This is a genomic window from Asticcacaulis sp. MM231, from assembly GCF_964186625.1.
In the GTDB taxonomy this organism is placed as follows: Bacteria; Pseudomonadota; Alphaproteobacteria; order Caulobacterales; family Caulobacteraceae; genus Asticcacaulis.
The window spans coordinates 2799921-2855172 of sequence record NZ_OZ075108.1 but is presented as its reverse complement, the minus strand read 5'-3'; the positions used below and the strand labels follow the sequence as shown (position 1 = coordinate 2855172).

General features: G+C 56.5%; 62 protein-coding genes and 4 pseudogenes (2 of these 66 only partly in view). 57 read left to right on the top strand and 9 right to left on the bottom strand.

Going from position 1 to position 55252, the window contains the following annotated elements; genetic code table 11:
• Nucleotides 1–319: the end of a site-specific integrase gene (locus ABQ278_RS13990; protein ID WP_349320123.1), read on the top strand. Its footprint begins 968 nt before the window's first position; 319 of the gene's 1287 nt are visible here — the last part of the coding sequence; its start codon lies beyond the left edge, outside the window; it ends in the stop codon at nt 317–319.
• 443 nt (nt 320–762) lie between these two features.
• Here the strand turns inward: ABQ278_RS13990 and ABQ278_RS13985 are convergent, their stop codons facing one another.
• On the bottom strand, nt 763–2109 hold the full coding sequence (locus tag ABQ278_RS13985; protein WP_349320122.1) for an IS1380 family transposase: 1347 nt from the start codon (nt 2107–2109) through the stop codon (nt 763–765).
• Between the two features lie 140 nt (nt 2110–2249).
• On the opposite strand from ABQ278_RS13985, the gene ABQ278_RS13980 reads away from it, so the two are divergent.
• The 3 genes and pseudogenes from ABQ278_RS13980 (at nt 2250) to ABQ278_RS13970 (ending at nt 8636) form a co-directional block, all read left to right on the top strand.
• Nucleotides 2250–3089: a tyrosine-type recombinase/integrase gene (locus ABQ278_RS13980; protein ID WP_349320121.1), complete on the top strand. Its 840-nt coding sequence runs from the start codon at nt 2250–2252 to the stop codon at nt 3087–3089.
• A gap of 12 nt (nt 3090–3101) precedes the next feature.
• Nucleotides 3102–4308, top strand: a pseudogene (locus tag ABQ278_RS13975) (IS91 family transposase).
• A 725-nt stretch (nt 4309–5033) separates the two neighbouring features.
• On the top strand, nt 5034–8636 hold the full coding sequence (locus ABQ278_RS13970; protein ID WP_349320120.1) for a hypothetical protein: 3603 nt from the start codon (nt 5034–5036) through the stop codon (nt 8634–8636).
• 825 nt (nt 8637–9461) lie between these two features.
• On the opposite strand, the pseudogene ABQ278_RS13965 reads toward ABQ278_RS13970, so the two are convergent.
• The 3 genes and pseudogenes from ABQ278_RS13965 to ABQ278_RS13955 form a co-directional block, all read right to left on the bottom strand.
• Nucleotides 9462–10668: pseudogene (locus tag ABQ278_RS13965) on the bottom strand (IS91 family transposase).
• 12 nt (nt 10669–10680) lie between these two features.
• Nucleotides 10681–11556: a tyrosine-type recombinase/integrase gene (locus ABQ278_RS13960; RefSeq protein ID WP_349320119.1), complete on the bottom strand. Its 876-nt coding sequence runs from the start codon at nt 11554–11556 to the stop codon at nt 10681–10683.
• Nucleotides 11557–11684: 128 nt separating this feature from the next.
• Entirely contained in the window at nt 11685–13010 is a 1326-nt protein-coding gene (locus tag ABQ278_RS13955; protein ID WP_349320118.1) for a diguanylate cyclase, read from the bottom strand.
• A gap of 286 nt (nt 13011–13296) precedes the next feature.
• On the opposite strand from ABQ278_RS13955, the gene ABQ278_RS13950 reads away from it, so the two are divergent.
• The 6 genes from ABQ278_RS13950 to ABQ278_RS13925 all read left to right on the top strand — a co-directional run bounded on the left by ABQ278_RS13950 (nt 13297) and on the right by ABQ278_RS13925 (nt 16408).
• On the top strand, nt 13297–13467 hold the full coding sequence (locus ABQ278_RS13950) for a hypothetical protein (RefSeq protein WP_349320117.1): 171 nt from the start codon (nt 13297–13299) through the stop codon (nt 13465–13467).
• Between the two features lie 9 nt (nt 13468–13476).
• Nucleotides 13477–13983 carry a sigma-70 family RNA polymerase sigma factor gene (locus ABQ278_RS13945; protein ID WP_349320116.1) on the top strand — a complete coding sequence of 169 codons (507 nt, stop codon included), beginning with the start codon at nt 13477–13479 and terminating at the stop codon, nt 13981–13983.
• Complete coding sequence (locus ABQ278_RS13940) at nt 13973–14581, top strand: hypothetical protein (protein ID WP_349320115.1); 609 nt, start codon at nt 13973–13975, stop codon at nt 14579–14581. Before ABQ278_RS13945 ends, ABQ278_RS13940 begins: the two co-directional genes overlap by 11 nt.
• 235 nt (nt 14582–14816) lie before the next feature.
• Nucleotides 14817–15035 (top strand): hypothetical protein, encoded by a 219-nt coding sequence (locus ABQ278_RS13935; RefSeq protein WP_349320114.1) that lies wholly within the window; start codon nt 14817–14819, stop codon nt 15033–15035.
• A 31-nt stretch (nt 15036–15066) separates the two neighbouring features.
• A complete protein-coding gene (istA, locus tag ABQ278_RS13930; protein ID WP_349320113.1) occupies nt 15067–15672 on the top strand; it encodes an IS21 family transposase in 606 nt (201 codons plus the stop codon).
• A gap of 76 nt (nt 15673–15748) precedes the next feature.
• Nucleotides 15749–16408, top strand: coding sequence for a hypothetical protein (locus tag ABQ278_RS13925; protein WP_349320112.1), 660 nt, complete (start codon nt 15749–15751; stop codon nt 16406–16408).
• Between the two features lie 290 nt (nt 16409–16698).
• On the opposite strand, the gene bdcA is transcribed toward ABQ278_RS13925, so the two are convergent.
• Nucleotides 16699–17412 (bottom strand): SDR family oxidoreductase, encoded by a 714-nt coding sequence (gene bdcA, locus ABQ278_RS13920; protein WP_349320111.1) that lies wholly within the window; start codon nt 17410–17412, stop codon nt 16699–16701.
• Between the two features lie 71 nt (nt 17413–17483).
• Here bdcA and ABQ278_RS13915 point away from each other — a divergent pair, with 71 nt between their 5' ends.
• The 3 genes and pseudogenes from ABQ278_RS13915 to ABQ278_RS13905 all read left to right on the top strand — a co-directional run.
• Nucleotides 17484–18074 (top strand): TetR/AcrR family transcriptional regulator, encoded by a 591-nt coding sequence (locus tag ABQ278_RS13915; RefSeq protein WP_349320110.1) that lies wholly within the window; start codon nt 17484–17486, stop codon nt 18072–18074.
• A gap of 273 nt (nt 18075–18347) precedes the next feature.
• Nucleotides 18348–18995 carry a hypothetical protein gene (locus ABQ278_RS13910; protein WP_349320109.1) on the top strand — a complete coding sequence of 216 codons (648 nt, stop codon included), beginning with the start codon at nt 18348–18350 and terminating at the stop codon, nt 18993–18995.
• 958 nt (nt 18996–19953) lie between these two features.
• Nucleotides 19954–20211, top strand: a pseudogene (locus tag ABQ278_RS13905) (transposase); the annotation flags it as partial.
• Between the two features lie 138 nt (nt 20212–20349).
• Here ABQ278_RS13905 and ABQ278_RS13900 read toward each other — a convergent pair.
• Together ABQ278_RS13900 and ABQ278_RS13895 are read right to left on the bottom strand one after the other, a co-directional pair.
• The gene (locus ABQ278_RS13900; protein WP_349320108.1) at nt 20350–21042 is read right to left on the bottom strand and encodes a DUF4336 domain-containing protein; all 693 of its coding nucleotides are present in this window, start codon (nt 21040–21042) and stop codon (nt 20350–20352) included.
• A 2-nt stretch (nt 21043–21044) separates the two neighbouring features.
• Nucleotides 21045–21629, bottom strand: a complete 585-nt coding sequence (locus ABQ278_RS13895) for a TetR/AcrR family transcriptional regulator (protein ID WP_349320107.1) — start codon at nt 21627–21629, stop codon at nt 21045–21047.
• Nucleotides 21630–22509: 880 nt separating this feature from the next.
• Between ABQ278_RS13895 and ABQ278_RS13890 the strand changes: the two genes are divergently transcribed.
• From ABQ278_RS13890 to ABQ278_RS13875, 4 genes are read left to right on the top strand one after another with little or no spacing between them, the layout of a single operon-like run.
• Entirely contained in the window at nt 22510–22815 is a 306-nt protein-coding gene (locus tag ABQ278_RS13890) for a helix-turn-helix transcriptional regulator (protein ID WP_349320106.1), read from the top strand.
• On the top strand, nt 22812–23837 hold the full coding sequence (locus ABQ278_RS13885) for a hypothetical protein (RefSeq protein WP_349320105.1): 1026 nt from the start codon (nt 22812–22814) through the stop codon (nt 23835–23837). Before ABQ278_RS13890 ends, ABQ278_RS13885 begins: the two co-directional genes overlap by 4 nt.
• Nucleotides 23821–24810: a sigma-70 region 4 domain-containing protein gene (locus tag ABQ278_RS13880; protein WP_349320104.1), complete on the top strand. Its 990-nt coding sequence runs from the start codon at nt 23821–23823 to the stop codon at nt 24808–24810. The genes ABQ278_RS13885 and ABQ278_RS13880 overlap by 17 nt, the downstream gene beginning before the upstream one ends.
• Nucleotides 24807–25208, top strand: a complete 402-nt coding sequence (locus ABQ278_RS13875; RefSeq protein WP_349320103.1) for a sigma factor-like helix-turn-helix DNA-binding protein — start codon at nt 24807–24809, stop codon at nt 25206–25208. Before ABQ278_RS13880 ends, ABQ278_RS13875 begins: the two co-directional genes overlap by 4 nt.
• 75 nt (nt 25209–25283) lie before the next feature.
• Here ABQ278_RS13875 and ABQ278_RS13870 read toward each other — a convergent pair whose 3' ends face one another.
• Together ABQ278_RS13870 and ABQ278_RS13865 are read right to left on the bottom strand one after the other, a co-directional pair.
• A complete protein-coding gene (locus ABQ278_RS13870) occupies nt 25284–25835 on the bottom strand; it encodes a hypothetical protein (protein ID WP_349320102.1) in 552 nt (183 codons plus the stop codon).
• Between the two features lie 59 nt (nt 25836–25894).
• Nucleotides 25895–26212, bottom strand: a complete 318-nt coding sequence (locus tag ABQ278_RS13865) for a type IV secretory system conjugative DNA transfer family protein (protein ID WP_349320101.1) — start codon at nt 26210–26212, stop codon at nt 25895–25897.
• Nucleotides 26213–26279: 67 nt separating this feature from the next.
• Between ABQ278_RS13865 and ABQ278_RS13860 the strand changes: the two genes are divergently transcribed.
• The 40 genes and pseudogenes from ABQ278_RS13860 to ABQ278_RS13665 all read left to right on the top strand — a co-directional run.
• Nucleotides 26280–26906, top strand: coding sequence for a hypothetical protein (locus ABQ278_RS13860; protein ID WP_349320100.1), 627 nt, complete (start codon nt 26280–26282; stop codon nt 26904–26906).
• Nucleotides 26907–27494: 588 nt separating this feature from the next.
• Nucleotides 27495–28781 carry a PAS domain-containing methyl-accepting chemotaxis protein gene (locus tag ABQ278_RS13855; RefSeq protein WP_349320099.1) on the top strand — a complete coding sequence of 429 codons (1287 nt, stop codon included), beginning with the start codon at nt 27495–27497 and terminating at the stop codon, nt 28779–28781.
• Nucleotides 28774–28974 (top strand): hypothetical protein, encoded by a 201-nt coding sequence (locus ABQ278_RS13850; RefSeq protein WP_349320098.1) that lies wholly within the window; start codon nt 28774–28776, stop codon nt 28972–28974. The genes ABQ278_RS13855 and ABQ278_RS13850 overlap by 8 nt, the downstream gene beginning before the upstream one ends.
• A gap of 310 nt (nt 28975–29284) precedes the next feature.
• A complete protein-coding gene (locus ABQ278_RS13845; RefSeq protein WP_349320097.1) occupies nt 29285–31087 on the top strand; it encodes a HAMP domain-containing methyl-accepting chemotaxis protein in 1803 nt (600 codons plus the stop codon).
• 358 nt (nt 31088–31445) lie between these two features.
• A complete protein-coding gene (gene rpsL / locus ABQ278_RS13840; RefSeq protein ID WP_018083821.1) occupies nt 31446–31817 on the top strand; it encodes a 30S ribosomal protein S12 in 372 nt (123 codons plus the stop codon).
• Between the two features lie 11 nt (nt 31818–31828).
• The gene (gene rpsG / locus ABQ278_RS13835; RefSeq protein WP_018083820.1) at nt 31829–32302 is read left to right on the top strand and encodes a 30S ribosomal protein S7; all 474 of its coding nucleotides are present in this window, start codon (nt 31829–31831) and stop codon (nt 32300–32302) included.
• 168 nt (nt 32303–32470) lie between these two features.
• On the top strand, nt 32471–34549 hold the full coding sequence (gene fusA / locus ABQ278_RS13830) for an elongation factor G (RefSeq protein WP_349320096.1): 2079 nt from the start codon (nt 32471–32473) through the stop codon (nt 34547–34549).
• 98 nt (nt 34550–34647) lie between these two features.
• Entirely contained in the window at nt 34648–35838 is a 1191-nt protein-coding gene (gene tuf, locus ABQ278_RS13825) for an elongation factor Tu (RefSeq protein WP_349319518.1), read from the top strand.
• Nucleotides 35839–36186: 348 nt separating this feature from the next.
• Nucleotides 36187–36828, top strand: coding sequence for a glutathione S-transferase family protein (locus ABQ278_RS13820; protein ID WP_349320095.1), 642 nt, complete (start codon nt 36187–36189; stop codon nt 36826–36828).
• An 89-nt stretch (nt 36829–36917) separates the two neighbouring features.
• Nucleotides 36918–38066, top strand: coding sequence for a GNAT family N-acetyltransferase (locus ABQ278_RS13815; RefSeq protein WP_349320094.1), 1149 nt, complete (start codon nt 36918–36920; stop codon nt 38064–38066).
• 401 nt (nt 38067–38467) lie between these two features.
• Nucleotides 38468–38776, top strand: coding sequence for a 30S ribosomal protein S10 (gene rpsJ / locus ABQ278_RS13810; protein WP_006273890.1), 309 nt, complete (start codon nt 38468–38470; stop codon nt 38774–38776).
• An 11-nt stretch (nt 38777–38787) separates the two neighbouring features.
• Entirely contained in the window at nt 38788–39531 is a 744-nt protein-coding gene (gene rplC, locus ABQ278_RS13805) for a 50S ribosomal protein L3 (protein ID WP_349320093.1), read from the top strand.
• A 2-nt stretch (nt 39532–39533) separates the two neighbouring features.
• Nucleotides 39534–40166 carry a 50S ribosomal protein L4 gene (gene rplD / locus ABQ278_RS13800; protein WP_018083975.1) on the top strand — a complete coding sequence of 211 codons (633 nt, stop codon included), beginning with the start codon at nt 39534–39536 and terminating at the stop codon, nt 40164–40166.
• Nucleotides 40167–40171: 5 nt separating this feature from the next.
• Entirely contained in the window at nt 40172–40468 is a 297-nt protein-coding gene (locus ABQ278_RS13795; protein WP_018083974.1) for a 50S ribosomal protein L23, read from the top strand.
• 16 nt (nt 40469–40484) lie between these two features.
• A complete protein-coding gene (rplB, locus tag ABQ278_RS13790) occupies nt 40485–41321 on the top strand; it encodes a 50S ribosomal protein L2 (protein ID WP_018083973.1) in 837 nt (278 codons plus the stop codon).
• Between the two features lie 2 nt (nt 41322–41323).
• A complete protein-coding gene (gene rpsS / locus ABQ278_RS13785; protein ID WP_018083972.1) occupies nt 41324–41602 on the top strand; it encodes a 30S ribosomal protein S19 in 279 nt (92 codons plus the stop codon).
• 2 nt (nt 41603–41604) lie between these two features.
• Nucleotides 41605–41997: a 50S ribosomal protein L22 gene (gene rplV / locus ABQ278_RS13780; protein WP_349320092.1), complete on the top strand. Its 393-nt coding sequence runs from the start codon at nt 41605–41607 to the stop codon at nt 41995–41997.
• Nucleotides 41997–42752 carry a 30S ribosomal protein S3 gene (gene rpsC, locus ABQ278_RS13775; protein WP_349320091.1) on the top strand — a complete coding sequence of 252 codons (756 nt, stop codon included), beginning with the start codon at nt 41997–41999 and terminating at the stop codon, nt 42750–42752. The genes rplV and rpsC overlap by 1 nt, the downstream gene beginning before the upstream one ends.
• 5 nt (nt 42753–42757) lie before the next feature.
• Nucleotides 42758–43192, top strand: a complete 435-nt coding sequence (gene rplP, locus ABQ278_RS13770) for a 50S ribosomal protein L16 (protein ID WP_018083969.1) — start codon at nt 42758–42760, stop codon at nt 43190–43192.
• Nucleotides 43193–43197: 5 nt separating this feature from the next.
• A complete protein-coding gene (gene rpmC / locus ABQ278_RS13765) occupies nt 43198–43407 on the top strand; it encodes a 50S ribosomal protein L29 (protein WP_018083968.1) in 210 nt (69 codons plus the stop codon).
• 12 nt (nt 43408–43419) lie between these two features.
• Nucleotides 43420–43659 (top strand): 30S ribosomal protein S17, encoded by a 240-nt coding sequence (rpsQ, locus tag ABQ278_RS13760; protein WP_018083967.1) that lies wholly within the window; start codon nt 43420–43422, stop codon nt 43657–43659.
• 17 nt (nt 43660–43676) lie between these two features.
• Nucleotides 43677–44045: a 50S ribosomal protein L14 gene (gene rplN / locus ABQ278_RS13755; protein ID WP_006273901.1), complete on the top strand. Its 369-nt coding sequence runs from the start codon at nt 43677–43679 to the stop codon at nt 44043–44045.
• Nucleotides 44045–44368, top strand: a complete 324-nt coding sequence (rplX, locus tag ABQ278_RS13750; protein WP_349320090.1) for a 50S ribosomal protein L24 — start codon at nt 44045–44047, stop codon at nt 44366–44368. Before rplN ends, rplX begins: the two co-directional genes overlap by 1 nt.
• Nucleotides 44361–44921 carry a 50S ribosomal protein L5 gene (gene rplE / locus ABQ278_RS13745; RefSeq protein WP_018083965.1) on the top strand — a complete coding sequence of 187 codons (561 nt, stop codon included), beginning with the start codon at nt 44361–44363 and terminating at the stop codon, nt 44919–44921. The genes rplX and rplE overlap by 8 nt, the downstream gene beginning before the upstream one ends.
• A gap of 17 nt (nt 44922–44938) precedes the next feature.
• Nucleotides 44939–45244 carry a 30S ribosomal protein S14 gene (gene rpsN / locus ABQ278_RS13740; RefSeq protein WP_018083964.1) on the top strand — a complete coding sequence of 102 codons (306 nt, stop codon included), beginning with the start codon at nt 44939–44941 and terminating at the stop codon, nt 45242–45244.
• 15 nt (nt 45245–45259) lie between these two features.
• Complete coding sequence (gene rpsH, locus ABQ278_RS13735) at nt 45260–45658, top strand: 30S ribosomal protein S8 (protein ID WP_018083963.1); 399 nt, start codon at nt 45260–45262, stop codon at nt 45656–45658.
• A 42-nt stretch (nt 45659–45700) separates the two neighbouring features.
• Nucleotides 45701–46234 (top strand): annotated as a pseudogene (gene rplF, locus ABQ278_RS13730) (50S ribosomal protein L6).
• Between the two features lie 3 nt (nt 46235–46237).
• On the top strand, nt 46238–46591 hold the full coding sequence (gene rplR, locus ABQ278_RS13725) for a 50S ribosomal protein L18 (RefSeq protein ID WP_349320089.1): 354 nt from the start codon (nt 46238–46240) through the stop codon (nt 46589–46591).
• Nucleotides 46592–46602: 11 nt separating this feature from the next.
• On the top strand, nt 46603–47172 hold the full coding sequence (gene rpsE, locus ABQ278_RS13720; RefSeq protein WP_018083960.1) for a 30S ribosomal protein S5: 570 nt from the start codon (nt 46603–46605) through the stop codon (nt 47170–47172).
• A gap of 3 nt (nt 47173–47175) precedes the next feature.
• On the top strand, nt 47176–47352 hold the full coding sequence (rpmD, locus tag ABQ278_RS13715; protein ID WP_018083959.1) for a 50S ribosomal protein L30: 177 nt from the start codon (nt 47176–47178) through the stop codon (nt 47350–47352).
• Between the two features lie 192 nt (nt 47353–47544).
• A complete protein-coding gene (rplO, locus tag ABQ278_RS13710; protein ID WP_018083958.1) occupies nt 47545–48075 on the top strand; it encodes a 50S ribosomal protein L15 in 531 nt (176 codons plus the stop codon).
• A gap of 180 nt (nt 48076–48255) precedes the next feature.
• Nucleotides 48256–49641 (top strand): preprotein translocase subunit SecY, encoded by a 1386-nt coding sequence (gene secY / locus ABQ278_RS13705; RefSeq protein WP_349320088.1) that lies wholly within the window; start codon nt 48256–48258, stop codon nt 49639–49641.
• The gene (locus ABQ278_RS13700; protein WP_349320087.1) at nt 49638–50198 is read left to right on the top strand and encodes an adenylate kinase; all 561 of its coding nucleotides are present in this window, start codon (nt 49638–49640) and stop codon (nt 50196–50198) included. The genes secY and ABQ278_RS13700 overlap by 4 nt, the downstream gene beginning before the upstream one ends.
• Before the next feature lie 321 nt (nt 50199–50519).
• A complete protein-coding gene (gene rpsM, locus ABQ278_RS13695) occupies nt 50520–50888 on the top strand; it encodes a 30S ribosomal protein S13 (protein ID WP_018083955.1) in 369 nt (122 codons plus the stop codon).
• Nucleotides 50889–50903: 15 nt separating this feature from the next.
• A complete protein-coding gene (rpsK, locus tag ABQ278_RS13690) occupies nt 50904–51293 on the top strand; it encodes a 30S ribosomal protein S11 (RefSeq protein WP_349320086.1) in 390 nt (129 codons plus the stop codon).
• A 72-nt stretch (nt 51294–51365) separates the two neighbouring features.
• Nucleotides 51366–52382 carry a DNA-directed RNA polymerase subunit alpha gene (locus tag ABQ278_RS13685; protein WP_349320085.1) on the top strand — a complete coding sequence of 339 codons (1017 nt, stop codon included), beginning with the start codon at nt 51366–51368 and terminating at the stop codon, nt 52380–52382.
• A 244-nt stretch (nt 52383–52626) separates the two neighbouring features.
• The gene (gene rplQ / locus ABQ278_RS13680) at nt 52627–53043 is read left to right on the top strand and encodes a 50S ribosomal protein L17 (RefSeq protein WP_349320084.1); all 417 of its coding nucleotides are present in this window, start codon (nt 52627–52629) and stop codon (nt 53041–53043) included.
• 219 nt (nt 53044–53262) lie between these two features.
• Nucleotides 53263–53415, top strand: coding sequence for a hypothetical protein (locus tag ABQ278_RS13675; protein WP_349320083.1), 153 nt, complete (start codon nt 53263–53265; stop codon nt 53413–53415).
• Between the two features lie 156 nt (nt 53416–53571).
• Entirely contained in the window at nt 53572–54855 is a 1284-nt protein-coding gene (locus tag ABQ278_RS13670; RefSeq protein WP_349320082.1) for a TCR/Tet family MFS transporter, read from the top strand.
• A gap of 92 nt (nt 54856–54947) precedes the next feature.
• Nucleotides 54948–55252: the 5' portion of a Do family serine endopeptidase gene (locus ABQ278_RS13665; protein ID WP_349320081.1), read on the top strand. It continues 1126 nt past the right edge of the window; the window shows 305 of its 1431 coding nt (coding positions 1–305); it begins with the start codon at nt 54948–54950; the stop codon falls past the right edge of the window.

Below are 55252 nucleotides of genomic sequence, written 5' to 3'. Positions count from 1 at the left end.
CCCTCAGCCGAAAGACCCGGTCTTCCCCGGGAACCATATCAAGCTGTTCAATAATCTCCTGGAGCGTAATGGCCTGAAAGAGGATCGAGACGGCCAGTTGCGCACGGCCTATTCCTTGCGTCACACCTATATCTGTCTGCGCCTGATGGAAGGCGCGGACATCTATCAGATCGCCAAGAACTGCCGTACCTCGGTCGAGATGATCGAGAAGTATTACGCCGCCCACATCAAAAACACGCTCGACACCTCCGCCATCAACCGTCGCCGGCCACGGCGCAAAGGTGAGGTGCAAGCGCCAGACCTGCACACCGATGAATGAAGCGCGTTCATCAGAGACGGAACCGGCTCCGCGCGAAACCCACCAGACCGGCACCGGTCTGGGTTTGCCCGGCGAACGCCGAGCAGGCAAACAACGCCGAACGGCCCCCTGTCTATAGCTGTCTCTTCCGGAGTTGGCCCAAGGACTAAACCGCTGGCGCGGTAGTTTTGCACGTCAATAGTAGAGAACAGTAGCGCGATGGGCATGTCCTGTCTTGAGATAGAGGGCTTCGAACCACCTCACTCAAGACAGGAGCTCCCCCATGAGCGACGAGACAGTTAGCCCATCCTATTCACGGTAGCTTCGTTCTCCCTTTCCTTTGAGATGAGTTTTTCACGGCCGCAATTGTGGGCTTCGTGTTTTTCGCCACGCGCTGAGGGGTTTGTTTTTCTCCGATGGGGTTAATGAGGATGTCGGTGGCTTTGGGGGCATAGCCCCATCCTTTATGAAGGCGCCGGTTTGAGGCCCGCCATGATTTGGCGGAAGAGTGCGGCCTCAGGGCAAGCGGCGGCGAAGGCGATCTTGACGCGGTGGGCGGTCTCTTTAATCCGGGCGCCGATCTTCAGTAAGCGCAGCCGGAGGGTCCTGAACTCGGCTTTTGCCAGCGCGTGGGTCTTGGGTATCTGATCTCTGACGGCCAGCATCAACCAATAGGCCGCCGTGTGCAGTATCAGCCGCATCTGATTGGCCAGAGGACAGCGACAGGAGGTGCGGTCACTTTTGAGCTGTGCTTTGTGCAGTTTGATGAGGTTTTCCGCGTTGGCTCTGGCGCAGTAAAGCTTTGCGTACAAGGTTTCCGGGTCGGGATCAGTCAGGGATGTCACGACGAAGCGATTATCGAGACCGAGTGGGGTCGCCTCTATCCGGGCGATGACGCGTCGCTCGCATCCCCATGAGGCAGCGCCATGGCTGACTTCGGTATAGCCGCGTACAGCCGCCGCGTCCTCTTCGGCGCGCACAACACGGATGTGGTCGGCAAACGCCTCGACCTTGGCATGCAAGGGCCTGGAGCCGGCCAGCCCGAAGATATAGTCGACGCCCTTTCGTTCGGCCCAGGCCATGACCTCGGGTCTGGCGTAGTGGCTGTCACCGCGCAGGGTGATGTGGGTGTTGGGCCAGTGCTTGTGGATACGACGCACGATCTTGCGAACCCAACCTCGCACCTCCTTGCCTGAAGGGGTTTTACCCGGTCGTAGGATGACTACGACTGGCCGCCCCGTGGCGACGTCGTAGACGTGGATGGGTTTAAAACAGTACTCCCCTTCATGGGCATTGAAGAACGACAGCTGCTGCCGACCATGGACGACGTCGACCGTGTCATCGATATCGAGGGTGATCGCAGCCGGGATCGCAGATCCAAAGCTATGGCAATACTGATCGATTAGGGCATAGGTCAGTCTGACGAGGCTGCGAAGATCCGGAGCATTCTCAAGGCGCGACAGCGTCGGTTGCGAGCACAGGTCCTTGCCTGCCTCGGGCAGTCGACCGCACGCCAGTTTGAACGCGGGATCCGTGCGCAAAGAGGCCAGATCGTTGCCGTCCTCATAGCCACAGGCGATGGCGAAGATGCGGGCCTTCAGGATGGAGGCAAGGGAATGGGTGACCGAAAATGGATTGCGACGGTCCGGTATCAGCCGCCAGAGCCGGTCGATGATCCCGATGTGGCGTTCTGCGGCCGACAGCAGCATGACGCCACCATCAGAACTGATACGCCCGCCATCGAACGCGGCGGTGATTTTCTTGCGCGAAACGCTTGGCAAATCAAACGGAAGATCGGTATTCTGGTCCATGGCAGGTGTGGCCTTGGCTGTTAGGGATTTAGGTCAGGTGTGGTAACCAGAATCTATTCCAAAACAACGCCTTAAGCTACACCTGCTGCAACATTTTGCCGAGACCGTGAATAAGCCAGGTTAGTCCGCTACGCCGGCGCATGATTGAAGAGATGACGATCCGTCAGTTTTCTCCAAAGGTCCAGAAAGATTATTTGCGGCATGTGAAGAACTTTGCCGTTTTTTTGGGTCGTTCCCCGGACAAGGCGGATTTTGAGGATATCCGCCGATACCAACTTCACCTGTCCACCTCTGGTCTTGGCGTTCCGAGCCGTAATATTGCCATGACCGCCCTACGTTTCTTCTTCCGGGCGACGCTGAACCGGCCTGAGGTCACGGATCGGGTTGTCTTCGCCCGGGAAGCACGGCGTTTGCCGGTCGTTCTTAGCCAGGAGGAGGTCGCCAGGTTTCTGGCTGCCGCGCCCAACCTGAAGGCCAGGACGATGTTGACCACGGCCTATGCGACCGGGCTGCGGGTCCATGAGGTGTCCGTTCTAAAAGTCGGCGACATTGATAGCGAACGGATGGCCGTTCGAGTTGAACAGGGCAAGGGTCGTAAAGACCGTTATGTCATGTTGTCGCCGCAACTCCTTGAGTTGCTGCGTACATATTGGTCTCAGTATCGCCCGCGCTATTGGCTGTTCCCAAGCCCCTGGAATGAAGGCATAGCGCCATTGACGCCCCGCCAGATCAATCGCCTCTGCCACGTAGCCGCGGAACAGGCCGGGATAGTTAAGCGTGTGTCCCCACATACCTTACGTCACAGTTTCGCCACCCACCTTCTCGAGAACAAGACCGACATTCGCGTCATCCAGGTTCTGCTCGGCCATAAGAAACTTGACACCACGGCGCTTTACACCCGGGTTGCCCTCAAAGCGATTGGCGAGATCACCAGCCCCCTTGATTTTCTGCCCGTTGCGGAAGTAAGGCCGCCAGCCTGACCGGTAGATTCCGTGTCACGCCCAACACTGGAGGTCGCGGATATCTTCCGCCGCTTTGGCTCGGCTTGGCGATCCGCCAACGCCGGACGGATCAGTCTTGGACAATTGAAGGTCATGTCCGCCATCGAGTTCTTGCCGAACGGCAGCCCTTGGGGGCCATGTCGAGGCGTGTATGGATTGCGCGCACCTGCTTATTTTCTACAACTCCTGCCGCAACCGGCACTGCCCAAAGTGTCAGGCAATGGCCGCCAAGCAATGGTTGGCAGATCGTGAAGCCGAACTTTTGCCGGTTCCCTATTATCACGTCGTCTTCACCCTCCCGGCAGCTATCGCCGACATCGCCTATCAGAACAAAGCCGTCGTTTACGACATCCTGTTCAAGGCCGCATCGCAAACGCTCATCACCATCGCTGGAGATCCCAAGCATCTGGGCGCAAAGATCGGTGTGACAGGCGTGCTTCACACCTGGGGATCGGCCTTGACCCACCATCCCCATGTCCACATCATCGTGCCTGGAGGGGGCATATCACGCGATGGCCTGAGCTGGATTGCCTGCCGCCCCGGCTTCTTCCTGCCCGTCCGGGTTCTCTCACGCCTGTTTCGCCGATTGTTTTTGGAAAAGCTCAAGGCCGCACACAACGAAGGGCGACTTCAGGTCTTCAATGAACTCGCCAGATTGGCAGATCCAGACACCTTCAATGACTATCTCGCACCACTTCGAAGAACCGAGTGGGTCGTCTATTCGAAGAGACCCTTTGGCGGACCAGAAGCTGTCTTGGCTTACTTGTCGCGGTATACCCATCGCGTTGCCATCGGCAACTCACGACTGATCGCCATCAACGATGCCGGGATAACCTTTAAATGGAAAGACTACCGGGCCAGCGGCAAAGACCAGGCCAAGGTCATGACGCTATCCCCTAACGAATTTATCCGTCGCTTCCTTATCCATGTGCTTCCCAGTGGATTCCATCGCATCCGCCATTACGGCTTGTTCGCCAATGGTGGCCGGACTGAGAATATCGCGCGGGCGCGCAAATTGCTCAATGTGCCGGAACCACAATGTCCAACTGAACCAGAGCCCGCGAATGATAACGAGCTCCCATCACGCCCCAATCCTTGCCGCTGTTGCGGGGGGCGTATGGTCATGATCGAAACCTTCGCGCGCGGGTGTTTGCCCCGGCATCAGCCCGTACCTAAAATCCGGATCGACACATCATGACTGACGCTATCGCGCAACAGAACAACGCATGTTGGGCAATGTGCCGCTGTCTTAAAAGACAGCGATCGGCACCGTCGTTGCCAAATTGGCGTTCCGGTCAATGCCTGGGCCAGTCAGCCGATAGCAGTTGGCAGAGAACCTATCAAAAGCCACACTCTGTGATCGTCTTCGCAACCAACGGGATGCATAAAAAGGCTCAAATGGGCATCACCCCAAGTGCCAAACTTACCAAATCCCCATAGGCTGGCATAATCAAAGCTCGACATTCCCGCGCCTTCCTCCCTGGAGGCTTATCCGACGCCTGCCTTCAGGATTGGATCAACGTCGGCGCTCGGCAGGCATCCGATAACCCTATACCTTAAGAGACATTCAGGTCCTTGGGCTGTAGGCCAAAAGCGGACGCACTCATCTCTCAAAAACCTGTTCTGAGACCTTAAATCGCGAGTTTTTTCCGGAGACAGGTGCGAGAGGAGATTTAATGCTGGAAGCCTATACATACGAATTTCAGAACCTTCTCCCAAATATCGCCGTTTTGAGAAGCGCAGCCTTTTAGCCATCACGGTTCCTGCCTGAAGTTTAATATGGCGCAAGCGGTCATCCCGGCCGAAGACCGGCGACGGACGCCATGAGCAGACGGGCGGATAAATATCTCGGCTTTAGGTGGATTACTCCGTCTACTATGCTAAAAATTGCAAACGCAAAAAATGGTTCAAGCGAGGGGCAAAGTGCTGAAGCTGCTGAAAAAAATAAAGAATGTCATAGAGACATTGGAGGAGTGGATAGAATCAAGGAGCGGGGATTCACCCGATCTCTCTGGATTCGTGGACTTGGCGCCGACCGATAAAGCAGATGCAACAGGTGTTTATACCAAGGCGCTACTATTTGCGACGCAGAATCCCAACATCACAAACATTGCATTGACTGGGCCATACGGCTCCGGAAAGAGCAGTATCATTCGGACGTTTCTTAAGCGCTACAATAGTGCGACCTTAAATATATCCCTGGCGGCGTTTGTTCCAGAAGTCGTCGATAGTTCTGCAGTCGTGACAAAGCAAGAAATTGAGAGGAGCATATTGCAGCAAATGCTCTATGGAGCGGACGCGAATAGACTGCCGCTATCGCGATTTAAGAGAATCCAGACACCAGGTAAGTTAGCAGTTTTTGTATCGTTTTTTACGTTAGTCGGCTCAGTAGCCACCTGGCAGGTGTTCTTCAAACACCCGGAAATATTTGATCCGATCTTTTTCTCCAAAATTGATGGTACGAAAATCCCGCTCTTGGGATTGCTCGCCGTGAGTACAATATTCATATGGGTTGCGTTGCATTACGTGTACATCCGCAGCATGGGCATATCGTTAAAGAGCATATCCCTCAAAGATATTGAGCTTACGCCGAGTGATGCAAAGGAAGAATCTATTTTAAATCGGCACTTAGACGAGATTATTTACTTCTTTCAATCAACAAAATATAAGTTAGTAGTCATCGAAGATTTAGACCGATTCAATAAACCCGATATTTTCGTTACGTTGCGTGAGATAAATAGTCTAATAAATGCGAACGCGGGTGTACATCGAACAGTCCGCTTTTTGTACGCCATTCGCGATAATATGTTCGAAAATACGGAGAGGACAAAATTCTTTGAATTTATCATCCCGGTCATTCCGATAATAAATACCTCCAATTCCATAGATAAAGTCTTAGAACATGGAAAGAGATTGGCCATATATGAAAAGTTAGATAGTCAATTCCTTCGAGAGGTTTCCCGTTATCTAAACGACCTTCGACTTATACAAAATATATTTAACGAGTATAAGATTTACGTTTCAAATCTAGAGGCAGACGGCGAGTCTGTATTCAATCCAAATAAGCTGCTCGCGGTTCTAATCTATAAAAATATACTACCCAGTGATTTTGAGGAATTGCACAAGAGGAAGGGGTTGCTTGCGGGAATATTAGACAAGCACGTAGAATATATCGCCCGCGTAGAGACCGGCTACAAGGCGCAAATTAACGAGATTGAGAAGCAAATATTAGCTGCGGACGCACAGTTTCCGGCAGATTTACAGGAGCTCCGAGCCATTTACGCTATGGCCCTGATAAAAAGGCTTCCCACGCACTTTAATGCTGTCGGTATACAAGGGCAGGGCGAGGTCCACTACGGTGAAATCACGAGTTATCCGGCATTCGATCAAATGGTGGATTCCCATAACGTGTTGGTTCGAAACGCTCAGCAGGGCTACGCTGCCCAGCACGTGGATATTTCGGGCTTTCAAAAGGCAGTCAATCCAAACAAGACATACCTAGAAAGAAAGCAGGAGCTGGAGCGCACATCCAGTGACTTCAAAGAGCGTTGCCTAAAATCTATCAAAGATATTCGAAGTCAAATTGCCGGTCTGCGCCTGGCGAAATTCAACGAGATTATCCGACACGAGTTAAACACATCTGCCGGCCTGTTCGATATTTTTGAAGAGAACAAAAATTTGGCTCAATATCTAGTATTAGAGGGTTACCTTGACAATTCTTACTACCAATACACATCGCTGTTTCATTCTGGTCGACTATCGCCGAATGACAATAAGTTTCTAATCCAGATACGCAGCTTTAATAATCCCGAACCGGACTTCCAGATTGACAACCCTAAAGAAGTTATCGCAGCAATGCGACCGGATGACTTCCTTCAAAACTTCGTGCTCAACAAAAGCTTGGTAGACTGTTTGTTGAGTAATCCGGTGACCTATCGGGACCAAATTTCTAAAATGCTCGAATTCATTTCGTCGAATTTTGGCGAATGCGGCGCGTTTTTCGAAATCTATTACGAAGGTGGCACCCACATTCCGGAGCTGCTCCTAGCACTGATTGGACAGTGGCCAGGGTTTCCTCAAGCTGCCATAGCGAACAGGGGAAATTTATCCCACGCAGCCTACATCCTAACGCAACTGACACTTGATCGTTTGGAAACGCTCAAAAAAACAGACCGAGCATTTTCAGACTTTGTTTCCGATAATCTCCCCGGAATTTTGGCTCTGGGAATTGATCTTGAGCCTTCACGCTTGGCAATCATTCGGCCGGACGTGTCCAATCTTACCAGCATCGAAGCGTATCCGAGTGTTTATCGCTTCGTCACCGACGAGGGTATGTACAAACTCTCTGTCGATAATATCGACTCAATCTTCCGATGTGTGCTGGGATCGGTCAATTTGTCAGATCTGCACTCAAAACATTATTCAACTGTCCTGGCCTCGGCTAATGCCCCACTGATCGCGCGAATTGAGCGAGACTTCGACGTCTATCTGACAGAGGTCCTGCTGCAAATCGATGAAAATGTGAGTGAGGATACTACTGCGGTCTTGTCTATAATCAATCGTGAGCAGCTTGCCCTCGAAGATATTGAAGCCTTTGTCGAACAACAGATTGGAAAGCTGCCCTCCCTCGCAGAGGTGTCAAGACGGGTACAGCCAATTCTGCTCAACGATCAAAAGGTCGAAGCGACCTGGGAGAACTGCCTTACATTCATTTTGAACGAGGACTTTAAGGCAGATATCTTGACCAGGTTTGTACAGGGAGGGCAATCGCTGACCCAACTGTCAAAACTGGACATCCCAATAGAGGACGCTGTCCTTCCATTGCGCCAATATCTAATTGGAAACGATGATCTGCCCAACGATATTTACCGAACCTATGTCAGGAAGCTGCCTAGGCCCTTCCCGAAGTTCCCGACGTCAATCGGTTCGGATAAGGTCAGGATACTAATCGACGAGCGCAAAATAACATTCAGCATGGAAAGTTATGAGCGTCTTGATAATTTTGCGGACCTTCAATTGCCGTTTTTGGTGAAAAATATTGCCTCATATCTTACGATGGCAGACAAGATCCCCCTGACTGATGACCAGCGCGAAGCGATCATCAAATCTGACGTCAACGACGGACAAAAGCGGAAGATAGTTGAGGCGATGGACATACCGTCGTTTGCGGGCCTTCCGGCTCGCTGCGCCATCGTGGGGCCAGTCCTAGATCGCACAGACGTCAATGTTCCGGGACTTACGGCAGAGACGGCGCAAGCCTTAGTGATTCATTCAAAGCCTATCGCTGTGCAAATTTCACTGTTCAACAAGCTGAATCACCATCTAAGTGACGATCAGGTCCGAACGACTCTACAAGCTTTGCCGTCTCCCTTCAGAGATATAAAGCCTGGCTGGTCGCGGCCGCAAATCGAAGGAACGCCCAAGAATTTAGAGCTTGTGGAATGGCTGAAACGGCGCCAGCTCATTTCCTCTTGGAAAGAGGCGACGTTTAGCGACGACATTGTGATCCACAACTTCAGAAGCTAGGTGAAAGAACAGCACCTCCGCTCTTGGGCTTTACGAACTTCCCTAAAGGTCCGCCTTGGGCGCGAGGGAGACCGGAACCAAGTCGGACCGATTAGAAGAACTGAAGGCGGTCGCTCAAACCACACTATGGGGCTATTTCTAAGATCGAGGGGAAAATGGGAAAGCATAAAGAATACTGGTTTAGATGGACGTGGTTTGGCAGCGCTACCCCCATACACCCTATGGGCGCGCTGACGTTGTTCGGCGGCATCGCCGTTGCATTTGCCATATTTTATTCGGGCCTTTGGCTCCTGCATAACGGCTACGCCAGTTTTGGAAAGCCTTTGTTCGGAGTTTTTGCAGTGTGGATCTTGTGGCTAATAATATTCATTTCAGCGAAAACCGAGCGTCGAAACTAAGGTTCGTCAGGCTTATTGAGTTGTCCACTTTGGGGAATGATACGTTGTCGCAACTGCGATGTCCGCATTGGTATAGGGTTATCGGATGCCTGCCGAGCGCCGACGTTGATCCAATCCTGAAGGCAGGCGTCGGATAAGCCTCCAGGGAGGAAGGCGCGGGAATGTCGAGCTTTGATTATGCCAGCCTATGGGGATTTGGTAAGTTTGGCACTTGGGGTGATGCCCATTTGAGCCTTTTTATGCATCCCGTTGGTTGCGAAGACGATCACAGAGTGTGGCTTTTGATAGGTTCTCTGCCAACTGCTATCGGCTGACTGGCCCAGGCATTGACCGGAACGCCAATTTGGCAACGACGGTGCCGATCGCTGTCTTTTAAGACAGCGGCACATTGCCCAACATGCGTTGTTCTGTTGCGCGATAGCGTCAGTCATGATGTGTCGATCCGGATTTTAGGTACGGGCTGATGCCGGGGCAAACACCCGCGCGCGAAGGTTTCGATCATGACCATACGCCCCCCGCAACAGCGGCAAGGATTGGGGCGTGATGGGAGCTCGTTATCATTCGCGGGCTCTGGTTCAGTTGGACATTGTGGTTCCGGCACATTGAGCAATTTGCGCGCCCGCGCGATATTCTCAGTCCGGCCACCATTGGCGAACAAGCCGTAATGGCGGATGCGATGGAATCCACTGGGAAGCACATGGATAAGGAAGCGACGGATAAATTCGTTAGGGGATAGCGTCATGACCTTGGCCTGGTCTTTGCCGCTGGCCCGGTAGTCTTTCCATTTAAAGGTTATCCCGGCATCGTTGATGGCGATCAGTCGTGAGTTGCCGATGGCAACGCGATGGGTATACCGCGACAAGTAAGCCAAGACAGCTTCTGGTCCGCCAAAGGGTCTCTTCGAATAGACGACCCACTCGGTTCTTCGAAGTGGTGCGAGATAGTCATTGAAGGTCTCTGGATCTGCCAATCTGGCGAGTTCATTGAAGACCTGAAGTCGCCCTTCGTTGTGTGCGGCCTTGAGCTTTTCCAAAAACAATCGGCGAAACAGGCGTGATAGAACCCTGACAGGCAGGAAGAAGCCGGGGCGGCAGGCAATCCATCTCAGGCCATCGTGTGATATGCCCCCTCCAGGCACGATGATGTGGACATGGGGATGGTGGGTCAAGGCCGATCCCCAGGTGTGAAGCACGCCTGTCACACCGATCTTTGCGCCCAGATGCTTGGGATCTCCAGCGATGGTGATGAGCGTTTCCGATGCGGCCTTGAACAGGATGTCGTAAACGACGGCTTTGTTCTGATAGGCGATGTCGGCGATAGCTGCCGGGAGGGTGAAGACGACGTGATAATAGGGAACCGGCAAAAGTTCGGCTTCACGATCTGCCAACCATTGCTTGGCGGCCATAGCCTGACACTTTGGGCAGTGCCGGTTGCGGCAGGAGTTGTAGGAAATAAGCAGGTGCGCGCAATCCATACACGCCTCGACATGGCCCCCAAGGGCTGCCGTTCGGCAAGAACTCGATGGCGGACATGACCTTCAATTGTCCAAGACTGATCCGTCCGGCGTTGGCGGATCGCCAAGCCGAGCCAAAGCGGCGGAAGATATCCGCGACCTCCAGTGTTGGGCGTGACACGGAATCCACCGGTCAGGCTGGCGGCCTTACTTCCGCAACGGGCAGAAAATCAAGGGGGCTGGTGATCTCGCCAATCGCTTTGAGGGCAACTCGGGTATAAAGCGCTGTGGTGTCGAGCTTCTTATGGCCGAGCAGAACCTGGATGACGCGAATGTCGGTCTTGTTCTCGAGAAGGTGGGTGGCGAAACTGTGACGTAAGGTATGTGGGGACACACGCTTAACTATCCCGGCCTGTTCCGCGGCTACGTGGCAGAGGCGATTGATCTGGCGGGGCGTCAATGGCGCCATGCCTTCATTCCAGGGGCTTGGGAACAGCCAATAGCGCGGGCGATACTGAGACCAATATGTACGCAGCAACTCAAGGAGTTGCGGCGACAACATGACATAACGGTCTTTACGACCCTTGCCCTGTTCAACTCGAACGGCCATCCGTTCACTATCAATGTCGCCGACTTTTAGAACGGACACCTCATGGACCCGCAGCCCGGTCGCATAGGCCGTGGTCAACATCGTCCTGGCCTTCAGGTTGGGCGCGGCAGCCAGAAACCTGGCGACCTCCTCCTGGCTAAGAACGACCGGCAAACGCCGTGCTTCCCGGGCGAAGACAACCCGATCCGTGACCTCAGGCCGGTTCAGCGTCGCCCGGAAGAAGAAACGTAGGGCGGTCATGGCAATATTACGGCTCGGAACGCCAAGACCAGAGGTGGACAGGTGAAGTTGGTATCGGCGGATATCCTCAAAATCCGCCTTGTCCGGGGAACGACCCAAAAAAACGGCAAAGTTCTTCACATGCCGCAAATAATCTTTCTGGACCTTTGGAGAAAACTGACGGATCGTCATCTCTTCAATCATGCGCCGGCGTAGCGGACTAACTGTCTCGTCGCTCATGGGGGAGCTCCTGTCTTGAGTGAGGTGGTTCGAAGCCCTCTATCTCAAGACAGGACATGCCCATCGCGCTACTGTTCTCTACTATTGACGTGCAAAACTACCGCGCCAGCGGTTTAGTCCTTGGGCGCTCAACCGACTTGGGTGGGAATGTCGTCGCCATTGTAATTGCTAACGGTAACGCGGTTGCGGCCAGTTTCCTTGGCTTTATACAGAGCAGCATCGGCCGCCTCCAGCAGGGCGATCGGCTCGGTTGTTTGCTTAGTTGTCGCTACACCGATGCTAACGGTCAAATTCAAATTGCCGCTGCCCGTCTCGAGGCAGGTTGAGGCGATGACCTCCCGTAGACGCTCTGCAACATCTACAGCGCCAAACGAATCCGCTCCCGGCAGGATTGCCACGAACTCTTCGCCACCGATCCGGAAGACCTTGTCGAAAGGACGCACGTTGCGCCTCATGGCATCCGCTATTACTGAAATGGCCTGATCCCCGACCGCGTGGCCATAGGTATCGTTGACGCGCTTGAAGTGATCTATATCCACCGCCATGAGCGCAGTTTGTTCGCCGAAACGCTTCTGGCGTGCGCTAACCTCGACCATGGCTTCGTCAAAGGCGCGGCGGTTGCCGAGTTTTGTCAGGCTATCCTCATGTGCCAGCGTCGACAACGCTTGTTCCGAGTCGTGGATGCGGCCGATCATCCGATTAAATTCTTCGGCGACGCGTTGGAGTTCGGGCGGTATTGCAATTTCGATCCGGTGATTGCGATCACCCTCGGCGAAGCGGGAGGCGCCTGCAACGAGTCGATCGACGCTGCTAGCCATAACACGGCCAATTAAATAGACGCCGGCAAATACCATTTGGAGCGCCAATACCGCTGCAATGCCCGCGATCCAGATCGCATGATCATAGGCGCGAACGGCAGTGTCGTGGTCATCGTTAAGGTCTGCCGCTAAGCGTTCGTGAATAGTCGTCAACTTATCGTTGGCCGCCGTAATTTCGTCCTGAAATTGGCGTTGGAGCTTCAGTTCTTCAGGCGTTGCGATAAGCGTTGCCTCCGCAATAAGGCTGTTCGCGTATTGATCGGCGCTCGCCCAGTTTGCTTGCGCCCGCGTCAATAGGGGAAGCAACGATGGCTCGTCCTTAAGCGCCTCGCTCACACTGGAAAATTCGAGTTCAATCGTTTTTCTTTGGGCGCGATAGGTGTCGAGCGATCGATAGTCTCTAAGTTCGACATAGTCATCGATTGAAGGATCGGTTTCCAGGATCAGTACCCGCAAATTCTGAACTGGCAGAATTTCATGACGCTGACGATGTGCGACGTCGTTGAAAGGGTGGATGACGCCCAGATCAAGCAGAACAAAGCCGCCGATTGCGGAAACGGTCAACGGGGCGAGTGCCGTAAACATACCCAGGGCGACCCAAAACCGCAGAGATTTTCCCTGAATGAATTTAAGCAACCGTTCCTCCAACACGCGACATACAGTCCGTTATGATGGCACAATTTCCTATACAAACGGTTGACCTCAAAAAAGTCGATTGGCCTGCAATATTAAGCGCTACAAGTGTAATCGCGGCAAATGTCCGTTTATGGGGAACCCTTGCGGTAGCCAACTCAATGTCCGGAGTGGGCGCACAGGAGTAAAGGTTGCAATAAGGAAGGCCTGAAGATTATTTACAACGACCTGTAAGTTTCGCGGATAAGCTTGCGTCTAATCTCCTGACACCCTCAAGAAGGAGACCGATATGTTGGCATTTTTTATTGAACCAAAGCACCGCCTTGTGGCGTTTTTCATCGCGATAGCGCTGGCGATATCGGGCCTTGTATATGGATTCAGCACCGGCGCGTTCCAACAAAACAACCGCGAAGCGCTGAGGGCCGAGCGTGAAGCCGCCAAGGTGACGGACGTACGCTAAAGGAAGCTTATGCCAGAGGCGGACCACGATTTTGCCGGATGGATCACGCCGCACCTGAACCGGTTGGCGCGGATCAGCCGTGCCTTCGCCGCCCCGGCTGATCAGCACGACCTCATGCAGGAACTGCTGATTTCGGTGTGGAAGGCGCGTCCGGCCTTTCGTGGTGAAGCGTCGCCGGCGACCTTTATTTACCGCGTGGCCCATAACCGTGCCCTGACTTGGAAACGGCGCGATACCCTCATGGGCCTGCGTTTTTTCAATGCGCGGCATGAATTGGCGGATGTGGCCGCCGATACTTGCCGTGAGTTTGATCAACAAAGGCTGGATAGGCTTTATACCGCTATCCGTCAGCTTGCGCCGGTTGACCGGTCGTTGATGCTGCTGTCGCTGGACGGTGTGGCCTATGCCGACATGTCTGCGCTACATGGCCTGAGCGAAAATACAATTGGCGTCCGCCTGAGCCGTGCCCGTGCGCGGCTGGTGGCCATTGTCGGGGAGATGTCTGATGGATTTTGATACCCTTGAGCGCCTGTGGCGGAGTGAGGCCAATCATCAGGCCAGCGTGGCTGAGACCTATGTCGTCAAATCAACCCTGAAGACACTGAAAAACCGGCGGCGCAAGGTCGCAACCGGTATGGGGCTGGTTGGACTCGCCCTGACGACATGGACATTTATGATTCTCTATGCCTTAGCCGTGGGCAAGATCGCTAGTCTTGCTCGTGAATGGGGGATAGTCGCGCTGCTCATCGTCTCATGGGTAGCTTTCTTTGCAGCGATTGTGCAACAATGGCGGCATATGAATGCGCACCCGCACACGACCGACACCATGCCGGAAGTTCTCCGGGCACTGATTGATGAGAACCGCACTGCGCAAGCCAGAACCCGCATGATGGCGATGGCGCTGATCGCCTTTATAGCGGTTTTGGGCCTATGTCTGTGGCAACTTTATTCGGTCGGTAAGATGGAGCTACAGCATGTGGTGCAAGGCTCGATCCTTTTCGGTGCCGCCCTGGGGCTATCGAGCCTTATGCACACCATACGATATGTGCGCTTATTACGACCAGAAGGTAAGCGGTTGCAACGCCTGCTCGACCAATACGAAGTCGAGAATTGACATGCATACTGTTCAACCGGATGCAACCATGTTGGGATTCTCAGACCCGAAACCGTTTGCTGTCTGCTTTCGGGAAGGTTTTAATCAAGCAGATACTCCCTCAGTTCCACTTCCCCCGGTGGCCGGTCAAAACGGGCCACTTGTGGCCACCTCAAAACGGGCCAGTTGAGGCCCCATAAATTAAGGTCCGCAGCAGATGTTATTCCACCCCCTCATTTGATTGAGGGAGAGAGAGTTGAACATCTTGCAGGCACATCTTCGCCAGAGCGTTATTACCCTTCTCGAGAAAGGGATCAGCCACCGAGAGATCGCGCGTCGTCTTGAGATCAATCGCAAGACGGTTGGCCTGATCGCCAAGGAACTTTCAAAACGGGCCAAGGTGGCCACCGATGCTGAGGCAGTGGCGGATTTCAAAATCCCGCACCCCGGCCGCCGGGTTTTCCACGGCCGCTGAGCAAAACGGGCCAGGGTGGCCACCGGCCTCCGTGGCTTCGGTATCGGCCTGTGAGCCGCATCGGGCGTGGATCGAAGACCAGGTCCGTCTGGGCCGCAATGCCATGAGTATTTATCGCGAGCTTGTCGACCGCCATGGCTTTGATCACCAGTACAACTCCGTCAAACGGTTCGTGGGTGGACTGAAGCAGACGGACCCGGAACGGTTTGACGTTCTTGAGTTCCCGCCTGGCGAAGAGGCGCAGGTCGATTACGGACAGGGCGCACCGACGCTGGCGCCCAATGGCAAATACAAGAAGCCGTACCTGTTCGTGATGACGCTGAAGTACTCCGGCAAGAGCTTCCGCAAGGTGACCTGGAAAACCAGCCAGGGTATCTGGGCGCAGCTTCATGAAGAGGCTTTCCGAAGCTTTGGCGGCTGTCCCGGTTACGTCGTTCTCGACAATCTGAAGGAAGGCGTCATCAAGCCAGACTTGTATGAGCCAAGGCTCAATCCGGTCTATGCGGCGTTTCTGGCGCACTACAACGTCGTCGCCGATCCGTGCCGTGTGCGAGATCCAAATCGCAAGGGCACCGTCGAAAATGCGATCCAACATACGCAAGGGGAGCTGAAGGGACGGCGCTTCGAGTTCGATTGATGATCAGAACGCGCACCTGCTGCATTGGGAAGGGCGATGGGCGTCGACGCGGATACATGGCCGCAAGAAGCGCCAGGTGATGGAGATGTTTCTTGAGGAAAAGCCACACCTGAAACCCTTGCCTGTCGACGCCTTCCGCTTGTTTACCCAAGGCTTCCGCACGGTCGACGACGCAGGCCTGGTCCAGGTTGATGGCGCCTATTACTCGGCCTTGCCAGCCAATCCCCATAGTCGCGTCATGGTCCGCGTGTTTGACGCGGATATTGAGGTCTTCAGCCTGATGGGGGCGCTTCTACGGCGCCACGGTAAGGCGGCCCGCAAAGGGGCTTTCGTCATGGCGCATGGCGACCGTTTGTTTAATCCTTCGCGGGAAACAACAAGGATCCTGAACAAGATCGACGAGATCGGCCCGGAAACGGCGACGCTGGCGCAGGCCATCTTCGTTCGCGACGGTCGCGCGTCGCACCGGACCATTTATGGCCTGTCGAACCTCGCCCGAACCTACGCATGCGCCGACATCGAGGCCGTTTGTAAGGAGGCGTTGGCGGACGGAACGGCAAGCTACAGCGCCATCCGCCAGGCGCTGGAACGCAGAGCCGCCCGTGCTTCACCCGAGCCAATGGGCTTGCGTCAATCCGGCCCGCAAATCCGCCCGCTTAGCGACTACCAGGCGTTCTGGGACACCCACACACTCAACAAAGACGAGGATACTTCCAATGACCATGTCATCCATTGAACTTGAGCGATCCTTGCGTTCCTGCAGACCCGATAATGACAAGGGCGTGTGCAACAAAAAAAAGTTTGATGCACATCACTCAAAACGTTGACAATTGCGTAGTCTGGGCATCGATTGAGGCGGGGCGATTGTTACGCCGATGCTTAAGCGGCATGTGGCATAGGGCGTAAGGCCTCCGGATTTCCCGGAGGCCTGTTTATTTCGCTACGCGGCCGTCTTTGTCTGTAGCAACAAGCGCAGCACCGTACCTGCCTCGTCCGTGCCAATGATACCAGGGGCGGTTATGGCGATCAGGCTCCGAACGCGCCGTCGATTGTGTGCATGGCGCCGGTTACGAATCCGGCTTCCGCACCTGCCAGCCAAGCGACCATCCCCGCCACCTCTTCAGGGCGGCCGTGGCGCTTGATGGCCATGAAGCTGTGCATCAGGTCTTTCATAGGTCCGTCCTCTGGGTTCGCATCCGTGTCGATGGGGCCGGGTTGGACGACATTGATCGTAATGCCTCGTGGCCCGAAATCCCGTGCCAGGCCTCGCGCCAAACCTTGTAAGGCAGACTTGCTCAGGGCATAGGACGCCATGCCCGGAACCGGCATCCGATCGCCATTTACAGAGCCGATAATAATGATCCGGCCGCCGTCCGGCATCTGGCGCGCGGCTTCTACCGAGGCATGATAAGGTGCGTGTATGTTGACCTGGAAGAGACGATCGATAGCGTCCGGTTCCTGTTCCAAGGCGTCGCCGAAGATCGCGAAGCCAGCATTGACGACCAGGACATCCAAGGGGCCGCTGTCACGAACAGTGGCAATGACGGCGTCCCGGTTGGCACTGTCCGTCAAAATGGCTTCGCTGCCCGTCTCGACCGCCAGGTTTTCTGCAGCGTCGCGTGATCCGGCATAGGTGAAACCCACCTTGGCACCGTCATCCGCGAAGCGCCGTACGATCGCGGCACCGATGCCGCGGCTGCCACCAAGCACCAGAACGGATTTATCTTTGAAACTCGTCATAACGATATCCTTGCGAAATAATATAGGAGTCGTTACATAATGCTGTATGTGATGGAGTCAAGTTTTTTGTAATGAATGCTACAAATATATCCAAGACGCGTGGCCGTCCGCGCCGGTTCGATCCAGAGGATGCGGTCGCCACCGCTCAGCACCTCTTCCATGCGCGGGGCTATGACGCGGTGAGCGTCGCAGATGTCACTGAAGCGCTGGGCATCAACCCGCCCAGCTTTTATGCGGCCTTTGGCAGCAAAGCGGGTCTTTATAGCCGGGTGCTGGAACGATGGGCAAAAACCGGTGCTATACCGCTCGATGCCATTCTGCGCCCGGATCGTCCGGTGGCCGACGCTCTGGCTGAGGTTCTGGAGGACGCTGCCCGCCGCTATGTCGCCGAGTCCGAAACGGGCTGTCTGGTTCTGGAAGGCACGCGCTGCAACGACACAGACGCGCGCGGCGCAGCGCTGGCCTGTAACCTGGCCGCCGAGTGCGTTATCCGCGACTACATCGCCGCCCGCCATCCAGGAGCCGCCGAAGAGCTGACCGACTATGTCAGTACAACCATGTCCGGTCTATCCGCCAAGGCGCGTAATGGACAGGACCTAAACCGTCTGCTCGCGACAGCACGGCTCGCGGGTCGGGTGATCGCACAGGTCCTTCCCGATTGATACCAATAAGCCGCTCGAAGAGCTTGATCCCCTTTAAGCGACCGGCGGCCTTTTTCCGCTTTGCACCGCACCAGTAGAAGCGTCGCAAGGCAGGTATACGTCCCCCGCCGACACTATATTGCTAGGCGCTCAGGGATAGCCAGGAACCGTCCGTGCTGGAAGCCATGCCGTGGCGCTTTTAAACAAGTGCGGCAATCAGCGCGTTTTTTGAGGTAGCTTTGTTGGTATAATCAGGGCGGATAAGAAACGGAAAATCCGAAAGAACCAAAGCGCATGCAAGTCTTTCCGTCTTTGCCACATAAGGTTGGAGCGTTTTGTGGTTTCGCAATAGCTGCGCTCAGCTTAGTCTATTCGAGCATTTTGATCGGGGGCTTACTCAGCTTGCCCACGCCAAGGCATCCTGTTAGCGACCCTTGGTTTGCAGCACTTGAGGTCCTAATCCTTATTTTAGCGCCGATGATTGTAGGTTTAATGGCGGCCATCAACGCGGTCGTCAGTGGAGGAAGGAAGATTATGGCGAGTTTGGCATTCGCCTTCTCCGTCATGCTCGCCCTTGTGACTATGCCCGTCCATTTCATAATTCTGACGGCAGGGCGCAGCACGGCCTTCGCTGAGACGCACTGGAACGCCGCGCGAGCTTTTCAGTGGCCCTCGGTGCCATATACGCTCGACGTGCTGGCATGGGATGTTTTTTTCGCACTCTCGGTCTTGATGGCGGCCGTGGCGCTAGGGGGGCGAGGGGCCGTCCGTTGGGTGAAATGGCTGTTTATTTTAAGCGGAGCGCTGGCTTTAGCGGGTCTAAGCGGTATCGCCCTTAACGACATGAGCTTTCGAAATATCGGCATTCTTGGATACGCCGTGATCTTTCCAATTGCGGCCGGGCTGCTTGGTAGGGAATTTAAGTCAGCGAATATTCATTGACCGAGATTCACATGACAATTGATAAAGCCTCGAACGGGCAGAGGGCATAAGTATCGCGCTGGCGAAGACGACGGACGTTGTGACAAGATAACAAGGCTGGTTTTAGCTCAGAATGGGCATCAGAGATAGAGTGAACGGAAAAAGCAGACATTTTGGCTGGGTTTAACGCTTGCCATTTTTTGATGACCAGAATTTCGATGCTTTAGGCATCAATTCTTCAAATAGATATTTTTTTATTCGCCCTCATTTAGGTGCGTTTGTGGCCGGAGCATTAATAACTAAGATTGATCGGGTAGGGACACACGATGCCATGTCCTCTGACGGCCAAGCCGCTACGCTTCCTATATTTATGCAGGCCCGGTCCGCCCAGAGCGCAGAAATTCAAATAGACGTAATCAGGCCTGACCCAACACGAAATCGTATAAAAATTAGCCGATACAGTTAACAATGATTGCCGCAAAAGAATAATACGAGAGCGATTGCTGTTTCAGTTCAAATGATAAGCTTCGGCCTAGTAAGGTATATTTAATCTATCAGGTCGCAATGCTGCTTTCAAAGGCGCGCAGAAGGCGTGTCTTGTGGAAAGTGTAGATTACCAGTGTGCGTTCTTCTTAGGCCCTCGCAGGTCGATAAATGGCGGCGCCCTAAGTGGCCCCATGGGCGTTCCTTACCGCAACCTGAATATGTCAACTGCCGCAAAGACGCGTCGGTATCAATCCTTGCCGGGGGACTTAGGTCACCGAGCAACAGGGTTCTTACGTCCCCTCTACAATTTGAGTTCAGTTCCGAGTTTTATGGCCGTTTGCACGGCCGAGTGCAGAGAGTATATATGGCCCGAAAGTTCCTTCGTCACGCGTCCTGCATCGGTTTGTTGGCCGCGTTTTTCGGCCTGTTCGAGAGCCAAGCGCACGCACAGAGTGCGACACCGCCACGTGGCCGACTTTTACTCCGCCGTTGACAGGTGCCCCGCAATATACATGAGAAATCACGTGATGTTGCCCTCGCAGCTGTGGGCACGTCCATCTACGAACGATCGTGTCGCGAGCGTAAAAAGATCGAAATGTTGTTTGCCCACCTCAAAAATATCGTCGGACTTCGAAGATTGAGGCTGAGAGGACCGTGTGGTGCAAAAGACGAATTTACGATCGCAGCGATGGTCCAAAACCTACGGAAACTAGCCAAGTTGAGGCCCATACGGCAAATGTGCGGCGCATAAGGCGCTGGAGGGCCTTCAAAAACGTGAGACCGATCCGCAACCCCAAAAATCATGCCCATAATAGCGCGCCAGCTGTCGAGTTTTTCAACGGCATCGGCGCAAACCGCGCATTAGCACCGCTCAATATTCATACCGAAATCAGCTCTTCAACCAGCGAAAAGCGCGGATCAGGAAATCGCGCCCATCTTTTGTGATAGGTTCGCCATGCGCCATGAGCACCTTCGTCGTCGGCCAGCTTAAAATGTGTTTGAGCGCGGTCCGCGCGGCCCTGCGGTTATTAAAGGCTGAGCGGAATTTACGTGGCACGCCAGGTTCAGAACCGAGCAACCCGTCCCATTCCGCGATGAGTGCTCTCCAGCCCGTGAACCAACTGGCCGGATATTGTTGAAGGAGATCCGTGAATAGCGCCGTCGAACTGGAGCGATGAAAAAAAACGACCTCGCGTGTAATCCTGTTGCCTTCCATGATCACCTGGTCGATCTCCTCTAACCAGGCTGGCGACGGCGTATTCCCCAGTTCATTGTCAACAGGTACGGTCTTGATTATCCTTGTAACACCGGGCGCGCCATGAACCTGGGCGTCCGGGTATGCCTGCGCCCAATCGGAGATAAATAGGTGATGAAGTGTGTTTGGCGCGACCAGGTGGCGGACGCGACCGAGCGCATTCACGGCGATACGTAAGTCTTCGGATAGCGCAACCGGCGACCATATGAACAAATCTCCGCTGCAAAGCCTTATGACTGCCATGCGCGTCGGAAAATGGAAACCCAACAAACCTTGGACATTTGTGCCGTCTGCAATCCATATTTCGTCGCCGAATGGAACCAACATGTTCATCTCCGATCGTCGGGTGAGGTGCCTATGCCTTCGAGAACAAGACGAAGGATATGGTGAATATCGTTGTCGCTAAACGCTGAGCCGGAAAGAGCCGTCAGCATAGCCTGACCATAGATCCCGAGGAGTACCAGAGACATGAAATTGGCATCGTCGTCGCGACGAATGACGCCCTGATCCTGGCCTAGCCGTAAAATGTCCCGGACAAGCTTTTGAAATGAGGGCCGATCGATCGGTGGCTCAAGCGTAGGCCGATTAAGCGGCGATAACGCCAGGCGGGCAAGGGACGGATTCGCCAGGCACCAACCGGCACTGTCAAGCAAGACCTTCTCCAGCAGCCCCCTCACATCCGTGTTTTCTGCGATGAGGGTGCGATAGGCCGAATTGTTGGCTTCGACCTGCGCAATGAGTTGAAACGCGATGTCCTCTTTGGAAGCGAAAAGGTTGTAAACTGTCTTCCGTGTTAGGCCGGCGCGCTGCGCTATGTCCTCGACAGTAGCAGACGCGACATCCATCTCCCGAAAGATAGCATCCGCCGCGTTCAGAATAAGATGTCTGGAGCGTTCTGTTCGATTGGGCCTCATTTTTACACGCTAGTGTAAAATTACACACGTGTAAACAATAAATGTGTTGTCTCAGCTAAACGCCTTGAAAAGTTCGGTAAGTCAGGTGCCGGTCACAGCGGATTGATAGCGGAGACAATGTCTGCTCGTCTTAATGTCGAATGTCTGCGATGGCGCATTTGCGACTTCACCTCACTTTCAGCAACGGGGGCTAGCGCTGAATTTCACCTTGTTGTCGAACGCTAAAGCTCTGCGGCTTTGATCATGTTTACGCGTCTTGCGTGCCGGCCTTCCTCGAAGTTGGGCCGATATCGACCACCTTCCAGCCCTGTGCCTTGACGTGGTTCGCAATCAACTGCCTCAACTCAATGGCAGAATGGTCGCTTGAAAGTACTATGCGGTTTAAAGCTATCATCGATAAGGTTTCCCATTTTCAGAGGGGTTTTGAGCGCTACGCCTAAGGTGGAATGAACGCAAGAAGATCGTTGTACTTTACCCAGGCTGTGAAGCGAAATTACTAAGCTTCCTTTCCCGAGAAGGGCGCGAAGGCGCCGTTTTTTGACAACGAACGAGAATGTTTTGAGGGCATCGCTTGGTCAGGCGCTAGGAGAAATCTGACCGGATTTGATTTTTCTCCGGTTCTATGTCACCCTGAAGTTGCAGTTGCCACATGTGACTGCCAGGTCGTAGAAAGCCTGACAACGAGTGGTTTGATGCTGGCCATTCCCAGCACGAATATCCTTGACCTCTTTGCGGTCGGGAAGCCTATGGCGTATGCAATAGGCTCCGTCCGAAGGCCATAGGGACCGTCTCGTTGCGGTTTTCTAACTTCCCGATCACCAAAGGCTCGAAGTCGCCCAAGCCATAGTGCTGGGCCTCTTCTACTGGAAAGGGGTTAGACATGCGTATCCGTAATGTAGTGCGCCCGACTGCCGGCGCTTGTGTAATAATAAACGGCCGTAATGCCGTCGATATCCGCCTTGGCGAGCTGATGAAGCAACGCCGTAAGCATTTGGGTCTCACCAAGAGCGGGCTTGCTGCTCAACTGGCGCTGACCAAGGACGACATCCGTAAATACGAGCGCGGCGAAATCCCGTTCCGTGCCGATATGCTAGCGGTGCTTCCAATCGCGCTCAGGGTCCGCGTCCCATTCTTCATCGACCCGATTTCCGGCATGGTCCGGAAGGGTGGGGTGGTGCGGCCATGAACGCCATGTCACATCCCCTGCCGGCCGGATACATGACCGGCCAGTTTGACGTTGCCGGCCACGAACTAGCGTCATCACCTTCGCCGGAGCGACTGCTGGATCTGTTGCTGCTGGCGGACCAGCACGAGGCCGAGAAAGAAGGCCACGCCGCTCCACGGCCCGGACACTGGGATCAGCTTCGCGATGAGGCTGGCGCCGAACTCATGCAATTGCTGAGCGGCAATGACGAAGCGGATCATCTGGGCTGGCGAGACCCGGACACGGACTGGCAACCAAAGATGTTTCGCCACGCCCTCAATTCCATAGCCAAAATGGACAACGGCGGTCTCCTGACCCTGTTTATCCAGGCATCGGAAGCCGCCTATTTACGAGAGGCCGAGCCGATGCAGGCGCGGTGGGATCGGGTTGCAGCGCAGTGCCGCGCGGAAATACTTCGTCGGGTTGCAGCATCTAAGCCGTCAGTGTCCTTGGAAGCGGAGCCGGAACCCAGCGACGAGGATGACGAAGCCGAGGATGCTGATGATTACGTCTCTCTGCGCGATGTTTTGCGGGTCGCCGAGAACGCGTTTGGGTCTGAATTGTCGGATGCCAAACTGCTCGACCTCTACGTCCTCGTCGACAATTGTGGCGCCGGCCCTGATGACGAGATCTTTGACGACATCCTCGATCCCATAACCGAGATGCTGCAACAACGAATAGAGCAGGGCAGCCCGGATCTGGCGCTCATTCCGCCTGTTGAAGGGTTCGACTATCCGGACCACCACGCCCACGCGCTTGTGGCTGTCCTTACGGGTGAGCTTTCCAACAAGAACCTCCTGACGATCTACCGCATGGCCTGGGACTGCGAGCCGGACTCGCCTTGGATGACTATTGCAGATATGTGCCGGGCGCAGATTTTACGCCGCATGAAGCCACCACTTCTGCGAAGAGACGACGGATACCGCGAAGATTGGAAGCGCGCGGAACTGGTGCGGCGTTTAACAGCGCATGATCAAGGAGGCCGCGATGAAACGGAAGCCTGACAAGCGACTGGTGGACGAATTGCCGGATGTCGAAGTCCCGGCCGGCGGATTTGGCCAGCGCGAACTTGCTGTCATCGAAAAGTTGTTCCGCCCGGATATGCCCGATGGGGAACTGATAAATCTATACTTCCTGATGCACGACTGGACAATGGATAGCAAGTGGGTGTTCGGGGCGCGGTTCAAGCAGATCGAGGATGTGCTTATCGCTCGAATGTGCGGGCGCGAGCCTGAGGCCGGGGAGGTTCGAGACCTTCCCGGCTTCGACCCGGAGGACTACCGTGAAGCCACCGAGTTCGTTTGTAGCGGCGAGTTCACAGACTGGCAGATACTTGAACTCTATGCCATCGCCCAAACCAACCTGACGGATGATGAGATCGGCCATAGGTGGCAAGCCATTCTCGATCTGTGCCGGGCGCAAATTCTTCGCCGCATCAAAACTACCCGCGCGGCCGCGACCCGTCGAGCTGACGATGAAACAGCGCCCCGCGCCGGTCGAACGCCTGCCGAAATCGAAGCTCGACATGCCGCCAACGAGAAATACGGCGAACGTATCAGGACATGGCGGGGAAAAGTTGGCATGTACGAGCGGGGTTTGGGCGCCGCGCTTTGCCTGACAGAAAAGGACATCATAGAGGCGGAGGAGGGAAACCCAGCAATTGATCCTCGGATGATGCTCCTGCCTTTGATACTCGCGGACGATTATTGCCAGGCGTATGAGGATGCGCATCGTTCTAGTGCGGCGACCTATGTGACGCAGTTCTACGAAGCGAGCAGGCGAATGACGCCGAAGGTGCGGGCGATATGGCTGCTCCACCATGTCGATGGTCTGACGGTTGCCGAGATCGCCGAGTGGCAGGGTATCAGTATATCCATGGTCAGCCAGCGCCTGCGGGAGGCTGAGAGGGACGTGGCGCGGTATGGCCCCCAGCCGCCCAAGCCAACAGCACGCAAGCTGCGTGGGCCAAGGCAATGAAGCCGGCAGGCCCGGATTACGCTGCGTCAATTAGACGATACCGCCATCGGTTCCTGGAAGACGCGCTTTGCGGCTGGTGCGTCTTCAGGTTCACGCTCTTTAGGGAAGGCAGGCCTCGCTTTCATCCGCCCATTCCAAAGGCCTATGAGGTGAGGCGTCTTCAACGTGCGATCCACCAGGCCCAGATGGAAGAGACAATACGCGCCGAAAAGCTACGCTGGATTTCCATCATCGCCAGGATGCCGATTACGCTGCGCGCCGTCCTATTTTTCCGAAGATGGGACAATTTAAATTACGCAGAAATCGAGGCGCGAACGGGCATTCCGGCCTTCCTTGTGCAACGCCTCATCGTGCGCGCGTATGTGCTCTTAGTTTATTATGAAATGGCCTCCGAATAAGATCGAGGCGATGTTCATCTACGGGTAGCTTGAAATGTGACGTCGGTACTATGACCATCCGGTCACAGGGCGTCGCTATTTGACGCCGCGTTTGGTCCAGGCGTTATCCTCCGGCTTGGCGAACACAACATCTTTGCCGTCCATAACGGTTAGGAACGGTTTTTCAGACACGCCCATGGTAACGGAGCCGGTTCCATCCCATTGGCGGAAGAAGGCTCCGCCCCCTGGCTCAGCCAACAGTAGCATGACCTGTTTGCCTTGTTTTTCCGGGCCTGAATCCAGCGAGAGCATGGCGTTAGCATAACCGTTCATGGTGCCGTAGCCGCCGCGTTCCGTGCCCGACCCGTCATAAATCAGCATCCCCCCCATCTCGCGGGGTTTGAAATTCCTCGGCTTGCCGTTGAGCGTTACCTGCGGCAGGTTGCCGGCCAGTACGACGCGGTCAACTCCCTTGTCGTCGTAAACCCTGATCTCCTTGACGCGGAGTGTTTTTGCCGTCTCCAGCCCATGCAGTCTGTAAGCCTGATAACCCGCCACGCCAATAAGCCCGACCACGACCAAAGATAGCAGGGCCGTCGTGACGCCATGGCGCTTTTCAAGCTTCGATATTCTCTCATCTACTGTCATGACGTTCCTCCAGCTATGTAACGAATTACGGGTATTGAATACCGGGTAGGTCAAAAAACTTAGACCGGATCAAACCGGCCTGTGAACTCAGAATCGGCGTAGTACTTGAGTTTGTATGCGATGTGCGGCGCTTGCCCGGCCAGGAACAACAATTCCGATTCCGGGGGCAGGCGCCGTACCTCATCCGGGGTCAATAGCGGCCGGCCGGTATGTTGCTCGCCATAGGTGATGCCTGACTCCTGGGAGTTCTGGTTGCGGCTCATGGTCTGGAAGACGACCGTGCTCTGGCCCAACAGATCAGAAATCAGCCGCGCACTTTCATGATCATTGACGCCGAAGACCTGGAGGACGCCGAAGCCGCCGTCGCGGAGTACCATCCACGATGAGATAGGAACCCTGTCTCTCGTTCTGCAAACGGCCTACCGGCACCGCAAGATCCACGGCGTGCCGGATCTGTCGCCGCCCTACAGGCAACAAAAGAAAATCATCCATCGACCCTGGTTCACTCTGGCTGAATATAAGCAGCTCTATAAAGCCGTAGCAAAAGCAGCGCGCGAAGCGCCGGAGCGCTACAAATATGCCTATGAGCAGCTTTACGACCAGATACTGATCCTCGGAAACACCGGCCTCAGGCCCGACGAAGCGGCGAGATTGCAGCACCGCGATGTGACAATCGCGCACGACCGGGACACCGGCCAGAAGATTTTAGAAATCGAGGTTCGAGGCAAGACCGGCTATGGCCCGTGCAAATCAATGCCCGCCGCTGTAAAACATTACGAACGCCTGCTGGCGCGACCAAAGCAGGGGCCGAGTGGCCGCGCGAAGGATCGTAAGCGCTATGAGAAGCTTGTCGCAATAATGGCAGAAGCCGGCAAGCTGTCGCCATTGAGGCAGAAGCAATTAGAGGCGCTTGCGCCGCTCTTCAGTGAAGACGGCGCCCTCAACAGCCGTGAATATGCCAAACCCGCCGATCTTTTGTTTCCCTCAAACCATACAGTCCGCTTTCGGCATCCTGCGGCACCGGATCACGCCCCTGCGGAACCGGCATCGCAGGCGGGATCTGTGTTGTGACCGCATCCCGAACCGGTACGGGAACAGATTCCTGGGCGCTGACAGCGGAAGTGAATAAAGCCGCCGTGGCGACACTCAGCGAAAAAGCGGTGCTTTTAATCAAGCTGTTCATCAGAAGTTTCCCCTCGAATTTTCGGCAGTTCAAACCTGCCCGATTAAAGCATTGGCATAGTCTATACGTTTGGCCTTGCTATTGCGTTTCTTGGATTTTCCGATTGTAAGTCGAGCCGCTGAGCCGCAGCGCGAATACGATCATTGAAGGACTGGCGTTCAAGCGCCCCTACGGCACTCTCAATAACCTGCGACAGCGGAAGGGCCACCTGTTTGGCAAGCCGCCTCCCCAAGCGTGTAAGCCCCTGCTGGGTGGGCCATCGGGGGCGTCGAGCAACGCAATTCCGCTTTTGATATTCGACGGACGTCTGTTGGAAGATGTCGAAACGCGAGCATATTTTATGCTTTATGAGGCAATTTGTCTCACGTGACCGTTGCTTTTAACTATCCATTAGGGGTTTTGATAACACCATTATTCATAATGTTGTGTCCTGCGAGAACAGCCTCGCCGATGTAACTCGTATGCAGGTGGTTAAAATGTTTGATTTTATCAATGACCTTAAGGCTATCGTAGCCGCTATCGACGCCTCGCAAGCGGTCATCGAGTTCACGCCAGACGGGCGTGTGATCAAAGCCAATGCCAACTTTCTCCAGGTTATGGGGTATAGCTTCGATGAGATTGTCGGCAAGCACCATGAAATCTTCTGCGACCAGGCTTTTGTCAGCAGCGACGTCTATCGGCAGTTCTGGCGGAACCTGTCGTCCGGGACGTTTCAATCGGGCGCCTTTAAGCGCGTGGGCCGTGGCGGACGTGTCGTTTGGCTGCAGGCGACCTACAATCCGATCATCGATCGCAAGGGCCGGGTATGTAAGGTTATCAAATTTGCTGCCGACATTACGGAGACGAAGCTGCGGGAACTGGATTCAATCGGCAAGATGGCGGCCATTGACCGCGCTCAAGCCGTCATCGAATTCAGCCCGGATGGAACAGTCCTTGCCGCGAATGAAAACTTTCTGGACGTCCTTGGATATCGTCTGGATGAGATCAAGGGCCATCACCACCAGATGTTCTGCGACCCGACCTATGTGGCCTCTCCAGACTATAAGCGTTTCTGGTCGAGGTTAGCGGCAGGCGAGTTCATTGCCGACGAATTCCGCCGGATCGGCAAAGGCGGTAAGATCGCTTATATCCAGGCGTCCTATAACCCGATTTTCGACGACACGGGCGCCGTCATCAAGGTGGTGAAATTCGCGACCGACGTCACCCCCGGTGTTGAGCGTAGGTTGGCCAATGACACGATCGGTCGGGCCATCGACGGTCAGCTTGGCGATGTGCTCTCCCAGATGGATGGCGCTAATCAAATGGCCTCTGGCGCGTCGAGCGCGTCGACCGAAACCAGCGCCATGGTCAATGCCGTCGCGGCGGCGGCCGAGGAGCTTAGTGCGAGTGTTCGTGAAATCGCCGAAAGCATGACGGCGGCGAAGTCAGGTGTTGAGAGCGTGTTCCGCCATGCTGAGACGGCCAACGGCTCTGCCGCCAGCCTGGCGACATCGGCCGAGTCCATGAACAGTGTAGTGACGTTCATTCAGGACATCGCCTCCCAGATAAATCTCCTGGCGCTGAACGCAACCATAGAGTTGGCCCGCGCCGGAGAAGCCGGTAAAGGCTTTGCGGTTGTGGCCTCCGAGGTCAAGTCACTAGCCAATCAGGCGTCGACCTCTACCAAGACCATTGGCGACGAAATTGCCAGGATCCAATCGATCAGTGGTGAGGTGGCGGCCGCCCTCAACCTCATTTCAGAACTCTCTGACCCACGTGCTTGACAGTGTCGGCAATGTTGCCAGCGCGATCGAGGAGCAGCATGCGGTGACGGGTGAGATTTCCTCGAATATGCAATCCGCCGTGTCGGCGATTCAAGACATCGAGAATAGCCTAATCCGGATAACAGGGGCGTTTGGCGCCGTGGTCACCGCGTCAGGGGATGTGAAGATCAATGTCGAACGCCTTGTGGCATAAAAGGCACTTCGGCCATGATCGATAATGCGGTTATGCCAAGGCTGACTTAAGCATATTGCCTCGTTCTTCCGGGGAATATGCAAGATTTTTGAAGGATGAAATTCGCCTTTCTTGATTGAAACTTAAGGCATAACTCGGAGAGACTAACCCGATGCAGCTTCGTGGCAAATTTATCATTCTTGGGACGATAAGCGCCCTCCTGGTCGCGGGTATGGCGTCCGCGAATTGGCAGGCTGGTCAATTGTCCAGAACCCATATGCAACAGGCCTCGGCTATTTCCAGGATAACCCAGCGGCATATGGAAGGCGATATGATGCACGACGCCATGCGCGCAGATGTGTTGGCGGCTTTGGTCGCGCAGCACCGTGGCGCGGAGGCTGAGTTATCTCGTGCGCAGCAGGACTTTCAGGCCCACGCCGCTAAGTTTGGCGACAACCTGAAGCAGAATCAGGCCGAAGCCTTGCCAAGCGATCTCAAGGTGCGCTTTGACACGGCTCTAAAGAGTTTGAACGACTATCGCTCTGCCGGCGAGGCTATAATTACGTCGGTCGCGAAAGCGCCACCAGGGCCCGGGACATCTGTCGACACGGCGCTTTTTGAGCAGCAGTTTTCGGCTATGGAAGACAGCAACGAGGCCTTATCCGAGCAGATTGCGGTCTGGATGACAGCTACGGAGGCGCGGGCCGCTGAGGACGAAGGCCGTATAGGCGCCCTGGTCATTCTTTTGTCGGTCCTGGCCGTGGCCAGCGTGGTCGCCACAAGCGTCTTCCTGTGGCGGGATGTCCTGCGTCCATTAGCCGGCTTGTCGCAGGGTATTGCCCGCATTGCGGGGGGCGACACCGATGTTGACGTGCCTTTTGCAGCCCGCCGGGACGAAATCGGTATACTGGCCCGCGCGACCGAAACGCTTAGGGGGACGGCAAAACAAGCCTTTCTCGTCAATAATATGGTTCAGGCCATGCCGACCCCGGTGATGGCTGTTGATGTGCATAATGATTTCACGATCAGCTATGTTAATGCGGCAACCCAGGGTCTGCTGGATCGCTTGAAGGGGCATTTTCCCTCTTATGATGGCACCTTGGTCGGTCGTTCAATTGATATGTTCCACAAGACCCCAGAACACCAGCGACGTTTGTTGGCGAATGCAGACAACCTTCCACACCGGGCGCGTATTCGACTGGGTGAGGAGAGCATCGACCTGCAGATCTCAGCCGTGCAGGATCATAGAGGCGAGTATGCTGGCGCTATGCTGTTGTGGGATATCGTGACCGACCAGGCGCAACTCAGTCAGGAGTTTGAGGTTAGGGTTCAGGATGTGGTTGCCGGTCTGGCGGCCTCAGCCGTAGACATGTCTCAGATCGCTGAAACGGTCTCTGGGGAACTTAAAAAAAGTGCAGATCTGGCGGTTTCAGCCTCTTCGGCAGCAAGTCAGACCACCTCCAGCGTCCAGACCGTTGCGGCGGCGGCTGAGGAAATGGTCGCTTCCATCCGCGAAATTTCCGAACAGGTGCAGACAGCCAACCGGCTGGTGTCGGAGTTGTTTCAAAAAGTTATGGATGCCGATCTGGTCGCGCAAAAACTATCCGGCGCGTCAGACAGGGTAACCGAGGTGACGACGGTGATCGGCGACATTTCAAGCCAGATAAACCTCCTTGCCCTCAATGCGACGATTGAGTTGGCTCGGGCAGGGGAGGCGGGGCGTGGCTTTGCCGTGGTCGCAGGGGAAGTCAAAAGCCTTGCGAACCAGACCCATCGATCTATCGGTGAGATCAATGTGGTGATCGATGACATGCGGGTCGCTACCAGGGACATTATCAGCGTGCTTGCGGATATCCGGACGGCCGTTGATGCCATCACCAGCGCGACCACCTCAGTGGCGGCGGCGGTTGAAGAGCAGACCGTAACCACTCAGGATATCGCCCGCAATATGGCCTTTGCCGCCGATGGCACCCGTATGATCAGCGAAAATCTTGAAAAGGTTTCGTCATTCACATCCCATAGCGAAGAAGCATCGGCGCACCTGCTTGGTTCGTCTCAGTCCGTCTCGCATCAGGCCGACGCTTTAAGTGGCCGCGTAGCGGATTTTCTTAACCGGTTGAACCGGGCTTCGTAAGTCTAACGTCTTGGAGGGCGCTCGGTGCGCGTGAGATGAATCCTCTCGCGTTAAGGTATCGCATCAGTGATCGGCTTTAGTCAGGACGCAGGAAAGCAGACTCTCGCCTTGACCTGCGGCATTTCCTCCTTTATAGCCCGCAAACCATTTTCGAGGTGCGCCGTCATAAGTGCATCCTGATCCATCATTATGCAGGGGCTGTGTCCCCGCCGTAACCTCCATAGCGCAGGTTGCGGCTTTTGTGTTTGTTTGGTGAAGGGCCTCCTGAATAGCAAGCCGTCTCTTCACGAGACTCCTGAAACCCTATGATCGCCCGGCCAAACGGCACAGATCATATTGAAGAAAGCCATCGAGCACGATGCCCACAGTTAACCAGCTTATCCGTAAGCCACGCCAGCCCAAGCCCAAGCGCAACAAGGTGCCCGCCCTTAAGGGTTGCCCGCAGCGTCGCGGCGTTTGCACGCGCGTCTACACCACCACGCCTAAGAAGCCGAACTCCGCTCTGCGTAAGGTCGCCAAGGTTCGCCTGACGTCCGGCATCGAAGCCGTTTGCTACATCCCCGGCGAAGGTCACAACCTGCAAGAACACTCCGTGGTGCTGATCCGTGGCGGCCGCGTCAAGGATTTGCCCGGCGTCCGTTATCACATCCTGCGCGGCGTCCTCGATACGCAAGGCGTCAAGAACCGTAAGCAACGTCGTTCGCACTACGGCGCGAAGCGTCCTAAGTAAGGTAGAGAAATATGTCACGTCGTCACCGCGCTGAGAAGCGCGACGTTCTCCCGGACCCCAAGTTCGGCGATCTGATCGTCACCAAGTTCATGAACTACGTCATGTACGAAGGCAAAAAAGCTGTTGCTGAAAACATCATCTACGGCGCCTTCGACATCCTGGAAGCCAAGAAGAAGGACGCGACCGCTGTCGAGACCTTCCACACGGCCCTCGATAACGTTGCCCCTTCGATCGAAGTGCGTTCGCGCCGCGTCGGCGGTGCCACCTATCAGGTTCCGGTCGAAGTTCGCCCCGATCGCCGTCGTGCGCTCGCCATCCGCTGGCTGGTGAACGCCGCCCGCAAGCGTGGCGAAAATACCATGACCGAAAAGCTGGCCGCCGAACTGCTCGACGCCGCCAACAACCGCGGTACGGCCGTCAAGAAGCGTGAAGACACGCACAAGATGGCTGAAGCCAACCGCGCGTTCTCGCACTACCGCTGGTAGGACGGAGCGGGGCGGGGAGTTCGCTTCTCGCTTAAGCGAAAATATTGCTTTCATGCGCGGGTGGTTTGCGTTAAACCGCCCGCGCATACTTGCAAGTGAGATCTATATACCGGCCGTGCCCCAAGCGCGCAGCGGCAGGGCAATTTAACAAGTTTTTGAGGCTCCCCTATGCCCCGCAGTCATAAGATTGAAGACTATCGTAACTTCGGCATCATGGCCCACATTGATGCCGGCAAGACGACGACCACAGAACGGATTCTGTATTACACCGGCAAGAGCCACAAGATCGGCGAAGTGCACGATGGCGCCGCCACGATGGACTGGATGGAGCAGGAGCAGGAGCGTGGTATCACCATCACGTCCGCCGCGACGACCACGTTCTGGCAGGACAAGCGCCTGAACATCATCGACACCCCGGGCCACGTCGATTTCACCATCGAAGTCGAGCGCAACCTGCGCGTCCTCGATGGCGCTGTCGCCGTTCTCGACGGTAACGCCGGTGTTGAGCCCCAGACCGAAACCGTCTGGCGCCAGGCCGACAAGTACTCCGTGCCGCGCATCGTGTTCGTCAACAAGATGGACAAGATCGGCGCCGATTTCGACGCCTCCGTGCAATCGATCCGTGACCGTCTCGGCGCTAAGGCTGTGCCGATCCAGTTCCCGATCGGTTCGGAAAACACCCTGTCGGGTCTGGTTGACCTGGTGCGCATGAAGGCCGTTGTATGGGACAACGATGCTCTGGGCGCTAACTACCGCGACATGGAGATCCCTGCCGATCTGCTGGAAAAGGCTAAGGAAGCCCGCCAGTATCTGATCGACAACGCCGTTGAATGCGACGACGAGGCGATGGAAGCTTATCTCGAAGGCAACGAGCCTTCGGAAGCCGTGCTGAAGAAGTGCATCCGCAAGGCCGTGCTGAACGCCACCTTCTATCCGATCCTCTGCGGTTCGGCTTTCAAGAACAAGGGCGTTCAAACCCTGCTCGACGCCGTCGTCGATTACCTGCCGTCGCCAATCGACGTGCCGCCGACCGTTGGCATTGACTACAAGACCGAAGAGCCGATCACACGCAAGGCTTCGGACGAAGAGCCGCTCGCCATGCTCGCCTTCAAGATCATGGACGACCCCTTCGTTGGTAGCTTGACCTTCTGTCGTCTCTATTCGGGCAAGATGGAAACCGGCATGGGCCTGCTGAACACCACGCGTGACAAGAAAGAGCGCGTTGGCCGTATGTTGCTTATGCACTCGAACGACCGTCAGGACATCAAGGAAGCCTATGCCGGCGACATCGTCGCTCTGGCCGGCCTCAAGGATACCCGCACCGGTGACACCCTGTGCGATCCGATGAAGTCGCCAGTCATTCTTGAGCGCATGGAATTCCCTGCTCCGGTTATCGAAATCGCAGTTGAGCCCAAGTCGAAGGCCGACCAGGAAAAGCTGGGCGTCGCCCTGGCCAAGCTGGCTTCGGAAGATCCTTCCTTCACCGTTTCGACCGACCACGAGTTGGGCCAGACGATCCTGAAGGGCATGGGCGAACTTCACCTCGACATCAAGATCGACATCCTGAAGCGCACCTACAAGGTGGAAGCCAACATCGGCGCGCCGCAGGTGGCCTATCGTGAATCGATCACCCGCACCGCGGAAATCGACTACACACACAAGAAGCAAACCGGTGGTACGGGCCAGTTCGCCCGCGTCATGATCACCTTTGAACCCGGCGAACCCGGTTCGGGCTTCGTGTTCGAATCCGCCATCGTCGGCGGTGCGGTGCCGAAGGAATACATCCCGGGCGTCCAGAAGGGCCTCGAATCCGTCAAGGATAACGGACTTCTGGCCGGCTTCCCGCTGATCGACTTCAAAGCCACCCTGACGGACGGCAAGTTCCACGACGTCGACTCCTCGGTTCTCGCCTTCGAAATCGCTTCGCGAGCTGCCTTCAAGGAACTGCGTGAAAAGGGCGGCCCCAAGCTGCTCGAGCCGATCATGAAGGTCGAAGTGGTTACGCCGGAAGAATATCTTGGTTCGGTCATCGGCGATCTCAACGGTCGTCGTGGCATGATCCAGGGGCAGGACATGCGCGGTAACGCCATCGTCGTTGACGCCTTCGTACCGCTGGCCAACATGTTCGGTTACGTGAACACCCTGCGGGGCATGTCGCAAGGCCGCGCCCAGTTCTCGATGACCTACGATCACTACGAGCCCGTGCCTCAGCACGTCGCCGACGAAGTGATCAAGAAGTTCGCCTAAAACAAATATTGGCCCGTAACATTTTGTGTGCTACGGGCCACGCCAATCTTGTAAACAACCCCCTACCGAATGAAGGTCCGCTACGGCGGAGATGAAAAATGGCCAAGGAAAAATTCAACCGCTCGAAGCCTCACTGTAACATCGGCACCATTGGTCACGTTGACCATGGCAAGACGACTTTGACGGCCGCGATCACGATCACGCTTGCCAAGTCCGGCGGCGCGACGGCAAAGAACTATGCCGACATTGACGCTGCGCCAGAAGAAAAGGCCCGCGGCATCACGATCAACACGGCGCACGTCGAATACGAAACCGCCAACCGCCACTACGCCCACGTCGATTGCCCGGGCCACGCCGACTATGTGAAGAACATGATCACCGGTGCGGCTCAGATGGACGGCGCGATTCTGGTCGTTTCGGCCGCTGACGGCCCGATGCCGCAAACGCGCGAGCACATTCTGCTGGCCCGTCAGGTCGGCGTGCCGGCTCTGGTCGTTTACATGAACAAGGTTGACCTTGTTGACGACGAAGAACTGCTGGAACTGGTTGAAATGGAAGTTCGTGAGCTTCTGTCGTCCTATCAGTTCCCCGGCGACGATATCCCCATCACCAAGGGTTCGGCCAAGGCCGCGACCGATGGCGTGAACCCGGAAATCGGCGAACAGTCGATCCTGGCTCTGATGCAAACGGTTGACGAATACATCCCGCAGCCGGAGCGTCCGGTTGACCTGCCGTTCCTGATGCCGGTCGAAGACGTGTTCTCGATCTCGGGTCGTGGTACGGTTGTGACGGGCCGCGTCGAGCGCGGTATCGTTAAGGTCGGTGAAGAAGTCGAAATCGTCGGCATTCGTCCGGTTCAGAAGACGACCTGCACGGGCGTTGAAATGTTCCGCAAGCTGCTCGACCAGGGTCAAGCTGGTGACAACGTCGGCGTTCTGCTGCGCGGCACCAAGCGTGAAGACGTTGAGCGCGGCCAGGTTCTCTGCAAGCCCGGCTCGATCACGCCGCACACGAAGTTCGTGGCTGAAGCCTACATCCTCACCAAGGAAGAAGGCGGTCGTCACACCCCGTTCTTCACCAACTACCGTCCGCAATTCTACTTCCGTACCACCGACGTGACGGGCATCATCCGCCTGCGCGAAGGCGTGGAAATGATCATGCCTGGCGATAACGCCGAGCTGGACGTTGAACTGATCACCCCGATCGCCATGGAAGAGAAGCTGCGCTTCGCTATCCGTGAAGGTGGCCGCACCGTCGGCGCCGGCGTAGTCGCCAAGATCGTGGAATAGTTGAAGGCGAGGGGCCATTGGCCCCTCGACCCCGATACGCGACGGTGGTTAGATAACGACCGATAAAACTAAAAGACCTCCGGCTTTAGGGCCGGGGGTCTTTTAGTTTTGCAGGCTGCTAATTAATCTCTGTCGAGTTATGGGATCAAAGGGCCTGTGGCCCTTTGCCTTCAATCTTGTTTTGACAGCTCTGCGTCTCCCGCTCATCATAGGCGCGGGTGGCTGTCGGAGAGAGAATATGCGGATAGTTGTAATCCTGTTGGGCGCGATGATGTGCACGGCGTGCGCCGGCATGTATAGCGGCGTTGGTGTGAGTCATGCCGTACAAGCGCAGCAGGCGCCCTCACGATGATCCTGATCGGCCAATATGACAGTCCCTACGTGCGGCGCGTCGGCATTGCCCTGACGCTCTACGGTTTCACGTTCGAACATCGCCCGTGGTCGACCTTCGGCGACGGCGACAAGATCGCGCCATTTAACCCGTTGCGTCGGGTGCCGACCTTGATCCTCGACACCGGCGATATCATTCTTGAGAGCGCCTATGCGCTTGACTGGCTCGATGAGCAGGTGCAGGCGGCCGACACTATAGAGCCGCTGATCGCTGCTTCGGGGCCTGACCGGCAAAAGGCGCTCTATTATATAGCGTTGAGCAGCGGCTTTTCCGACAAGGCCATCGCCCTGTTTTACGAACAGGTGCTGCACAAGGAAACATCGCCTGTCTGGTTGGAGCGTTGCCAGACGCAGATCGGCGCCGTGCTTGATGTGCTGGAAAATATTCGCGCCGAGGCCAAATCGCGCTGGCTGCTGGGTAGCACGATGACGCACGCCGATATCATCCTGGCGTGCAGCCTGCGCCACGCGCGCGAAGCCCATCCGGCGATCGATTTCGCGGCCTGGCCGGCCCTGGCGTTTCATAGCGCTCAGTGTGAACAACTCGATGTTTTCAAGGCGATTTCGCAGCCCTTTATCGGCCCTCCCAGCCAGGATTAAGCCTTGGCTAACCTTGCCGCTTAGCCGGGTGTAAACCCTGTCGTGCTACAACCGGCGCTCATAAAGGTTGCAACAAGGCGAAAAATCGGATGAGCGGACATGCGGAAACCCAGGTCGACATTCTCCGTCCGCAGGACCTGACGCCTGAGGACGCGCGCCTTTGGTTGGGTTTCGTGGCGTCGCGTCCGGAACTGTCCGGTCCCTATTTCGATATCCGCTACGTGCAGGCTATGGGCGCGAAGGTGCCAGGCGGTGCGGTGGCGCGAATCGCGCAGAATGGCCGTGTGGTCGGCTATTTCCCGTTTCAGATCCGTGCCGGCGCACTGCAGCCGTTGGGTGCGCCGATGACCGATTATCACGGACTGATCGGTGAGGCCGGCTGCCCGTTCGATTATATGGCCTTGCTGAAGGCGACCAGAGCCAAACGGCTCGATTTCCAGGGCTGGGTTGGCCCGATGTGCGGAAAGGCGGAAGCGCTGGTGCTTCAGCGCCGCGTGGCCGATACGTCGGAAGGCTTCGATGCCTGGTACGCCAAACAGGATCATGAGCATCACAAGTTTTTCAAGAATGTCGCGCGCTGCGAACGCAACATCGCCAAGGACTTCGGCGGCTTCGATTTTACCTGGGAGCGGGTGACACAGGAGGTCCTCGACTGGGTGATCGCGCTCAAGCGTGAGCAATATAAGAAGAGTGGCCTGCACGATATCTTCGAGTGCGGCTGGACGCGTGACCTGCTCGATAACCTGGCGGTGTTCGATGACGAGGCCTATGGCCTGCGCGCCGGTGTTTTTCGCCATAACGGCAAGCTGGTGGCTGCAGAAATCAGCCTGGCGAATGAGGACAGCGTCCATCTCTGGTTCCCGGCCTACGACCCTGCCTATTACCGCTATACGGTGGGGATTGTGCTGACCATGGCGATCATCCGCGAATTGTCACCCAAGGGCATCAGGAGTTTCGATTTCGGCACAGGTGGCGAGGATTACAAATCACCGTTGACGACCTTTGGCGGGAATTGTTATGAAGGCAGTCTGCAATATACGCCGCGTATCGCCAGCCGTATGGTCGATGCGACCGTGGCCATGCTGCCGGCCAGACCGAAGGTGGAGCAGGTGCGCCTGAGTTTGCGGCGCCGTGTCAATGTCATCCGCTCGACCGAGGTGAGCTTGGTGGGATGGGGCAAGGCGGTTTACGCCATGGGCCAGCGTGCCCTCATGCGCATCAGGCCCGCCAAGGTCTGATAGACCCAAATCACTTTCTAGGTTAAACGACGTCCAATTCCCCGACGGGGAAGGGGATAACTGCGCGTGGAAAGCCAAAGAATCCTCTGTCGCTTATTTTCTCACGCTTTCATGCAATTGAGGCTTGACGAAAGCGAGTTGTTTGGGCATAAGCGCCACTCTGTTAGATCGGCTGTGGCGTCCTCGGGCGTCAAACGCGGTCTGCAAGCATAAAGCAAGACAGGTCTTGCATCCTCTTTTAAGAGGCTTTGACCTGTTTGTTCAACGGCCCGCGCGGGTAATACCGCGAGGGCTTTGTTTTTGCGGATATCGCGTTCGTGCTCAGGTTTCTGAGGGCGAGTTGGTCTTTGAAATGGTTCACTGGACGCGTTAAACGCACCTTCTTTGGGAATACGAGCGATATGGATCGTCAAAATATCCGCATCCGGCTCAAGGCCTTCGATCACCGCGTCCTGGATCATTCCACACGTGAGATCGTCAATACGGCCAAGCGCACGGGTGCTACCGTCCGGGGGCCGATCCCCTTGCCCACGCTGATCGAGCGTTTCACCGTCAACCGTTCGCCGCACGTCGACAAGAAGTCGCGCGAACAGTTCGAAATCCGCACGCACAAGCGTGTCCTCGATATCGTCGATCCGACCCCGCAGACTGTGGACGCGCTGATGAAGCTCGACCTGTCGGCTGGCGTCGACGTCGAAATCAAGATTTAAGGGCGCGGACAATGAGCCAGACTCAAAGAACAGGCCTTCTCGCCAAAAAGCTCGGTATGACCCGCTTCTTCGATGAAGCCGGCGTTCATGTGCCGGTTACCGTGCTGTCGCTCGAAGGCTGTCAGGTTGTCGCGCAGCGCACTCAGGAGCGGGACGGCTACGTCGCCCTGCAGCTCGGTGCCGGTACCCGCAAGGCCAAGAACGTTTCCAATCCCGAGCGCGTCCGTTTCGCCAAGGCTCAGGTTGAGCCTAAGGCCATCCTGACCGAGTTCCGCGTCACGGAAGACGCCCTGGTCGAGGTCGGCGCCGAGCTTTCGGCCGATCACTTCGTCGAAGGTCAGCGCGTCGATATCCAGGGGACGACCATCGGTAAAGGTTTTGCTGGTGCCATGAAGCGCTGGAACTTCGGCGGCATGCGCGCCACCCACGGTGTTTCGGTCTCTCACCGTGCTCACGGTTCGACCGGTCAACGCCAGGATCCGGGCAAGGTCTTCAAGGGTAAGAAGATGGCCGGTCATCTGGGTGTCGAGACTGTCACCACGCTGAACCTCACTGTCGCACGTATCGACGCTGAACGTGGCCTCGTCTTCATCCGTGGCGCTGTCCCGGGTGCGGAAGGTTCCTACGTGAAGATCCGCGACGCTGTTAAAAAGGCGGCTCCGGCCGGTCTGCCGTTCCCGGCTGGCATCAAGAAGGCGGCTTCGGCTGCTGTTGAAGCTGCTCCGGAAGCTCCGGCAGCTGAAGGGGCTGAATAATCATGAAACTCGACGTTATCAAGCTTGACGCCTCCAAGGCTGGCTCGGTGGATGTTTCGGATCTCGTTTTCGGGATCGATGAAATCCGCTCGGACATCCTGTCGCGCGTCGTCAACTGGCAGTTGGCCAAGCGCCGCGCCGGTACGCACAAGGTGCAAACTCGTAACGAGAATTCTCGCACGGGTAAGAAGATGTACAAGCAAAAGGGCTCCGGCGGCGCTCGTCACGGTTCGCGCCGTGCCCCGCAATTCGTCGGCGGTTCGCGCGCCTTCGGTCCGGTTGTTCGCTCGCATGCGTTCGACCTGACCAAGAAGGTCCGTGCGCTCGGTCTTCGCCATGCGCTTTCGTCCAAGATCAAGTCCGGCTCGCTGATCGTTCTCGATCAGGCCGTGATCGACACCCCGAAGACGCAAACACTTCTGGCTTCCTTCGAGAAGCTGGGCCTGAAGAACGCTCTGTTCATCACCGGTCCGGAAGTGGATGCCAACTTCGCTCTCGCTTCGCGCAACATCCCCAATATCGACGTCCTGCCGACGGCCGGTCTGAATGTTTATGACATTCTTCGCCGCCATACGCTGGTTCTGACGAAGTCGGCGGTTGAAGCTATCGAAGCGCGCTTCGCAGTGGAGGCCTAAGTATCATGGCTGCTACCATCCGTAATTTCGACGTTCTTCTGTCGCCGCACATCACTGAAAAGGCCACTCTGCTTTCTGAGCAGAACAAGGTCGTCTTCAAGATCGCGCTCGACGCCTCGAAGGACGAAGTCGCTTCCGCCGTTGAAGCCATTTACAACGTCAAGGTCACCAAGGTGAACACACTCGTCACCAAGGGCAAGACCAAGCGTTTCAAGGGCGTCAAGGGTCGTCGCGTTGACGTCAAAAAAGCAATCGTGACTTTGGCCGAAGGCCAGACGATCGACATCACAACCGGTCTGTAAGGGAAGGGCAAAGCAAATGGCTTTAAAGCAATTTAATCCGACTTCGCCCGGCCGTCGCAGCCTGGTGCTTATCGACCGTTCGGAACTCTTCAAGGGCAAGCCGCAAAAGGCTCTGACCGAAGGTCTGACCAAGTCGGGCGGCCGTGGTGCGCAAGGTCGCATCGCTGTTCGTTTCCGTGGCGGCGGCGCTAAGCGCCTCTATCGCATCGTGGACTTCAAGCGTCGCAAGTTCGACGTGCCGGCCACGGTCGACCATCTGGAATACGATCCGAACCGCACCGCGTTCATCGCGCTGATCACCTACGCCGACGGCGAGAAGGCCTACATCCTGGCCCCGCAACGCCTCAAGGCCGGTGACACGGTTATCGCTTCCGAAAAGGTCGACGTGAAGCCCGGCAACGCCGCGCCGCTGCGTTCGCTGCCGATCGGCACGATCATCCACAATGTTGAACTGAAGCCCCTCAAGGGCGGCCAACTGGCTCGCTCGGCCGGCGCCTACGCTCAACTCGTCGGTCGCGACAATGGTTATGCTCAGATCCGTTTGGGTTCGGGCGAACTTCGCATGGTTCTCGACACCTGCATGGCTACGGTCGGCGCGGTGTCTAACCAGGACCACATGAACCAAAGCCTCGGTAAGGCTGGTCGCGTCCGTCACATGGGCTTCCGTCCGCACGTTCGCGGCGTTGCCATGAACCCGGTCGATCACCCGCACGGTGGTGGTGAAGGCAAGACCTCCGGTGGTCGTAACCCTGTGACACCTTGGGGCAAGCCCACCAAGGGTCGCAAGACTCGTACTAACAAAGCGACGGACAAGTACATCATCCGTTCGCGTCACGTGAAGAAGGCTCGCTAATCATGGCACGCTCCGTATGGAAAGGCCCCTTCGTCGACGGCCACCTTCTCAAGAAGGCGGAAGCGACGTTGGCCAGTGGCCGCAAAGAGGTCATAAAGACCTGGTCGCGCCGTTCGGTGATCATGCCCCAGTTCGTGGGCATCACCTTCGGCGTTTATAACGGTCAGAAGCACGTTCCCGTGCTCGTGTCGGAAGACATGGTTGGCATGAAGTTCGGTGAGTTTTCGCCCACGCGCAACTTCCCCGGCCACGCTGCTGACAAGAAGGCGAAGAGGAAGTAATCATGTCTCAGACAAAGAATCCTCGTCGTGTTGCCGCCAATGAAGCCCGCGTAAAGCTGGTGTCGATCCGTATCAGCCCGCAAAAGCTGAACCTGGTCGCCGCCTCGATCCGCGGCCTCAAGGTGCAGCGCGCACTCAACGAGCTTGAGTTTTCCCGCAAGCGCATCGCCAAGGACGTCCGCAAGGCGCTCTATTCGGCGATCTCGAATGCCGAAAACAACCACAACCTCGATATCGACAACCTGATCGTTGCCGAATCCTTCGTGGGTAAGGGCATTGTCATGAAGCGCTTCGCTTCGCGTGCTCGTGGCCGTTCGTCGCGTATCATCAAGCCGTTCTCGGAACTGACCATCGTCGTCCGTGAAATCGGCGCAGAATCTCAAGAGGCTGCATAATGGGTCAGAAAGCTAATCCGATCGGTTTGCGCCTCGGCATTAACCGCACCTGGGACTCGCGCTGGTTCGCCGCGCGTCAGGAATACGCCAAGCTGCTTCATCAGGACCTGAAGATCCGCAAGGTTCTGAAGGAAAAGCTGAACGCTGCCGGCGTGTCGCGCATCATCATCGAGCGCCCGCACAAGAAGTGCCGCATCACCATCTACGCCGCCCGTCCGGGTGTCGTGATCGGTAAAAAGGGCCAGGACATCGACAAGCTGCGCAAGGACGTTTCCGTCCTGACGCAAGGCGAAGTGTTCCTGAACCTGGTCGAAGTGCGCAAGCCCGAAGTCGACTCGCAACTGGTCGCAGAATTGATCGCTCAGCAACTGGAACGCCGCGTGGCTTTCCGTCGCGCCATGAAGCGTTCGATCCAGTCGGCCATGCGTCTCGGTGCCAAGGGTATCCGTATGAACCTGTCGGGTCGTCTCGGCGGTGCGGAAATCGCCCGTATGGAATGGTATCGTGAAGGCCGCGTACCTTTGCACACCCTCCGTGCCGACATCGACATGGGTTTCGCCGAAGCTCTGACCACCTACGGTATCATTGGTATCAAGGTCTGGATCTTCAAGGGTGAAGTGCTCGAGCACGATCCGATGGCTCAGGACAAGCGTTGGGCAGCCGAAGCGGCCGGCCCGTCGTCGAACGAGCGCCCGGAACGTGGTGACCGTAACAATCGTGGCCCGCGCCGCGATCGCAACAATAAGGAGGCGTAACTCCCATGATGCTTCCCAAGCGTACAAAATACCGGAAGGCCTTCAAAGGCCGTATCCACGGTAACGCCAAGGGTGGTTACACGCTGAACTTCGGTTCGTATGGTCTGAAGACTGTCGAACCGGAGCGTCTGACCGCTCGCCAGATCGAAGCCGCTCGTCGTGCCATCACGCGCCAAATGAAGCGCCAGGGCCGCGTGTGGATCCGTATCTTCCCGGATCTGCCCGTCACGGGTAAGCCCGCCGAAGTCCGTATGGGCAAGGGTAAGGGCGCTGTCGACCATTGGGCCGCCCGCGTGGCTCCTGGCCGCATCCTGTTTGAAATCGACGGCGTGCCCGACGACATCGCGCGTGAAGCGCTTCGTCTCGGCGCCGCCAAGCTGCCTGTTTCCACCCGCGTCGTTACCCGTATCGACGCCGGTGTGGCCATGGCCGCGGAGTAGGACCTATGACCAAGATTGCCGATCTTCGGAGCAAGACCTCCGATCAACTGCACGAACAGCTCCTGGGCCTCAAGAAAGAGCAGTTCAACCTGCGCTTCCAAAAGGCCACTGGGCAGTTCGAGAAAACTCACCGCGTCAACGAGATCCGCAAGGATATCGCCCGCATCCAGACCCTGCTGACGGCGCAACGCGCTGCCAGCAAGTCTGTTGCCTAAAGGAAATAGACCATGCCCAAGCGCATTCTTGAAGGTCTGGTTGTCTCCGATAAGGGCGACAAGACCGTGGTTGTGAAAGTGGAACGTACCGTTCTGCACCCCCGTTTGAAAAAGACGGTGCGTGTGTCGAAGCGTTATCACGCTCATGACGAAGCTAATGATTTCAAGGCCGGCGAAAAGATTCGTATTATCGAATGTGCGCCCAAGTCGAAGCTTAAAACGTGGGAAGTTCTCCCACGCGAAGCCAACTAACTAGGAAAGTTTGAACCATGATTCAGATGCAAACTAACCTGGAAGTGGCCGATAATTCCGGCGCACGTCGGGTCATGTGCATCAAGGTGTTGGGCGGCTCGAAGCGCCGCTACGCCTCGGTGGGTGACCTGATCGTCGTTTCGGTCAAGGAAGCCATTCCTCGTGGCCGCGTGAAGAAGGGCGACGTTCTGCGCGCCATCGTCGTGCGTACCTCGAAGGACATCCAGCGTAAGGACGGATCCGTGATCCGTTTCGACACCAACGCCGCGGTGATCGTCAACAAGTCGAGCGAGCCGATCGGGACTCGTATCTTCGGACCGGTTCCGCGCGAACTTCGCGCCAAGAACCACATGAAGATCATTTCCCTGGCTCCGGAGGTCATCTAATGGCTGCTAAAATCAAAAAGGGCGACCAGGTCGTCCTGCTGACCGGCAAGGACAAGGGCCGCAGGGGCTCTGTAACCAAGGTTGTCACCAAGGACGGTCAAGCTGAGCGCGTGATCGTTCAGGGCCTGAACATGGTCCAGCGCCACACCCGTCCGTCGCAGGGTAACCCGCAAGGCGGCATCATCAACAAGGAAGCGGCTGTGCACGTTTCCAACGTGTCTCATGTTGACTCGAACGGCAAGCCGACCCGCGTCGGTTTCAAGGTCGAAGGCGACAAGAAGGTCCGTTACGCCAAGACGACGGGAGATGTCATCAATGGCTAATGCTGAAAAGTACGTTCCTCGCGCCAAGCAGGTTTACCTGGATACCATCCGGGACGCCCTGAAGGCCGAGTTCGGCTACACCAACGAAATGCAGGTCCCCAAGCTCGACAAGATCGTCGTGAACATGGGTATCGGTGAAGCGACTGCCGACTCCAAGAAGGTCAAGAGCGCCATCAAGGATCTGGCTGCGATCACCGGTCAAAAGCCGGCGGAAACCAAGGCCCGTAACTCCATCGCCGGCTTCAAGCTGCGCGAAGGTATGGTGATCGGCGCCAAGGTGACCCTGCGCAAGGATCGTATGTACGAATTCCTCGACCGCCTGATCACCATCGCCCTGCCGCGCGTGAAAGACTTCCGTGGTCTGAACGGCAATAGCTTCGATGGTCGTGGCAACTACGCCATGGGTCTTCGCGAACACATCGTGTTCCCGGAAATCAACTACGACCAGATCGATCAGATGTGGGGCATGGACATCGTTGTCTGCACCACGGCTCCGAGTGACAAGGAAGCTAAGGCGCTTCTGAAGCATTTCCAGTTCCCGTTCACGTCTTAAGCGGGTAGAGAGAGAAAATGGCAAAGAAAAGCGCTGTAAACCGCAACGAGATGGTCAAGAAGCTGGTGGCTCAATATGCCGCCAAGCGCGAAGCCCTCAAAGCGATCGCTAACGATGAGAACCTGCCTCTGGAAGAGCGTTTCGACGCTCGCCTGAAGCTGGCCAAACTGCCCCGTAACTCGAATGCAACCCGCATTCGCAACCGTTGTGAAGTCACCGGCCGTCCGCGTGCCTACTATCGCAAGCTCCACATGAGCCGGATCGCGCTCCGTCAGCTGGCCAATCAAGGCCAGATTCCGGGCATGACCAAGGCCAGCTGGTAAGAAGGAGGATATAGAATGTTCGTCAATGATCCTCTGAGCGATATGATCGCCCGTATCAAGAACGCTGCCATGCGCAAGCGTTCGAAGGTGCTCACCCCGGCTTCCAAGCTGCGTGCCCACGTACTCGACGTCCTGAAGGACGAAGGCTACATCCGTGGTTACGAAGTCGTGGAAACACCTGGTGAATTCCCGCAGTTCGAAATCGAACTGAAGTACTTCGACGGCGCGCCGGTCATCGCGGAAATCTCCCGCGTGTCCAAGCCCGGTCGTCGTGTCTATTCGTCGATCAAGGACCTGAAGCCGGTAAAGAACGGCCTGGGTATCTCGATCTTGTCGACGCCCAAGGGCGTCATGTCTGACAACAACGCCCGCGAAAACAACGTGGGTGGTGAAGTTCTCTGCCGCGTCTATTAATAGACACGGCCGAGGACACTTAAGGCATTAGAAAGTTTTAAAATGTCCCGGATTGGTAAAAAAGCCATCGCAGTCCCGGCCGGCGTGACTATCACGCTGATCGGGCAAGACATTTCGGTGAAGGGCCCCAAGGGCGTCCAGAGCTGGACTGTTGTTGAAGAAATCGAAGTCAAGCAAGACGGCGCAAGCCTAAGCGTTTCGCCGCGTGGCGAAACCGCTCGCCACCGTTCGATGTGGGGCCTGTCGCGCACGCTGATCGCCAATATGGTGAAGGGCGTGACCGAAGGTTTCGAGCAGAGCCTGGAAATGGTCGGCGTTGGTTATCGCGCAGCCCTGCAAGGCAACAAGCTGGAACTGTCGCTCGGCTTCTCGCACCCTGTCATCATCGACCCGCCCGCGGGTATCACCTTCGTGGTGCCGAAGCAGACGGAAGTGAAGATTTAGGGCATCGACAAGCAACTGGTCGGTGAACTGGCGGCTAAGATCCGCAAGATCCGTCCGCCTGAGCCTTACAAGGGCAAGGGCGTTAAGTATGCTGGCGAAAAGGTTCGCCGCAAGGAAGGCAAGAAGAAGTAAGTCATGGCTCTGTCTCCTCGTGAACAAATGGCTCGTCGCGCGCAACGTAACCGTACGCGCCTCAAGAAGCTCTCCAACGGCCGCCCGCGTTTGTCGGTGTTCCGTTCGGACAAAAACATCTACGCTCAGGTCATTGATGACCAGAGTGGCGTGACCATCGTGTCCGCTTCGTCGCTGGAAAGCGGCAAGAAGCAGGGTTCGGATGCTGCCGCGGCTACGGAAGTCGGCAAGCTGGTTGCGCAACGCGCCATCGAAAAAGGCGTCAAGGACGTCGTGTTCGATCGCGGTGGCTACATCTATCACGGTCGGGTGAAGGCGCTGGCGGAAGCCGCGCGTGAAGCCGGTCTTAACTTCTAAGGGAATCGTTCATGGCCCGTCCTAGCGAAAACCGCTCCCGCGACCGCAACGAAGAACCTTCGGAATTCGTTGAAAAGCTGGTCGCTATCAACCGCGTCGCCGCCACCGTCAAGGGTGGTCGTCGCTTCTCGTTTGCAGCCCTGATGGTCGTTGGTGACCAAAAAGGCCGCGTCGGCTACGGTCATGGCAAGGCGCGCGAAGTGCCTGAAGCCATCCGCAAGGCGACCGAAGAAGCCAAGAAGTCCCTGATCCGCGTGCCTTTGCGCGAATCCCGCACCCTGCACCATGATGGTTACGGCCGTTGGGGCGCCGGCAAGATCCAGATGCGTGCGGCCCCTCCGGGCACCGGCGTCATCGCGGGTGGTCCGATGCGTGCCGTTCTCGAAACCCTCGGTGTTTCGGACGTCGTCGCCAAGTCCATGGGCTCGTCGAACCCCTACAACATGGTTCGCGCCACGTTCGAAGCTCTGAAGGTGCAATCGTCGCCCCGTCAGATCGCCTCGAAGCGCGGCAAGAAGGTCGGTGACCTTCTGAAGAGCCGTGCCGATGGCGCTTCGTCGCCTGAATCGCTGGAGGGTTAAGAGATGGCTACTGTTACGATTAAGCAAACCGGTTCGCCGATCCGTCGTACCAAGGACCAGCGCGCCACGCTCGCCGGTCTCGGCCTGAACAAGATGGGCCGTGTCTCCGTTCTGGAAGACACCCCCTCGGTTCGCGGCATGATCGCCAAGGTCGCTCACATGGTAGCGATTGTTGAGTAAAAGATTTGAGCCCGTCCGCTGACAAAATCGGCTGACGGGCTTGATCTCTTCTGGAGCGTGCTGTAACAGGCGCGCTTCTTTGCTCTTAAAAAGGGCAAATTATTTTTCAAGCCGAGTTGGTCTCCTGACCAGCGCATTATTCATCAGTGCCCTCAAGCAGAGAAGCGATGGGGCAGCAAAAAAGGCAAAACGATGACAAAGTTGAATGAACTCCGCGACAATCCTGGCTCCACCAAGGGCCGTATGCGCGTTGGCCGTGGCCCCGGTTCGGGCAAGGGCAAGACCGCCGGTCGCGGCGTCAAGGGGCAGAAGTCCCGTTCGGGCGTTTCGCTCCTCGGCTTCGAAGGCGGCCAGATGCCGCTGTACATGCGCATGCCCAAGCGCGGTTTCAACAATCCTTTCGCCCTCAAGTTCGCTGAAGTGAACCTGTGGCGCCTGCAACAGGCGATCGACGCCGGCAAGCTCGACGCCAAGGGCGACATCGATGCGGCTGTCCTGGTTGCTGCCGGTGTCATCCGTCGTGAACTCGACGGCGTGCGTCTGCTCGGCGAAGGTGAACTGACCGCGAAGCTGTCGCTTAAGGTCTATTCCGCTTCCGCCGGCGCCATCAAGGCCGTGGAAGCGGCGGGTGGCTCGGTCGTGCAAAAGCGTACCGAAGTCGAAGCCAAGGTCGTCGCTCGCGCCGAAAAGGTCGCCGCTGCCAAGGCTGCGCGCAAGGCTTAAGCCAAACTGATTGGCCGGGTTATGCCCGGCCAAGTATGTCGTGCATTTGACGTTTCGACATGCGTACCCCATATGGGTCGGAATGGGTGAGGGCGGTTTCTCAAGAATTGCATATAACCCCATCCGACCCTTTTGGGTGATCATAAGGGCGCTGGCGCCCCATGCGAATTTGAGGACTTTATGGCTTCTGCTGCTGAACAACTCGCCGCCAATATGAATTTCGGCGCCTTTTCCAAGGCGACTGATCTGCACAAGCGTTTGCTCTTTACGCTCGGCGCGCTGATCGTCTACCGTCTCGGCACCTATGTGCCGCTGCCGGGCATTAATATGGCGGCTTTCTCGCAGGCCTTCTCCGGTCAGTCGAACGGCATTTTCGGCATGATGAACATGTTCGCCGGGGGCGCCGTTGAGCGCATGGCGGTGTTCGCGCTGAACCTGATGCCCTACATTTCGGCCTCTATTATTGTCCAGCTTATGGGCTCCGTCTATGCGCCGTGGGAAAAGCTGCGCAAGGAAGGCGGCGAAGCCGGCCGCAAGCAACTCAATCAATATACCCGCTATCTGACTGTCGTCCTGGCTCTGATCCAGTCCTTCGGTATTGCGTCTGCCATGCAGACCTCAGGCCTGGCCATCCAGTCCGGCCCCTTCTTCCTTATCACGGCTGTGGCCACCCTGACCGGTGGCACACTGTTCCTGATGTGGCTGGGTGAGCAGATCACCTCGCGTGGCATCGGTAACGGTTCGTCCATGATCATCTTCGCTGGTATCGTAGCGGTTTTGCCGAAGACTGTCGGCAGCCTGCTCAGCATGGGTTCGACTGGTGATATCCAGCCGGTGTCGTTGATCCTTATCGTCGCTGTCCTGATCGCCGCCATCGTCTTTATTGTGCTCATGGAGCGCTCGCAGCGCCGTCTGCTGGTGCAGTATCCGAAGCGCCAGGTTGGCAACAAGATCATGGGCGGCGAATTGTCGTTCATGCCGCTGAAGGTCAATACGGCCGGTGTTATTCCGCCGATCTTCGCCTCGTCGCTGCTGCTGATGCCGACCTCCGTCCTGGCTTTCGTTGGTCAGAATCCGGACAAGATCCCGAGCTGGTTGCAATGGCTGCCGTCGATGAGCGCGCAACTGACGCACGGCCACCCAATCTTCATGATCCTCTACGCGGCCATGATCATCTTCTTCACCTTCCTCTATACCTCGCTGGTCTTCAATCCGGACGAGACGGCGGAAAACCTGCGCAAGTACGGCGGCTTCCTGCCGGGCATTCGCCCTGGCAAGCGCACGGCGGAATATCTCGATTTCGTGCTGACCCGCATTACGGTTCTTGGTGCGGCCTACATCACCATCGTCTGTCTTCTGCCGGAATTCATGATTTCAGCGCTGGGCAACAGCTTCTACTTCGGCGGCACCTCGATCCTGATCGTCGTGACCGTGACCATGGATACCGTGGCGCAAATCCAGTCTCATCTTCTGGCCCACCAGTATGATGGCCTGATCAAAAAATCCAAGCTCAAGACGGGCAGCAAGTCGGCAGCCGCCGGCACCCGCGGAAGGATCGGCCGATGAACATCATCCTGTTTGGTCCCCCCGCGGCGGGTAAGGGTACGCAAGCAAAGCGTCTGGTCACGACGCGCGGCATGGTTCAGCTCTCGACGGGCGACATGCTGCGGGCCGCGATCAAGGCGGAAAGCGAACTTGGCCTCAAGGTCAAGGATATTCTGGCCACGGGTGGTCTGGTTTCGGATGAGATCGTGATCGACCTGATCAAGGAAAATTTGCCGGCCGCTGAAGCCGCCGGTGGGGCTATCTTCGACGGTTTCCCGCGGACAGTGGCGCAGGCCGAAGCCCTCGACGCCATGCTTGGTGAGCGCGGCGCGAAGATCGACAAGGTTGTCCGCCTCAAGGTGGACGAGCAGGCCCTGGTGACCCGGATTGAAACCCGCTTCGCCGAAGAAGGTCGTTCGGATGACAATCCGGAAGCCTATAAGGTGCGTCTGGCGGCTTACAATGCCCAGACCGCGCCGCTGCTGCCTTACTACGCGGCGCAGGGCAAGCTTTACGAAATCGACGGTATGGGGGCGGTGGAACATGTCGCTGCCCGTATCGAAGGGGCGCTGGCCTAAGGCTCAGGCCTGAAACGAGATTCGCCAGAGGTCGTGAAAGCGATCCTTGGTACGGGCATCTGCCCAAAAGACGGCGATGCGAAGCACCTTTGGCGCCGAGCATTCAGATAAGATTAAAAAAGTATAACCAGACTTCGTTTGGCTTGCTTTTTTAAAACTAAACCATTGACGGGAGCCAAAACCCTTCTATAAGGGCAGCTTCCGCGAAATCGCGCGTATGAATCACGGTCGGCCTGACTATTCGGGGTGACCGGGAGGCATACGTGTCACCTTTCGTTTTTTAGACGTGTTCTGCGGAATGCGTTGCAGGAGATACCTCAAGTGGCCCGTATTGCAGGCGTCAATATTCCGACCAACAAGCGCGTAGTGATCGCGCTTCAATATATTCACGGCATCGGCGCCAAGCACGCTGAAGAGATTGTTCAGAAGGTCGGCATCGAAGATGCGCGCCGCGTCAATCAGCTTTCGGATGCCGAAGTGCTGCAAATCCGCGAAACCATCGATCGTGACTATACGGTCGAGGGCGATCTGCGCCGTGAAGTTTCCATGAACATCAAGCGCCTTATGGACCTGGCCTGCTACCGCGGCCTGCGTCACCGTAAGGGTCTGCCCGTGCGCGGTCAGCGTACTCACACCAATGCGCGTACGCGCAAAGGCCCGGCGAAGCCCATCGCCGGCAAGAAGAAGTAAGGAATAGTCTGACCAATGGCTAAAGAACCTTCCCGCGTTAAAAAGCGCGAACGCAAGAACATCACCTCGGGTGTGGCTCACGTCAACGCCTCGTTCAACAACACCATGATCACGATCACCGACGCGCAAGGCAATACCGTGTCCTGGTCGTCGGCTGGCACCATGGGCTTCAAGGGCTCGCGTAAAAGCACCCCTTACGCCGCTCAGGTTGCTGCCGAAGACGCTGGCAAGAAAGCCATCGAGCACGGTGTCAAGACTTTGGAAGTCAGCGTCGCCGGTCCGGGTTCGGGCCGTGAATTGGCTCTGCGCGCCCTGCAGGCTGTCGGCTTCACCATCACCACAATCCGTGATGTGACCCCGATCCCGCACAACGGCTGCCGTCCGCCGAAGCGTCGTCGCGTTTAATTTATTATTCCCTATTTTTTTAGTCGCTCTGCCGATTTGGCAGGGCGACCTTTCCTGTCTTGAGGGACGTAAATGATCGAAAGAAACTGGCAACAGCTTATTCGTCCCGAGAAGCCACAAGTCGAAGCGGGTTCCGATCCTTCGCGCAAGATGCGTCTTGTCGCGGAGCCTCTGGAGCGCGGTTTTGGCGTGACCCTCGGTAACGCGCTGCGTCGCGTACTCCTCTCCTCGCTGCAAGGCGCGGCTGTCACCTCCGTCCAGATTGACGGCGTGGTGCACGAATTCTCCTCCATCGAAGGCGTCCGCGAAGACGTCGTCGACATTATCCTGAACATCAAGCAACTGGCGCTGCGCATGCACGCCGAAGGTCCGAAGCGCATGGTTCTGCGCGCGTCGGGTGCTGGTCCGGTCACCGCCGGCCAGATTGATGTGCCTGCCGATATCGAAGTCCTCAACCCCGACCACGTGATCTGCACGCTGGACGAGGGCGCCTCTGTGCGTATGGAATTCACCATCCAGAACGGCAAGGGTTATGTTCCCGCCGATCAGAACCGTCCGGAAGACGCCCCGATCGGCCTCATCGCCGTCGATGCGCTCTATTCGCCGGTGAAGAAGGTGGCCTATCGCGTTGAGCCGACCCGTCACGGTCAATGGCTCGACAAGGACAAGCTCATCCTGGACGTCGAAACCAATGCGGCAATCACGCCGGTTGACGCTGTCGCTTTCGCGGCGCGCATCCTGCAGGATCAACTGCAAATCTTCATCACCTTCGAAGAGCCAAAGGCTCCTGTGGTCGAAGAAGGTAAGCCTGAGCTGCCGTTCAATCCGGCCCTGCTCAAGAAGGTCGACGAACTCGAACTGTCGGTCCGTTCGGCCAACTGCCTCAAGAACGATAACATCGTCTACATCGGCGATCTTATCCTCAAGACGGAATCCGAAATGCTTCGCACGCCGAACTTCGGCCGCAAGTCGCTCAACGAAATCAAGGAAGTTCTTGCTTCCATGAACCTGAGCCTCGGCATGGATATCCCGAACTGGCCGCCGGAAAACGTTGAAGACTTGGCCAAGAAATTCGAAGATCAAATCTAGAATTTCTGCTATAAGTTAAGGGAAGCCCGGCCGAGCAATCATCCGGGCTTCCTATTTTTAGGAACTGTTTTTTTTCAGTTTCTGACTTGCCGCGAAAGACCAAAACCTTGTCGCGGTAATTTCCAGGCATTTCGCTTGGACGTCTGGAACGGGCAGGGGCCGATCGGTTGCTGACCTTTGTTTTCAGGCTCGCTTTTGGGAGACTGGACGCGCTGCGTGCCGCTGGTCTTTTGGAGAATTTATTATGCGTCACGGTTCAGGCCATCGCAAACTCGGTCGCACGTCTTCGCACCGTATCGCCATGTTCGCCAACATGGCAGCTTCGCTTATCAAGCACGAACAAATCGTCACCACCCTGCCGAAGGCCAAGGAAATCCGTCCCTTCGTCGAGAAGCTGGTGACCCTGGCCAAGTCGGGCACCCTGCACGACCGCCGCATCGCCATTTCGCGCGTCCGCGACGTGACTCAGGTCGGCAAGCTGTTTGACGTCCTCGGCAAGCGCTACGCCGATCGTAACGGCGGCTATATCCGCATCATGAAGGCTGGCTTCCGCCACGGCGATAACGCCCCGATGGCGATCATCGAATTCGTCGATCGCGACGAAGCCGCCAAGGGCCTCGACTCCGGTCCGGTGTATGAAGCCGCTGGCGACGAAGAATAGGTTTCGACCCACAGGTCAATCCTTAGAAACCCCCGGTTCGCCGGGGGTTTTTTATTGCGCTGCACCCATTTTTACGATTTGGTTACATCTGTTAACGGAGGCGTGATCAAACGTCATGAAGCGTTATTTCGCGTTTCATAAAAAGACGGTTAACATTTAGTCTAGGCAAGGCCCTGTGCGCCCTGTCTTTTGAGTTCATCGCATTTCAAGGAGGGTAACATGATTGACGATTACGCTATCGCCGACCCGGCCGAACAGACGCTGGAAGCGTCAGGCGATATGAGCCTGTCACCGGAACAAGGACAGGAGGCCGATACCACGACACCGCTGTTCTCTTTGCCTGTGCTGGATCGTATCCGCACCAGCGATTAAGCTAAAGTCCGTTCAGTAGGAAAGGCCTCCGTTCACGCGGGGGCTTTTTTAATGCCTGCTGACAGAAACGGACAGCCAGCAACTTAGAACCGGAGCCTTGACTTGGCGTATCGGCGTAATTCCGCTACAGAGCCTGTCTAACAAGAAAGACCGGACATGTCGGAAATGCCTGTAGCTGCCCCACGCAAAGCCGCCGCCGCCTTTATTCTGGTGACGGTCTTCCTCGATATGCTGTCAATCGGGGTGATCATTCCGGTGCTGCCCAATCTGATCAAGGCCTTCCTCGGCGGCTCGGTGTCCGAGGCCGGCCTGTGGACCGGCATCTTCGGCGCGGCCTGGGGGCTGGCGCAGTTCATCTTCTCACCGATCCAGGGCGGCCTGTCCGACGCCATCGGCCGGCGGCCAGTCGTTCTGGCCTCGAACTTCGGCACCGGCGTCGATTTTCTTTTCATGGCGCTGGCGCCCGGCCTGTGGTGGCTGCTGGCGGGCCGGATCATCTCGGGCATCACCTCGGCCAGCATTTCAACCGCCTACGCCTATATGAGCGATGTCACGGCGCCGGAAAAGCGCGCCAGTGTCTACGGCCTGATGGGCGCGGCCTTTGGCGTCGGTTTTGTGGTCGGGCCCAGCCTCGGCGGTGTGCTGGGCGGTGGCCTGCACTGGGGACCGATCCAGTTTGATGGCAACAACCACTATCCGTTTTTCTTCGCTGCGGCCTTGAGCCTGTGCAACTTCCTCTACGGCCTGTTCGTCCTGCCGGAATCGCTGCCGAAGGAAAAGCGCAAACCGTTCAGCTTCCATACGTCGAATCCGATCGGCGCCATCAAATTTCTGGCGCGCTCGGCGCAGGTCATGCGCCTGTCGTTCATGTATTTCCTTTTGATGTTCGGCCAGAGCGTCTTCCCGACCACGATGGTGCTCTATGCCGGTTACCGCTTCGGCTGGGGACCGACGCAGGTCGGGCTCATGCTGGCCGTGGTCGGTATCCTGTCAGCCATCGTGCAGGGCGGGCTGACCGGCATGATCACCAAATGGATCGGTGAACGCAAGGCCATGTATATCGGCATTGTCGCCTCTTTGATCGCCTATATCGGTTATGGTCTGGCCCCGAACGGCATAGTGTTTGTGGCCTTCATCTCGGTTGGTTGCCTCGGCGGTCTGGCCATGCCCAATATCCAGTCGCTGATGAGCAGCAAGGTCGATCCGAAAGAGCAGGGGACCTTGCAGGGCGCGAACATGAGCCTGACGACCCTTGGCAATATCGTGGCGCCGCTGATCTTCGGCTTTGTGCTCTCCACGGTGACCAGGCCCGGCGTGGCGATGCTCTATAGCGGCGCGGCCTTTCTGGTGGCGGCCTTATGCATGCTCCTCTGTCTGGGGCTGGCCACGGGCGTGACGCAATCGCTGAAAATCGAAAAGGCCTATGGTGGCGAGCATTAAAGGCAAATATGAGCTGACACGCCGGCGATAGCCTTGATACCGCCGCAAAGATTTTTACATTTAGCCGCACAAGCCAACCTCCGGGAATTGACATGAAACTGCGCGCCCCTGCCTATCTTTCCATCGCCGCCCTGCTGGTGGCCTGTTCGCCATCGCATTCGCAGGATGCCCAGAAATTCTCCGGCACCGGTTTCAATGACACCCTGAACGCGCCGAGCAAGGTGCCGGACAGCGCGGTCGGCATGAAGACCTCGTTTGCCCCCGTGGTGAAGACCGTGGCGCCGGCCGTGGTCAACGTCTATGCCAAGGGCGTGGCGCGTCAGCAGGTCGATCCGTTCTGGCAGATGTTCGGTGCCGTGCCGCGCCAGCAGGTCCAGCAGTCGCTCGGTTCCGGCGT

Coding starts and splice junctions, on each gene's coding strand:
- ABQ278_RS13985 (WP_349320122.1), bottom strand. CDS start 2,109: ATGGACCAGAATACCGATCTTCCGTTTGATTTGCCAAGCGTTTCGCGC.
- ABQ278_RS13980 (WP_349320121.1), top strand. CDS start 2,250: ATGATTGAAGAGATGACGATCCGTCAGTTTTCTCCAAAGGTCCAGAAA.
- ABQ278_RS13960 (WP_349320119.1), bottom strand. CDS start 11,556: ATGAGCGACGAGACAGTTAGTCCGCTACGCCGGCGCATGATTGAAGAG.
- ABQ278_RS13950 (WP_349320117.1), top strand. CDS start 13,297: ATGTTGGCATTTTTTATTGAACCAAAGCACCGCCTTGTGGCGTTTTTC.
- ABQ278_RS13945 (WP_349320116.1), top strand. CDS start 13,477: ATGCCAGAGGCGGACCACGATTTTGCCGGATGGATCACGCCGCACCTG.
- ABQ278_RS13940 (WP_349320115.1), top strand. CDS start 13,973: ATGGATTTTGATACCCTTGAGCGCCTGTGGCGGAGTGAGGCCAATCAT.
- bdcA (WP_349320111.1), bottom strand. CDS start 17,412: ATGACGAGTTTCAAAGATAAATCCGTTCTGGTGCTTGGTGGCAGCCGC.
- ABQ278_RS13915 (WP_349320110.1), top strand. CDS start 17,484: ATGAATGCTACAAATATATCCAAGACGCGTGGCCGTCCGCGCCGGTTC.
- ABQ278_RS13910 (WP_349320109.1), top strand. CDS start 18,348: ATGCAAGTCTTTCCGTCTTTGCCACATAAGGTTGGAGCGTTTTGTGGT.
- ABQ278_RS13900 (WP_349320108.1), bottom strand. CDS start 21,042: ATGTTGGTTCCATTCGGCGACGAAATATGGATTGCAGACGGCACAAAT.
- ABQ278_RS13895 (WP_349320107.1), bottom strand. CDS start 21,629: ATGAGGCCCAATCGAACAGAACGCTCCAGACATCTTATTCTGAACGCG.
- ABQ278_RS13890 (WP_349320106.1), top strand. CDS start 22,510: ATGCGTATCCGTAATGTAGTGCGCCCGACTGCCGGCGCTTGTGTAATA.
- ABQ278_RS13885 (WP_349320105.1), top strand. CDS start 22,812: ATGAACGCCATGTCACATCCCCTGCCGGCCGGATACATGACCGGCCAG.
- ABQ278_RS13880 (WP_349320104.1), top strand. CDS start 23,821: ATGAAACGGAAGCCTGACAAGCGACTGGTGGACGAATTGCCGGATGTC.
- ABQ278_RS13875 (WP_349320103.1), top strand. CDS start 24,807: ATGAAGCCGGCAGGCCCGGATTACGCTGCGTCAATTAGACGATACCGC.
- ABQ278_RS13870 (WP_349320102.1), bottom strand. CDS start 25,835: ATGACAGTAGATGAGAGAATATCGAAGCTTGAAAAGCGCCATGGCGTC.
- ABQ278_RS13865 (WP_349320101.1), bottom strand. CDS start 26,212: ATGGTACTCCGCGACGGCGGCTTCGGCGTCCTCCAGGTCTTCGGCGTC.
- ABQ278_RS13855 (WP_349320099.1), top strand. CDS start 27,495: ATGTTTGATTTTATCAATGACCTTAAGGCTATCGTAGCCGCTATCGAC.
- ABQ278_RS13845 (WP_349320097.1), top strand. CDS start 29,285: ATGATGCACGACGCCATGCGCGCAGATGTGTTGGCGGCTTTGGTCGCG.
- rpsL (WP_018083821.1), top strand. CDS start 31,446: ATGCCCACAGTTAACCAGCTTATCCGTAAGCCACGCCAGCCCAAGCCC.
- rpsG (WP_018083820.1), top strand. CDS start 31,829: ATGTCACGTCGTCACCGCGCTGAGAAGCGCGACGTTCTCCCGGACCCC.
- fusA (WP_349320096.1), top strand. CDS start 32,471: ATGCCCCGCAGTCATAAGATTGAAGACTATCGTAACTTCGGCATCATG.
- tuf (WP_349319518.1), top strand. CDS start 34,648: ATGGCCAAGGAAAAATTCAACCGCTCGAAGCCTCACTGTAACATCGGC.
- ABQ278_RS13820 (WP_349320095.1), top strand. CDS start 36,187: ATGATCCTGATCGGCCAATATGACAGTCCCTACGTGCGGCGCGTCGGC.
- ABQ278_RS13815 (WP_349320094.1), top strand. CDS start 36,918: ATGAGCGGACATGCGGAAACCCAGGTCGACATTCTCCGTCCGCAGGAC.
- rpsJ (WP_006273890.1), top strand. CDS start 38,468: ATGGATCGTCAAAATATCCGCATCCGGCTCAAGGCCTTCGATCACCGC.
- rplC (WP_349320093.1), top strand. CDS start 38,788: ATGAGCCAGACTCAAAGAACAGGCCTTCTCGCCAAAAAGCTCGGTATG.
- rplD (WP_018083975.1), top strand. CDS start 39,534: ATGAAACTCGACGTTATCAAGCTTGACGCCTCCAAGGCTGGCTCGGTG.
- ABQ278_RS13795 (WP_018083974.1), top strand. CDS start 40,172: ATGGCTGCTACCATCCGTAATTTCGACGTTCTTCTGTCGCCGCACATC.
- rplB (WP_018083973.1), top strand. CDS start 40,485: ATGGCTTTAAAGCAATTTAATCCGACTTCGCCCGGCCGTCGCAGCCTG.
- rpsS (WP_018083972.1), top strand. CDS start 41,324: ATGGCACGCTCCGTATGGAAAGGCCCCTTCGTCGACGGCCACCTTCTC.
- rplV (WP_349320092.1), top strand. CDS start 41,605: ATGTCTCAGACAAAGAATCCTCGTCGTGTTGCCGCCAATGAAGCCCGC.
- rpsC (WP_349320091.1), top strand. CDS start 41,997: ATGGGTCAGAAAGCTAATCCGATCGGTTTGCGCCTCGGCATTAACCGC.
- rplP (WP_018083969.1), top strand. CDS start 42,758: ATGATGCTTCCCAAGCGTACAAAATACCGGAAGGCCTTCAAAGGCCGT.
- rpmC (WP_018083968.1), top strand. CDS start 43,198: ATGACCAAGATTGCCGATCTTCGGAGCAAGACCTCCGATCAACTGCAC.
- rpsQ (WP_018083967.1), top strand. CDS start 43,420: ATGCCCAAGCGCATTCTTGAAGGTCTGGTTGTCTCCGATAAGGGCGAC.
- rplN (WP_006273901.1), top strand. CDS start 43,677: ATGATTCAGATGCAAACTAACCTGGAAGTGGCCGATAATTCCGGCGCA.
- rplX (WP_349320090.1), top strand. CDS start 44,045: ATGGCTGCTAAAATCAAAAAGGGCGACCAGGTCGTCCTGCTGACCGGC.
- rplE (WP_018083965.1), top strand. CDS start 44,361: ATGGCTAATGCTGAAAAGTACGTTCCTCGCGCCAAGCAGGTTTACCTG.
- rpsN (WP_018083964.1), top strand. CDS start 44,939: ATGGCAAAGAAAAGCGCTGTAAACCGCAACGAGATGGTCAAGAAGCTG.
- rpsH (WP_018083963.1), top strand. CDS start 45,260: ATGTTCGTCAATGATCCTCTGAGCGATATGATCGCCCGTATCAAGAAC.
- rplR (WP_349320089.1), top strand. CDS start 46,238: ATGGCTCTGTCTCCTCGTGAACAAATGGCTCGTCGCGCGCAACGTAAC.
- rpsE (WP_018083960.1), top strand. CDS start 46,603: ATGGCCCGTCCTAGCGAAAACCGCTCCCGCGACCGCAACGAAGAACCT.
- rpmD (WP_018083959.1), top strand. CDS start 47,176: ATGGCTACTGTTACGATTAAGCAAACCGGTTCGCCGATCCGTCGTACC.
- rplO (WP_018083958.1), top strand. CDS start 47,545: ATGACAAAGTTGAATGAACTCCGCGACAATCCTGGCTCCACCAAGGGC.
- secY (WP_349320088.1), top strand. CDS start 48,256: ATGGCTTCTGCTGCTGAACAACTCGCCGCCAATATGAATTTCGGCGCC.
- ABQ278_RS13700 (WP_349320087.1), top strand. CDS start 49,638: ATGAACATCATCCTGTTTGGTCCCCCCGCGGCGGGTAAGGGTACGCAA.
- rpsK (WP_349320086.1), top strand. CDS start 50,904: ATGGCTAAAGAACCTTCCCGCGTTAAAAAGCGCGAACGCAAGAACATC.
- ABQ278_RS13685 (WP_349320085.1), top strand. CDS start 51,366: ATGATCGAAAGAAACTGGCAACAGCTTATTCGTCCCGAGAAGCCACAA.
- rplQ (WP_349320084.1), top strand. CDS start 52,627: ATGCGTCACGGTTCAGGCCATCGCAAACTCGGTCGCACGTCTTCGCAC.
- ABQ278_RS13675 (WP_349320083.1), top strand. CDS start 53,263: ATGATTGACGATTACGCTATCGCCGACCCGGCCGAACAGACGCTGGAA.
- ABQ278_RS13670 (WP_349320082.1), top strand. CDS start 53,572: ATGTCGGAAATGCCTGTAGCTGCCCCACGCAAAGCCGCCGCCGCCTTT.